General features: G+C 39.1%; 49 protein-coding genes and 1 tRNA gene (1 of these 50 cut by a window edge). 35 read left to right on the top strand and 15 right to left on the bottom strand.

From position 1 onward, the window contains the following. The 9 genes from R2R28_RS00875 to R2R28_RS00835 all read left to right on the top strand — a co-directional run. On the top strand, window positions 1–3,350 hold the final stretch of the coding sequence (locus R2R28_RS00875; RefSeq protein ID WP_316823812.1) for an SDR family NAD(P)-dependent oxidoreductase. It extends 3,691 nt beyond the left edge of the window; the window shows 3,350 of its 7,041 coding nt (coding positions 3,692–7,041); the start codon falls outside the window, past its left edge; the stop codon is at window positions 3,348–3,350. A gap of 375 nt (window positions 3,351–3,725) precedes the next feature. Beyond that, the gene (locus R2R28_RS00870; RefSeq protein ID WP_316823811.1) at window positions 3,726–7,961 is read left to right on the top strand and encodes a beta-ketoacyl synthase N-terminal-like domain-containing protein; all 4,236 of its coding nucleotides are present in this window, start codon (window positions 3,726–3,728) and stop codon (window positions 7,959–7,961) included. Beyond that, window positions 7,949–8,245 (top strand): acyl carrier protein, encoded by a 297-nt coding sequence (locus tag R2R28_RS00865; protein WP_057933556.1) that lies wholly within the window; start codon window positions 7,949–7,951, stop codon window positions 8,243–8,245. Before R2R28_RS00870 ends, R2R28_RS00865 begins: the two co-directional genes overlap by 13 nt. Next, on the top strand, window positions 8,233–8,997 hold the full coding sequence (locus R2R28_RS00860) for an alpha/beta hydrolase (RefSeq protein WP_316823810.1): 765 nt from the start codon (window positions 8,233–8,235) through the stop codon (window positions 8,995–8,997). The genes R2R28_RS00865 and R2R28_RS00860 overlap by 13 nt, the downstream gene beginning before the upstream one ends. 12 nt (window positions 8,998–9,009) lie before the next feature. Continuing rightward, window positions 9,010–10,212: a glycosyltransferase gene (locus tag R2R28_RS00855; RefSeq protein ID WP_316823809.1), complete on the top strand. Its 1,203-nt coding sequence runs from the start codon at window positions 9,010–9,012 to the stop codon at window positions 10,210–10,212. A 10-nt stretch (window positions 10,213–10,222) separates the two neighbouring features. After that, the gene (locus R2R28_RS00850; protein WP_316823808.1) at window positions 10,223–11,425 is read left to right on the top strand and encodes a glycosyltransferase; all 1,203 of its coding nucleotides are present in this window, start codon (window positions 10,223–10,225) and stop codon (window positions 11,423–11,425) included. A gap of 199 nt (window positions 11,426–11,624) precedes the next feature. Beyond that, window positions 11,625–12,914: a condensation domain-containing protein gene (locus R2R28_RS00845; protein WP_316823807.1), complete on the top strand. Its 1,290-nt coding sequence runs from the start codon at window positions 11,625–11,627 to the stop codon at window positions 12,912–12,914. Next, window positions 12,911–14,179 (top strand): hypothetical protein, encoded by a 1,269-nt coding sequence (locus tag R2R28_RS00840; RefSeq protein WP_316823806.1) that lies wholly within the window; start codon window positions 12,911–12,913, stop codon window positions 14,177–14,179. The genes R2R28_RS00845 and R2R28_RS00840 overlap by 4 nt, the downstream gene beginning before the upstream one ends. Then, the gene (locus R2R28_RS00835) at window positions 14,172–14,681 is read left to right on the top strand and encodes a hypothetical protein (protein WP_316823805.1); all 510 of its coding nucleotides are present in this window, start codon (window positions 14,172–14,174) and stop codon (window positions 14,679–14,681) included. Before R2R28_RS00840 ends, R2R28_RS00835 begins: the two co-directional genes overlap by 8 nt. A gap of 173 nt (window positions 14,682–14,854) precedes the next feature. Here R2R28_RS00835 and R2R28_RS00830 read toward each other — a convergent pair whose 3' ends face one another. After that, window positions 14,855–16,933, bottom strand: a complete 2,079-nt coding sequence (locus R2R28_RS00830; RefSeq protein WP_316823804.1) for a hypothetical protein — start codon at window positions 16,931–16,933, stop codon at window positions 14,855–14,857. A gap of 303 nt (window positions 16,934–17,236) precedes the next feature. Between R2R28_RS00830 and R2R28_RS00825 the strand changes: the two genes are divergently transcribed. Beyond that, a complete protein-coding gene (locus tag R2R28_RS00825) occupies window positions 17,237–18,073 on the top strand; it encodes an alpha/beta hydrolase (RefSeq protein ID WP_316823803.1) in 837 nt (278 codons plus the stop codon). Window positions 18,074–18,117: 44 nt separating this feature from the next. On the opposite strand, the gene R2R28_RS00820 is transcribed toward R2R28_RS00825, so the two are convergent. Both R2R28_RS00820 and R2R28_RS00815 read right to left on the bottom strand, forming a co-directional pair. Then, window positions 18,118–18,888 (bottom strand): PleD family two-component system response regulator, encoded by a 771-nt coding sequence (locus tag R2R28_RS00820; RefSeq protein WP_316823802.1) that lies wholly within the window; start codon window positions 18,886–18,888, stop codon window positions 18,118–18,120. Window positions 18,889–18,894: 6 nt separating this feature from the next. Further along, window positions 18,895–19,590 (bottom strand): LytTR family DNA-binding domain-containing protein, encoded by a 696-nt coding sequence (locus tag R2R28_RS00815; protein WP_316823801.1) that lies wholly within the window; start codon window positions 19,588–19,590, stop codon window positions 18,895–18,897. 250 nt (window positions 19,591–19,840) lie between these two features. On the opposite strand from R2R28_RS00815, the gene R2R28_RS00810 reads away from it, so the two are divergent. From R2R28_RS00810 to R2R28_RS00785, 6 genes are all read left to right on the top strand, one after another. After that, window positions 19,841–20,461 carry a hypothetical protein gene (locus R2R28_RS00810; RefSeq protein WP_316823800.1) on the top strand — a complete coding sequence of 207 codons (621 nt, stop codon included), beginning with the start codon at window positions 19,841–19,843 and terminating at the stop codon, window positions 20,459–20,461. Between the two features lie 144 nt (window positions 20,462–20,605). Continuing rightward, a complete protein-coding gene (locus R2R28_RS00805; RefSeq protein ID WP_316823799.1) occupies window positions 20,606–21,955 on the top strand; it encodes a M28 family metallopeptidase in 1,350 nt (449 codons plus the stop codon). A gap of 42 nt (window positions 21,956–21,997) precedes the next feature. Continuing rightward, a complete protein-coding gene (locus tag R2R28_RS00800) occupies window positions 21,998–22,471 on the top strand; it encodes a TspO/MBR family protein (protein WP_316823798.1) in 474 nt (157 codons plus the stop codon). Window positions 22,472–22,521: 50 nt separating this feature from the next. Then, window positions 22,522–24,819, top strand: coding sequence for a patatin-like phospholipase family protein (locus R2R28_RS00795; protein ID WP_316823797.1), 2,298 nt, complete (start codon window positions 22,522–22,524; stop codon window positions 24,817–24,819). Further along, window positions 24,816–25,346 (top strand): hypothetical protein, encoded by a 531-nt coding sequence (locus R2R28_RS00790; RefSeq protein ID WP_316823796.1) that lies wholly within the window; start codon window positions 24,816–24,818, stop codon window positions 25,344–25,346. Before R2R28_RS00795 ends, R2R28_RS00790 begins: the two co-directional genes overlap by 4 nt. A 392-nt stretch (window positions 25,347–25,738) precedes the next feature. Beyond that, window positions 25,739–26,305, top strand: a complete 567-nt coding sequence (locus R2R28_RS00785) for a 2'-5' RNA ligase family protein (protein WP_316823795.1) — start codon at window positions 25,739–25,741, stop codon at window positions 26,303–26,305. Here the strand turns inward: R2R28_RS00785 and R2R28_RS00780 are convergent, their stop codons facing one another. Then, the gene (locus R2R28_RS00780) at window positions 26,306–28,735 is read right to left on the bottom strand and encodes a BamA/TamA family outer membrane protein (RefSeq protein ID WP_316823794.1); all 2,430 of its coding nucleotides are present in this window, start codon (window positions 28,733–28,735) and stop codon (window positions 26,306–26,308) included. On the opposite strand from R2R28_RS00780, the gene R2R28_RS00775 reads away from it, so the two are divergent. The 7 genes from R2R28_RS00775 to R2R28_RS00745 all read left to right on the top strand — a co-directional run bounded on the left by R2R28_RS00775 (window position 28,720) and on the right by R2R28_RS00745 (window position 33,513). Beyond that, complete coding sequence (locus R2R28_RS00775; protein WP_316823793.1) at window positions 28,720–29,466, top strand: RNA methyltransferase; 747 nt, start codon at window positions 28,720–28,722, stop codon at window positions 29,464–29,466. The two genes, R2R28_RS00780 and R2R28_RS00775, sit on opposite strands and share 16 nt — an antisense overlap. 59 nt (window positions 29,467–29,525) lie before the next feature. After that, window positions 29,526–29,599, top strand: a tRNA-Cys gene (locus R2R28_RS00770). Between the two features lie 34 nt (window positions 29,600–29,633). Then, complete coding sequence (locus tag R2R28_RS00765) at window positions 29,634–29,804, top strand: hypothetical protein (RefSeq protein ID WP_029275070.1); 171 nt, start codon at window positions 29,634–29,636, stop codon at window positions 29,802–29,804. A gap of 100 nt (window positions 29,805–29,904) precedes the next feature. Then, window positions 29,905–30,516: a DUF4375 domain-containing protein gene (locus R2R28_RS00760; protein WP_316823792.1), complete on the top strand. Its 612-nt coding sequence runs from the start codon at window positions 29,905–29,907 to the stop codon at window positions 30,514–30,516. 444 nt (window positions 30,517–30,960) lie between these two features. Next, window positions 30,961–31,626 carry a DNA alkylation repair protein gene (locus R2R28_RS00755; RefSeq protein WP_316823791.1) on the top strand — a complete coding sequence of 222 codons (666 nt, stop codon included), beginning with the start codon at window positions 30,961–30,963 and terminating at the stop codon, window positions 31,624–31,626. Between the two features lie 100 nt (window positions 31,627–31,726). Continuing rightward, window positions 31,727–32,374: an NAD-dependent epimerase/dehydratase family protein gene (locus tag R2R28_RS00750; protein WP_316823790.1), complete on the top strand. Its 648-nt coding sequence runs from the start codon at window positions 31,727–31,729 to the stop codon at window positions 32,372–32,374. 95 nt (window positions 32,375–32,469) lie between these two features. Continuing rightward, entirely contained in the window at window positions 32,470–33,513 is a 1,044-nt protein-coding gene (locus tag R2R28_RS00745; protein ID WP_316823789.1) for an MBL fold metallo-hydrolase, read from the top strand. 15 nt (window positions 33,514–33,528) lie between these two features. Here R2R28_RS00745 and R2R28_RS00740 read toward each other — a convergent pair whose 3' ends face one another. The 3 genes from R2R28_RS00740 to R2R28_RS00730 form a co-directional block, all read right to left on the bottom strand. After that, window positions 33,529–34,557, bottom strand: a complete 1,029-nt coding sequence (locus R2R28_RS00740) for a quinone-dependent dihydroorotate dehydrogenase (protein WP_316823788.1) — start codon at window positions 34,555–34,557, stop codon at window positions 33,529–33,531. 266 nt (window positions 34,558–34,823) lie between these two features. Next, entirely contained in the window at window positions 34,824–35,474 is a 651-nt protein-coding gene (locus tag R2R28_RS00735; protein ID WP_316823787.1) for an NAD(P)-dependent oxidoreductase, read from the bottom strand. A 69-nt stretch (window positions 35,475–35,543) separates the two neighbouring features. Then, window positions 35,544–35,954, bottom strand: coding sequence for an Rrf2 family transcriptional regulator (locus R2R28_RS00730; protein WP_316823786.1), 411 nt, complete (start codon window positions 35,952–35,954; stop codon window positions 35,544–35,546). A 278-nt stretch (window positions 35,955–36,232) separates the two neighbouring features. Between R2R28_RS00730 and R2R28_RS00725 the strand changes: the two genes are divergently transcribed. The 6 genes from R2R28_RS00725 (at window position 36,233) to R2R28_RS00700 (ending at window position 44,377) form a co-directional block, all read left to right on the top strand. Next, entirely contained in the window at window positions 36,233–38,140 is a 1,908-nt protein-coding gene (locus R2R28_RS00725; RefSeq protein ID WP_316823785.1) for an ABC-F family ATP-binding cassette domain-containing protein, read from the top strand. Window positions 38,141–38,672: 532 nt separating this feature from the next. Continuing rightward, window positions 38,673–39,950, top strand: coding sequence for a DUF5103 domain-containing protein (locus R2R28_RS00720; RefSeq protein ID WP_316823784.1), 1,278 nt, complete (start codon window positions 38,673–38,675; stop codon window positions 39,948–39,950). Window positions 39,951–40,119: 169 nt separating this feature from the next. Then, entirely contained in the window at window positions 40,120–41,085 is a 966-nt protein-coding gene (locus R2R28_RS00715) for a formylglycine-generating enzyme family protein (RefSeq protein WP_316823783.1), read from the top strand. 20 nt (window positions 41,086–41,105) lie between these two features. Continuing rightward, on the top strand, window positions 41,106–42,425 hold the full coding sequence (locus R2R28_RS00710) for a Gfo/Idh/MocA family oxidoreductase (RefSeq protein ID WP_316823782.1): 1,320 nt from the start codon (window positions 41,106–41,108) through the stop codon (window positions 42,423–42,425). Between the two features lie 9 nt (window positions 42,426–42,434). Then, entirely contained in the window at window positions 42,435–43,454 is a 1,020-nt protein-coding gene (locus R2R28_RS00705; protein ID WP_316823781.1) for an FAD:protein FMN transferase, read from the top strand. Continuing rightward, complete coding sequence (locus tag R2R28_RS00700) at window positions 43,451–44,377, top strand: hydroxypyruvate isomerase family protein (RefSeq protein WP_316823780.1); 927 nt, start codon at window positions 43,451–43,453, stop codon at window positions 44,375–44,377. The genes R2R28_RS00705 and R2R28_RS00700 overlap by 4 nt, the downstream gene beginning before the upstream one ends. A 399-nt stretch (window positions 44,378–44,776) precedes the next feature. On the opposite strand, the gene R2R28_RS00695 is transcribed toward R2R28_RS00700, so the two are convergent. Further along, window positions 44,777–46,264 carry an alpha-amylase gene (locus R2R28_RS00695; RefSeq protein ID WP_316823779.1) on the bottom strand — a complete coding sequence of 496 codons (1,488 nt, stop codon included), beginning with the start codon at window positions 46,262–46,264 and terminating at the stop codon, window positions 44,777–44,779. Between the two features lie 431 nt (window positions 46,265–46,695). On the opposite strand from R2R28_RS00695, the gene R2R28_RS00690 reads away from it, so the two are divergent. Next, on the top strand, window positions 46,696–47,217 hold the full coding sequence (locus R2R28_RS00690) for an acyl-CoA thioesterase (RefSeq protein ID WP_316823778.1): 522 nt from the start codon (window positions 46,696–46,698) through the stop codon (window positions 47,215–47,217). Between the two features lie 68 nt (window positions 47,218–47,285). Continuing rightward, entirely contained in the window at window positions 47,286–48,467 is a 1,182-nt protein-coding gene (locus tag R2R28_RS00685) for a sodium:proton antiporter (protein WP_316823777.1), read from the top strand. Between the two features lie 1,760 nt (window positions 48,468–50,227). Here R2R28_RS00685 and R2R28_RS00680 read toward each other — a convergent pair. From R2R28_RS00680 to R2R28_RS00670, 3 genes are all read right to left on the bottom strand, one after another. Next, window positions 50,228–50,788, bottom strand: a complete 561-nt coding sequence (locus R2R28_RS00680) for a hypothetical protein (RefSeq protein ID WP_316823776.1) — start codon at window positions 50,786–50,788, stop codon at window positions 50,228–50,230. 9 nt (window positions 50,789–50,797) lie between these two features. After that, window positions 50,798–51,307, bottom strand: coding sequence for a hypothetical protein (locus R2R28_RS00675; RefSeq protein WP_316823775.1), 510 nt, complete (start codon window positions 51,305–51,307; stop codon window positions 50,798–50,800). A gap of 430 nt (window positions 51,308–51,737) precedes the next feature. Next, the gene (locus R2R28_RS00670) at window positions 51,738–52,142 is read right to left on the bottom strand and encodes an EVE domain-containing protein (protein ID WP_316823774.1); all 405 of its coding nucleotides are present in this window, start codon (window positions 52,140–52,142) and stop codon (window positions 51,738–51,740) included. Window positions 52,143–52,331: 189 nt separating this feature from the next. Here R2R28_RS00670 and R2R28_RS00665 point away from each other — a divergent pair, with 189 nt between their 5' ends. From R2R28_RS00665 to R2R28_RS00655, 3 genes are all read left to right on the top strand, one after another. Next, window positions 52,332–53,063, top strand: a complete 732-nt coding sequence (locus R2R28_RS00665; protein ID WP_316823773.1) for a hypothetical protein — start codon at window positions 52,332–52,334, stop codon at window positions 53,061–53,063. 52 nt (window positions 53,064–53,115) lie between these two features. Beyond that, entirely contained in the window at window positions 53,116–53,430 is a 315-nt protein-coding gene (locus R2R28_RS00660) for a hypothetical protein (protein ID WP_316823772.1), read from the top strand. 107 nt (window positions 53,431–53,537) lie between these two features. Beyond that, a complete protein-coding gene (locus R2R28_RS00655) occupies window positions 53,538–53,897 on the top strand; it encodes a ferredoxin (protein WP_316823771.1) in 360 nt (119 codons plus the stop codon). A 156-nt stretch (window positions 53,898–54,053) separates the two neighbouring features. Here the strand turns inward: R2R28_RS00655 and R2R28_RS00650 are convergent, their stop codons facing one another. The 4 genes from R2R28_RS00650 to R2R28_RS00635 all read right to left on the bottom strand — a co-directional run bounded on the left by R2R28_RS00650 (window position 54,054) and on the right by R2R28_RS00635 (window position 56,854). After that, a complete protein-coding gene (locus R2R28_RS00650; RefSeq protein WP_316824177.1) occupies window positions 54,054–54,743 on the bottom strand; it encodes an ATP-dependent Clp protease proteolytic subunit in 690 nt (229 codons plus the stop codon). 78 nt (window positions 54,744–54,821) lie between these two features. Then, complete coding sequence (locus R2R28_RS00645; RefSeq protein ID WP_316823770.1) at window positions 54,822–55,091, bottom strand: hypothetical protein; 270 nt, start codon at window positions 55,089–55,091, stop codon at window positions 54,822–54,824. Next, window positions 55,072–55,632 (bottom strand): sigma-70 family RNA polymerase sigma factor, encoded by a 561-nt coding sequence (locus tag R2R28_RS00640; RefSeq protein WP_316823769.1) that lies wholly within the window; start codon window positions 55,630–55,632, stop codon window positions 55,072–55,074. Before R2R28_RS00640 ends, R2R28_RS00645 begins: the two co-directional genes overlap by 20 nt. Window positions 55,633–55,861: 229 nt before the next feature. Further along, entirely contained in the window at window positions 55,862–56,854 is a 993-nt protein-coding gene (locus tag R2R28_RS00635) for an AraC family transcriptional regulator (protein WP_316823768.1), read from the bottom strand. A 160-nt stretch (window positions 56,855–57,014) separates the two neighbouring features. Here R2R28_RS00635 and R2R28_RS00630 point away from each other — a divergent pair, with 160 nt between their 5' ends. After that, entirely contained in the window at window positions 57,015–57,632 is a 618-nt protein-coding gene (locus R2R28_RS00630) for a class I SAM-dependent methyltransferase (RefSeq protein ID WP_316823767.1), read from the top strand. Window positions 57,633–57,671: the final 39 nt, after the last annotated feature.

Below are 57,671 nucleotides of genomic sequence, written 5' to 3'. Positions count from 1 at the left end.
ATGCTGATGCAAAAGCTCAAAAAGAACGCATAAAAGATACCCGCATGGCACAACCGCTCTTGGGTATTGTTGATCTGGCCATTGCCAATTTCTTAAAATCATTGGGTATTGTACCTGATATGGTTGCTGGTCACAGCTATGGAGAATTGCCGGCACTTTGTTTTGCAGGTGCTTTTGAAGAGGAAGCTTTGGTTCACCTGAGTGCAGAACGGGCACAATCTATTTTGAATGCGGTAGAAAACGGAGATCCGGGCACTATGCTTGCCGTGAGTGCAAAACAAGAAGATCTTGCACAATACCTAAGTGATATTGCAGCTGTTTACCCGGTAAACTTTAATGCACCAACGCAATGTGTAATTGCAGGTAGTACAGCAGCTATCGGCCAGTTGGCTGCAGTGTTAAAAGAAGCCAAAATATCTTTCCGCCCGCTTGAAGTGGCTTGTGCTTTCCATAGTCCATTGGTAGCCAGATCAAAACAGCTTTACCAACAAGTACTATCTGGTGTAAACTTTAATGATCTAAAAATTCCGGTATGGTCTAACACAACAGCCAAAGAATATCCAACTGAAGCTTCCGCAGTTAAAGAACTTTTAACTGATCATTTGATAAAACCTGTCCTTTTTGTTGAAGAGCTAAGGGATATGTATGCCGCCGGAGCCAGGGTTTTCGTAGAAGTTGGCCCTGGCAAGGTGCTAAGTGGTTTAACCAGATCATGCATCGGCAAAGACGAAGTTATTTTACATACCGAAGATCAAGGTCAGAACAAGCTCAGCAATTTATTGGGCACACTGGCAGGTTATATGGCAACTGGCCGCGAAATCAAACTCGAAAAATTATTCGAAGGCCGTTCTGTTAAAATCATCAAATTGGATGAACCTTCAATTTATAAAAAAAGTCCCGCTATCTGGTATGTGAACGGTCAACACGCTGTTCCATCAACAGGTAAACTTCCGGCAAATGGTGCATACCCTATTACTAAACCGATTATCCTTATGAATAACACCTCTACACTAACTGAAAATCAACAGGTTAATGGCTCAGCCAAAGACTTGATGATGCAGGAGTACCTGCACAGCATGAAAATGCTGATTCAGGCACAACGCGATGTGATGCTTTCCTTTTTAGGACAAGCTCCAGCAATGCCTTCGCAAATCATTAACCAGCCCCTACCATCATATCAGGCGCCTCAACCGGTCCGTATCGAAAATCAAATTACGGTAAAACAGGAAGTACCTCAGGCACAAACCATCGAAGTAATAACACCTGTAATTGCTCAAAAAGATTTAAAGCTGGTGCTTTTGCAGCTAGTAAGCGATAAAACTGGCTATCCGCAGGAAATGCTGGGCATGGAAATGGATCTTGAAGCCGATTTAAGTATCGATTCAATCAAACGTGTAGAAATTATCGGTGCTTTACGTACCGAACTGGGTGGTTTCTCTCAATTAAACCTTCCAGAAGATAAAATTATGGAGCAGCTTGCCGGACTGAAAACCTTAGCTAGCCTCGTAAACTGGCTTACAGAAAACACCGAACAGCCTAAAGCGGTTAATACCCCTACTCCAATAACTACAGCACCAAGCCAGGCCGAATCTGCAAAATTTTCATTGGATCAGTTAAAATCGGCCATTCTTGATGTGGTAAGTGAAAAAACGGGCTACCCTAAAGAAATGTTAGGCATGGATTTAGATCTTGAAGCGGATTTAAGCATCGATTCGATCAAAAGAATGGAAATTATTGCCTCGCTTAAAGAAAGAATCGGTTTTGGTTCACAAGGCGATCAGGCTGATGACTTAATGGAAAAACTGGCTGCAATTAAAACTTTAAATGCGCTGGTAAACTGGATTGCAGATGTTGAAGCTGAAAGCTCGGAGGTGCTTACAGAAGCAAAAAAGCTTATTGAGGAGAGCATTGATGATCAAACGGTTAAAGAAAAATTATCCCGTTTAAGATTCGAGTTAACTCCTGCTGCGCTTACCATTACCGAAGCAGCCATTTTAAAAGGACAGCGTTTTGCCTTAACCGATGATGGCGGCGGACAAGCAATCAAAATCAAAAAAATGCTGGAGAAACATGGAGCCATTGCCAATCTGGTGAACTTTGAAGATTCACTGGATGGTTACCAGGGCCTTATCATCCTGAACATGTTCGAAGCACAGAAAAAAGAGGGTATCCTCGATCATTTCGCAACCATTAAAAAACTAAACTTTGATACCGTAAAATGGGTGTACCTGATTGCGGATACCAAACAATATTTTAACGACCAATCGGATATTTCTTTCTTAAGAAATTACCAGGGTTACTCTGGTTTCTTTAAAAGTTTAGACCGTGAATATGAGCATACCAAATGCCGTTTCATCAGTCTGGAAACTAAAATGTCTCCTGATGAAATCACAAATATTGCCATAAACGAAATCCTGAATCCGGATAAACCTTCGGAGATTATTTACAACGACCATAAAAGACACATTATGGAACTTGTACCGCATCAATTGAGCACCGAAACCGATGCACACATCCATTTAGATAAAGATGCCGTGGTGATGGTTTTAGGTGGTGCACAAGGCATTACAGCCGAGTTGATGATTCATTTCGCGAAAGATTATCCTTGCAGATACATCCTGGTGGGCCGTTCAGCAAATCCGATCGCCTCGGCAAATGAAGCCAGTTCTTCGTTAAAAACCAAAGATGAGATCAGACAATATGTGATTAAACAGGGTGAGATTAAAAAACCAGCCGAAATAGAACAGGAAACCAATCGGATTTATAAAAATAACCAGATTTTACGTTGCATTGCAACTTTAGAAGAAGGTGGTTCTACCGTAGTTTACGAATCGTTAGACCTTAAAGATGAAGAAGCACTGACCCGTTTGATCAATCAGGTTTATCAAGAATATGGCCGTATAGATGGTGTGGTTCATGGTGCTGGTTTATTGGAAGATAAATTGTTTCATAACAAAACCTCTGAATCATTCGGGCGCGTTTTCGATACCAAAGTAACACCGTTAAGGGTACTGGCCGAGCAATTAAGACCTGAAACCCAGTTTGTGATCCTTTTCTCGAGCATCGCTTCTGTTTATGGAAACCGTGGACAAACCGATTATGCGGCAGCAAACAGCGTAATGGATAAATATGCCTGGGCTTTAAAACAGAAAATTCAAGGCAAGGTAATAGCCATTAACTGGGGCCCGTGGAAAGGTGCAGGTATGGTTTCACCAACATTGGAGAAAGAATACCAGCGCAGGGGAATTGCCATGATCCCTTTACAGGATGGAATGGAAACTTTCTTGAACGAACTTAAATATGGTAAAGAAAGCCAGGTATTAATCATGGCTGGAAACACCTGGACATAGAAAGATCCCCTGTCGATATTTTTAGCCTATAGCGTCATGAGTTTGCAATGATAAGCAGCCAAAAGTCGTCATTGCGAGAAGGCTTTTTCAGCCGACGAAGCAATCTTTCTAACAAGGATCACTAGCAGGAAAGATTGCTTCGTCGTTCCTCCTCGCAATGACGACCGCACGATTAGAACTGTCATCCTGAGCTTGTCGAAGGACCTTTTTTTAAATGTCTTACGAGACGTTTCGACAGGCTCAACGTGACAAATTTGATTGAATTACAAATATGATTCAGCCTTATGACGATCGCATTAATTAAACAGGTTAAAAATAGTCAGTACAAATAAATTAATAGAATTAAGATTAGAAAGATCCCTCTAAGCGAACAAGATGAAGAAAAGCGACGTAGCAATTATTGGAATGTCATGCATTTTTCCGGGTGCGAAAGATATGCAGACCTTTTGGGAGAATATTATCAACCGGCTAGATTCTACACAGCAGGTTCCGGCCGACCGGATTGATCCTGTACATTTCGACAAAGCAGTTAGCGGGGTAGATCGTTTTTATTGCAACCGAGGAGGTTTTATTCCCGATCATCATTTTGATCCACAACGCTTTGGCATTTTACCCTTGGCTGTTGAAGGTACGGAACCCGATCACCTGTTAACCTTAGATCTGGTTCATCAGGCACTGGAAGACGCTTCGGTATTTGAAAAAAAATATTCCCTTGATAAAACAGGGATTATTATTGGCAAAGGCAATTACGTAGGTCCGGGTGCAACCCGCGCCATTGAAATTGTAAGGACGGGCGAACAGATTTCGAGTGTATTGAAAGATTTGATGCCGCAACTTACCGATGCTGAAATTGAAAAGGTAAAACACGAGTTTCAATTGCGTAAAGGCCGTTTCAGTGCCGATACCGCAATGGGATTGATTCCTAATTTAGTGGCTTCGTTGGTAGCTAATCGCCTTAATTTAGGCGGACTCGCTTTCACTTTGGATGCTGCCTGTGCCAGTTCGCTTATCGCGGTAGATCATGGCGTGCAGGAACTAAATAGTGGTCGTTGCGACATGATTATTGCAGGCGGTGTACATTTAGGTCAGAATGCTGCTTTTTGGAGCATATTTTCTCAACTGGGTGCTTTATCCAAACAGGAAAAAATAAAACCTTTCGATCAAAATGCCGATGGATTGATTATAGGCGAAGGTTGTGGTTTTGTGGTACTTAAACGCCTCGACGATGCCATCAGGGATCAGGATAAAATCTATTCAGTAATTAAGGGCGTGGGCATAAGCAGCGATGGAAGCGGTACAAGCGTAATGAGTCCATCGGTTAAAGGCCAATTAAAAGCCATTACCGAAGCCTGGAAAAATGCAGAATTAGAAAGTAAAAATATTGGCTATTTAGAAGCCCATGGAACAGGTACACCGCTTGGCGATAAAACCGAAGTGGAAACCTTAAAACAGTTTTTTGGTCAGGATGCCGATCTACCAAAAGCTGGCATCGGTTCTGTTAAATCGAATATCGGCCATGCCATGCCTGCAGCAGGTATTGCTGGTTTAATCAAATCAAGTCTGGCTTTATATCATGGTATCATCCCTCCTACTTTACATTGCGATGAACCTGTAGCACAATTGGCCGAAACCCGTTTTTCTGCTGTGCAAAAAGCCATTGACTGGAACCAATCGGGTTTGCCAAAACTGGCTGCCGTAAATGCATTTGGTTTTGGAGGGATCAACGCCCATGTGGTATTAGCCGCCTATGATACGCCTAAAAAAGATGAAGTATTGGCCATCGCAAGACCAAGTCATGAAGCTTTGATCCAATCGCTCGAAAATGGAGATTATAACATTGGAAATGGGAATTTCCGTTTGGTGTTGTTCAATCCAAGTCCTGAACGGATCAAAAAAGCTTTAAAAATTGTGACTAAAAATTCTCCCTGGAGAAATAAACAGGATATCTGGTACACCAATACACCATTATTGACAAACGATGGCAAAATAGCCTTCGTTTTTCCAGGTTTAGACGGACTTGCCGGAGGCGAAATTAAATCGGTAGCCGATTATTTTAACATCAATATCGACGAAAATGAAAAACAGGATGGCCTTTTAAGTGAGGCACTCAACATACTGAACAAAAGCAGTGTTTTAGATCAGGCATTAAAACAATTGGGTATTAAATCTGATATGAATGCAGGGCACAGCCTTGGCGAATGGCTTGCAGCAAGATCTTCGGAACTGGCAGAAGAAAGTTCGGTAATGAATTTACTGAATGTGCTAAATCCGGAAACTTTTGAACTGAAAGATTCACGTTTTATTGCCGTGGGTTGTGGTTTAGATACTCTTCAACCCATAATTGAAAGCATACCCGATTTATACCTTTCAAACGATAACTGTCCGCAACAGGTAATCCTTTGTGGCAGTAAAATTGCGCTTGATGAACTCGTTCCGATCTTAAAAGTGAAACAGATCTTTCATCAGATTTTGCCTTTCCAATCGGGTTTCCACTCTCCTTTTGTGGCCGATAAACTGGGCTTGATTCTCGAAGGCATGCAGGATATGCAATTCCGGAAAACCACTACACCACTTTGGTCGGCTACCACTTTAGAAACCTACCCTGAAGGTTTCGAAGCCATCCGTCAATTAAGTGCCGAACATTTAATCAAACCGGTGCGTTTCCGAGAGCTTACCGAAAAACTGTATGCAGAGGGCGCACGTGTTTTTATCCAGGTAGGTTCAGGTGGTTTGGTCGGTTTTATCGATGATACCTTAAAAGGGAAAGAAATCAGCACCATCAGCGCCAATGTGCCGATCCGTTCGGGCATTACGCAGTTGCAAAGGGTTTTGGCTGCACTTTTTATCGAAGGAAAAGAAATTGGTTTAGCTTATTTGGGCAATATCAAATCAAACCTTCCACGAAAAAACAAAGGCATTAAACTCGAACTGGGTTCGCCGATAATCCATAACCTACAAACACTTAAAGGTTTAACCATCAAACAAGCTCAACCAGCACAGCCCAAAACTTTTGTAGAGGCCAAACATCCGGTTTTACATGCTTTTAATGAGAATGTAATGGAAATGATCAATATGCAGAGCGAAATGATCGAACTATTCGAAAATGCAGCTATACAGGTCGATCAGCCGAGCGATTGGGCACCAGCTAAACCATTAAGACCAGTTAGGCAAGCCTTTAGCAAAACGCTTGATGTAAGTTTGGACAACTGTCCTTACCTCATCGATCACTCCCTATTGAGACAACCGAAGGGCTGGCCAACGGTAGAAGATATGGATCCGGTGATCCCAATGACCATGATTTTTGAAGTGTTTGCTGAAATAGCCAACGCACAATCGCCTGAAGAAAAAGTGCATAAAATCATGAACATGCGGGTTTTCCAATGGATGAATGTGGTTAAACCTTTTCAGGAAACCGTAACTGGTGAATGGAAAGACGAGCAAAGGGTTTACCTTAATCTCGAGCGTTTTGCCAATGCAGAAGTGCAATTGGCTACGCAGTTAAACCCCGCTCCGAACCGGAATTTCGACATCGGAAAATTATTGGATATCGACCGTACTTCTGCACAGATTTACGACGCACATATGTTCCACGGACCAGATTACCAGGGCATCAAAAAACTGACTGCAGTTGGCGAAAAAGGAATTACGGGCATTATTGAGGCATCAGGTGGAAAAGGTTCCCTGCTTGATAATGCGGGTCAACTGTTTGGTTTATGGCTTCAACTCACTTTAGAAAAAGATAGGATTGCATTCCCGGTTAAAATTCAGGAAATCGAATTCTTTGGCGATATGGCCGATCAGAAAGGTACTTTCGAGTGTACTTGTGTACTCACCGAAATAAACGACGAGTTTGCTACCGCCGATATCGTCATGAAAAGAGATGGTATCACCTGGCTCATTATCACTGGTTGGCAAAACCGCAGATTGGAAATAGACGAACCGCTTTGGAACGTGTCGATGTCGCCCCTCCACAACCGTTTATCAGAAGAGGTTGCAACTGGCGTTTTCCTTTTCGGCAATGCTTACTCACGTGTGGTATCATGGGATTTTATCTTGAAAAGATATTTTAACCAGACCGAGAAAAAACACCATAACAATCTTTTGCCCAATAAAAGAAGAACGTGGATGATCAGTAGGGTGGCGGCGAAAGATGCCGTACGGAATTTATTGAATACACAGAAAAACCAGGCCTGTTACCCCATCACTTTCGAAATTTATTCGGATGAACATCGTAAACCTTACGTTAAAGGTGGTTTAACAGATCATATCAATATTTCAATTGCGCATAAGGGTACCGATGCAGTCGGAATAGCCCGTTTTAACGAACCTGTCGGTATCGATATCGAACACATTGAAGAGCGAAGCGCTGGTTTCTTTGATCTTGTTTTTAATGATCATGAAATGGCCTTGCTCCAAAACAGAGATAAAATTGAATGGGCAACCCGCTTCTGGGTAGCCAAAGAAGCTTATGGAAAATACCTCGGCAAAGGTTTACAGGGCAATCCAAAAGCCTATACCGTTGAAGAAATCAATGGCGAAGAATTGCGCATTAACAACATCACAATCAAAACAATCAAACATAAAAACTATATCATCGGATGGACACTATAACTACAAAATTAAGCAGCGAAGAAATCTTCAACCTCATGAAACAATTCATCACAGAAGTAATCGGCGAAGAATTTGTTGAAGAAATGGATATCACCCCTGAAAGTTCTTTCACAAAAGATCTGGAAATGGATAGCATCGAAATTGTATCCTTCTCCGAAAAAATCAAAGCACATTTTGGCGAACAGATCGATTTTACGGGCTGGTTATCTTCAATGGATTTAGATCAGCTGATCAACTTAAACTTAGGCATGATCATCTCTTATATCGAAGAATGCCAGTCATAACGGTAAACGGCAAATCGGTTCACATTCAGGAGCTCAATAAAGGGGCTACTGAAACCATCGTCCTCGTTCACGGGATGTTTAGCAACCTGTCTGTCTATTATTTTAATATCGCACCGCTTTTGGCCACAAAATATCATGTGGTACTTTATGATTTAAAAAGTCATGGTATGAGCGAAAAGACTTTAGTTGGATACGATCTGGAAAGCATGACCAACGATCTACTGGCATTGATGGAGGAATTAAACCTGCAGAAAGTGCATTTGGGCGGTTATAGTTTTGGCGGATTGATTGCCTTAAAAATGGCGATCCGTTTCCCGGATCGCATTAACAAACTGGCTGTAATTGAAGCTCCAGACCCAAATGACGATAAAACAAGGGGCATTATTGATGAGTATAGCCGCGAGTTTCTAGAGCACTACGTCGAAAACTTTACCGATACCACAAAAGTGAAAATGGGCAAACGGCAAATGGAACGCAACCACCGCATGTACGAGTACCTTTTTTATCAAACTTCGATTAAAACAGACATGGAACTGGAAAAAGACTTTTTTGGCAGTCCGGCAATCGAAACCATAAAAAAGAGCACCCTATTGCTGTATGGTACAGATTCCAATTGCCTTAACGCAGGTAAACATTTAGACGGATTGATTGAAAATGCTTCATTAATCGCTGTACCAGGAGATCATAATATCCCGATCCAGCAACCATTGGTAATCGCCGAAGCATTGTTAAACTTCTTCCAGGAAACATAAAATTAAACACACATGGCAAAATTCGTATTCGTTGTTCCTCCCTTAACTGGTCATATTAACCCTACGCTGAGTATGGGTACTGCCTTGCTCGAAAGAGGTCACCGCGTAGGATGGATTACTTTAGATCAATCTTTAGGCGATAAACTTCCTGTTGGAGGCGAATTGCTGTTGATCAGTTATGACCAAAACGATCAACAGAAAAAAGATTCAGAAAAATACCTCGATATCATCACCAAAAAGATCGTTTACGGTATCGATAGCATCAAATTCTTGTACGAAGAGGTATTGATTCCGTTAAACAGGCACAGCTACGAAGGTATTGCCGATCTGCTCGATCAGTTTAAGCCAGATGTGGTGATTACCGATCATCAGATGTTTGCCGGAGCCATTGCCGCAACCAATAAAAACTACCCTTATGTAACCTCGGTTACTGCACCAGCAGCCATAAAAGTAATGGATGAACTGCCTAAAGTGCATGAGTGGGAAGTCAATCAGATTGTAGCCTTACAAAAAGAATTCGGCATAGACACATCGGATTCTATTGCCTGTTCTGATCTGTTAACGATGGTATTTACCTCGAGAGATTTTTTTGGCGAGATGGATTTACCAGAAAACTTCCAGTTCATCGGTCCAGTTTTTAACCGTAGAAAAACTGTAGTTCCATTTAACTGGGACGAATTTAATGCGATTACAAAACCTAAAATATTGGTCAGCATAGGCACCACCTTCGATCATGAACACAAAAAAGCCTTTTTTGCCAAAGTAATCGAAGCCTTTGCTGATGAAGACCTGCATGTGGTAGTGGTTTCAGACCCAGCCTTATTTGAGCAATGGCCAGCTAATTTTACGGTGCAGCGCCAAGTGCCACAATTAGAACTTTTACCGCACCTTGATGCAGTGGTTTGCCATGGCGGACACAATACCGTTTGCGAAACCTTGATGAATGGCCTGCCTATGGTGGTTATTCCAATAGCTTACGATCAAAGCCATGTGGCAGGACGTGTTTTTAGGGTTGGTGCAGGAGAACGTTTAAATTTTAACCGTTTTAAAGCCAATCACCTTAAAGAAGCCGTAAACAAAGTGCTACAGAACGAAAGTTACAAAATAGCCGCAGAACAAATTAAACAATCCTTTATCGAAGCTGGCGGAACAGAAAGCGCCGCCGATTTACTGGAAGCATTAAGCAACAAAACCTCAAACGTATTCATCAGTTAACTTATAAATTATGTCAAAATTCCTTTTCGTTGTCCCGCCCTTTTTCGGTCACATTAGCCCAACATTAAGCATTGGCGCAAGTTTACTGGCCCGCGGCCATGAGGTAAAATGGCTGGGCATTACCCCTCTTGCGCAGGTACACATACCAGAAGGTGGCGAATTTATTTACCCTGAAAAAGATCTGGCTGAATATACTGATGAAATACAACGCATTTTAAAACGTCAGGATGATGGCCCTGCCTGTTCTGGACCAGAGGTGATGAAACTGGCTCTCGAAGAAACTTATGTGCCTTTTGCCAAAATGATGATGAAAGGCCTAAACAACTTTGTAGATGCCTGGAAACCTGATGTAATCATTAACGACTGTATTACCTTCGCAGGCGCTTTAAGTGCACATTTAAAAGGCATTCCATCTGTTACTACCACTCCAGTACCGCCAGATGTAATGGGCGATACCGCAAACAGTGCACCTAAAATATTCGAGTGGCAACAGAATCTAATTAAAGGTTTACAAAGGGAAGTAGGCATTTATAGCGATGATATCCACATCCATTCGCATGAGTTAAATATGGTTTTCACTTCACAGGCTTTTGCAGGGTTTGAGGAAAAACCACCGCACATGCATTTTGTTGGTCCGGTAAAAGGTAGACCAAATTTAGCACCATTCGATTGGGAACGTTTAAGCCAGGCTACCACACCTAAAATATTTGTATCGCTAGGTACTTTATTGGTTGATATCCGTAAGGAATTTTTCCAGAAACTGATTACTGCTTTCGAAAACCAGCCTGTAACAATCGTGGCGGCAACCAATCCTGATATTTTTGAAAAATGGCCTGATAATTTTATCGTAAACGGTTTTGTGCCACAATCTGAGTTGATGCCGCACATGGATGCGGTGATCTGCCATGGTGGTTTCAATACCGTAAACGATACTTTCACCAATGGTTTACCGATGTTGATTACGCCTATTGCTTATGATCATTTTCATACGGCTAAACTAATTGAGCAAGCAGGTTGTGGAGTAAGCATCCGCTACAAAAGGCTACGCATCAGTGATTTAAGAGACACCGTTTTCGAGCTTTTGGAAAATCCAAAATATCGCCAGGCGGCGCAAAAAATAAAAGAAACATTTATAGCAGCTGGCGGTAACGATAGGGCCGTACAACTGCTCGAAGATTTTGCAAAAACAGCACAGGTTGTGGAAACGGTTTAATCGAGTTGTCAACTTTGATAATATTTAGGAATATGATTGATCGTGAGAGGTCGTCATTGCGAGGATGCTTTTTCAGCCGAGGAAGCAATCTTACTACTATGGGTTATAGCGATCGTTGTAAGATTGCTTCGTTCCTCGCAATGACGAATCCTTAAGCAATCGCATAAAAAAGGATGACCAACCTTTATAATACTAAAAAATGAAAAGAAAACTGCTATTTGGCGAAAGGATGTTATACGGAGATGGAAACAGTCCGTTTAATATTGTTATACCTTTCAAAATCAGGGGAGAAATCAAGGAAGATGATTTAAGGTTTGCTTTATTTAAAATTCAGAAAAAACACCCCTGGTTAACTGCAGCAATACGCTTTGATGAGGATAAAAGGCCTTGGTTTGTTACCAATCTTACCGAAAATTTTAGAATCCCCATCCGCGTTGTAGACCGGTTAAATGATGAGCATTGGGAGCAGGAATCTACCTACGAATGGAAAACCGTTTTTGACGCCTCCATTGCACCACTTTGCCGCATTACATGGGTTAAAGGTAAAGAAGTATCCGAATTTTTGATGGTATATCACCATTGCCTCTGCGATGGTACAGCTGCACTTACGATCTTAACCGAATTGCTTCAACTGCTGGATGATCCTGATACCGAAATTGGCCGGGAAATTCCGATTATGGGTGTAAAGGATGTGATTCCGCAAAAGGTATTAAACAGTTACCGCAACCGGACTAAAAACGAATTGATTGGTAAAATTGCCACTTTAGCACTTTGGATCATCCCGATCAAAAAAGTAGCTGTAGAGCGAAAAAAAGATTTTATGCTCCGCTGGAAATTCGATCAGGAATTTACCAAACAGATCATCCAGTTCTGTAAAGCCAATCAGTTTACGGTAAATACACTATTAAGTGCCGCAGTTTTAACGGCCTTTAAAGAGGTCAGAAAAGAAAAAGCATTTAATAAAATATCACTCCCGGTCGATATCAGAAACTTTAACCCGATTATTAAAAAAGACCACATTTTTGCTTTTGGATTAATGATTGTGCTTTCCTTATTGCCAGAAAAAGACTTTTTAAGCAATGTTAAAGCCTTGCAAAAAGACGTGAACGATAAATCGGCCAAACTAAATCCTTATAGCTTAATGATGATGATGGAAGCCTGCCATCCGGCTTTAAAAAACTTCACCAATTTCTTAAAGTATGGAAAATCGAGTAACGATTGTATGTTTTCTAACCTTGGCAAAATCGATATTCCATACCAATATCACAACTTTGAAGTAGAAACCATATTCAGTCCTTCGGTAATGGGCCCTTTGGGCAATACCACCACCATGATCGCCTCAACCTACCGCAACCAAATGGACTTTACTTTTGTGGCCAGCGAAGGCTACGTTCCATTTGTAGAAGCTGAGGCCATAAAAGAAAAAATAATATCTATTCTTAAAGATCTGGTTGAAAAACCAATTGAAATTTTAACCGCAACCGCATGAAAAGAAGATTAATTTTAGGAGAAAGAATAATGCATGTGGATGCTAAAACACCTTTAAACTGTGTTTTTACCGCTAAAATATCAGGTAGCATCAGCGAAGAAAACCTGTATAAAGCATTGCATAAAGTCCAGCAGAAACATCCCTTGTTGCAGATGAATATTGATGCCACAGGCAAAACACCATTTTTCGTCCTGAACGAAAACATCAGCACAATACCTGTAAGGGTTACTAACCGCTTAACAGACGAGGATTGGTTAACCCAATCAAAAATAGAGTGGTATAAACTTTTTGATGCCCCGAACGAACCACTAGCGAGAGTAGTTTGGCTAAAAGGCAAAACCGAATCAGACCTTTTACTCGTGCTCCCACACTGTATTTGCGATGGAGCTACTATTTTAAATCTGATGCGCGAACTGATGACATTGATTGATAATCCGGAACAAGATCTGCCTCCATATTCATCATTTCTTTCTGTTCGTGATCTTTTACCAGAAGATTTTGTAATCAGTAAGGCAGGTCATTTTAAAGGAAAGATTTTTGCTGCACTTGGCCGTTTGTTTTTCTTTTTTAAAGCTACTTTTAACCATAACGCCGATCGAAGTAATTATGCCGTTCATTGGAAAATCAGTACTGAAAACACGAAAAAATTACTATTGAAGTGCAAAGAAGAAAATACAACCGTTCATGCTGCCATTTGCGTGGCATTTATGGAAGCCTTTAAACATATTCAGGGCGAAAAAGCCCATGGCAAAGTGATCTGTCCGGTTGATATCAGGCGGTTTGTAGAAGCCATAAAACAAGATACCATGTTTGCCTTTGCACCTATTGTAGAGTTAAAACTAGCACAAGGCGAAAATGATTTTTGGACAAAAACCAGAAGCTTAAAAACCGATCTGGAAGCAAAAGTAGCAGAAATGAAAGTCTACGACCTGTTAAACATGAGCGAGTATTTCCATTCGTCAGTAAATAAAATGATTGGCTTTTTGAAAACAACGAAGGGCACACACGATGTTACACTCAGCAATATGGGGCTTTTAAACATCACGAAGGATTATCAGAATTTTTCTATTGAAACGATTTATAGTCCTACGGTTGCTTTCCCGTGGAAAAATGCTAACACTTTAGTATGCAGCACTTTTAACGGGAAGCTGGATTTCTCTTTTATGTCGAACGAATCGTTTCTTCGGGAATTTGAAGCCTGGCAGATAAAAGACAGGGCAATGGAACTGATTAAAGAAAATTTAAACGAATTGGTCAATGTCTGATTACGTGGAATATGATGAGCAGGCAAAAGTGTCGAACTGGAGAAAGTTTGTGCGCAAAAACCTGCTGATACACCTTATCCCAAATACGGTATTGAACACTGTAGTACCATATTTTGCTTTTAAAGCACAAAATTCGGTTCATTTATTTAGTGGTGAGCAAAATCTGGCCAGGTTTTTATTGCCCATGTCGTTATTGCTACCGTTTATGATTACGCTTGATATTTTAAAAAAAATAAAAGAACTGCAGCATTCGGGTGCTATAAATTACAAGGTAGACGAAAAAATTACGGGCTATCCTTTTATCTTAAAAAAAGCCGGTTTAAATGGTCTATATAGTATATTTATTGTATTTGCTTTGATGCTTGTACTGCACTTCTCTTTCCCTAAAAATCACGATTTTGGGATTACCCCATCTGCTGTATGTGCGGGATTGTTGGCGGGTTTATATTCTATTACCTTTTTTTATCTCGCAATCAGAAGATTTAGAATTGATGCAACGTAGTATTTATTTTTAAAGAATTTTGTCATTCTGAGCGCAGCGAAGAATCTTTTTAAGATCAGCACTACTATTTAATAAAAATACCAACTTTAATTAGAAAGCACCTCACAACTTGTGCTTTTGTCTGTCAGGGATTCTTCGCTGCGCTCAGAATGACAATAGCAATTAAAAACAAACTACTCCAACCAAACCATCTGTGTAAACGCACCATTGGTGGCAATATCCCAGGCTTCTACCCTTACCCACTTTCTGCCCTTTAAATTTACTGGCCAACTAAAATCCTTTTTGCCAAAAGCCTGTGTATTGTTCAAGTTAATGCGGTTTCGGTAAACCTTCGTTCCATCACCCGATACAATTTCGACAAAGCTTAAAGGGAATGTCCAGTTGAGTTGCATATTTATCTTTGCTTTTCCGCTATTATCAATCTTTAAAGTCTCTCCTGCACCTTTTCCATTAATATTAAAGCCAGGGATCAATACTTCACCTGTCGACACAAAAAACTTACCTTTTCGCATTACATCTAAAACAGGTTGCCAGCCATCGGTATAGTTGGGTACTTTATCCAGCTGTAAATAATTCACGTTTAAGTGAGCATACATTTCATTTTGCTCGGTAATGGTAAAAATATCGGCTTCCGAAATGATGTGTTTTTTCAAACCCCAATTGGCCATATCGTCCATCAGGTTTAATACCCTTTTACTTAAGGTTGGTAAAGAAAGATCACCCGGAATAGCTTTCCACGCAGCACCCATAAAGGTTTCTGATTTAAAAAAATCTTCTTCTTTATATTTATCCGGATAACCCGTTGAGGCTTTTGTCCGGGCATGGGCAGTCCACGCTAAGCCATGCTCTTGTTCCAGTAATTTTAGCATTTCAGCCTTATCGTTAACGCGATAAACTTTCCCATACTTTGGATCAATAGTTTCGAAAGGCAGATCGCTTTTTCTCGACATAATCCAATAAATTGGTTTAGGAAAAAATGCCAGCCAATGTCCGCCATAAAAATTATTGGCTTCTTCTCCCGGTAACAATAAAAAATTTGGATCAGATAACCTTTTTGTTTGTTTAAACAGTGCATCTAATTCTTTTAAACGGATAGAATCAGGTCCTTTTGGATGGCCGGGGCCATGAAATTCGGCAAGTTTGACAATGTTTAAACCTGCTTTTTTCAATACATCAACAAACTCTGGCTTTTCTGGAACCGGTTTTCCACTCAGCACTACATCCGAAATAAACTCGTTATGGAAATGGCTCGCCATAGTTTTATAACCTGGCAATGCAACATACGAATCATTATGGGTAAACCTTTTTACTTCCGTTAAAGCAGAACTTGCTTTACCCGTGCTCAACAAACAGAAAAAATTAAGGCGCTGTTGGGTATTGGGCGGTGCATTAAACCAGGGCACATATCGTTTATCGCCCAAAGGATCCTGGCGGATACCAATTCCAAAATCAGGAATCAGGTTTAAATAATTGCTGCCTTTCCAGGTAAATTTAAGGTTAAAGGCTTCATCCAATGGGTAGAAATATTGGTGCGGGGCAGGAAAAAGAGCCAAACTTCCACCTGGATGCTCACCTATAACAGTACGGTATTTTACCTCAAGGTTTTTAGCAGGATCATTTTGAGTTGCTTTTTCAGTTTGAAGGTTTTCTTTTACATCACTCCAGGAAATGTTGGTCCAACTGTTCTTTTTACTTGTTAATCCCGCATCGTACAAAATGGCAGTAGAATCCTTTGCGGTAGTTACTACTGCAGCCACATTAAATAAAGGGCTTCCATTATAAACAGTAATTTCTAATGCACCACTAAACATTTCGCATTTAACACCATTAATGCGCACCACGGTTTGTGCACCATGTGTGGCAACACTTGCACTTCCTTTATTAAATTTTACCGCATTTGTAGTATAAGGCCTTGTTGGCACACGATCGAAAAACACATCCCAGCCACCACTCGAAGGACTAAGCGTACGTTTACCTATCCGCAAAATGAAGGCAGGATCTAGATTTGCTGCAACTACTTTCAATGCGCCTTTTTTACCCATTTGTAAACTGCTGAATAAAGGCTGAGTATTATCAAGATTTAAAACCATTTTCCCCATTACACCAGCGCCTGCTGGCCAGTTGAGTACCAATTCCTTTTGCCGGGCCAAAACCGTAGCTCCGTTAGCTTTAAAGTTCGTTAAATTAACCTGACTATGCGCATTTAAACAAAACAAAGAGATGATTGAAAAGATGGAAACTGCAATTTTCATAATTGGGATGTGTTTTCTATTGGTTAGCTGATTAAAGGCAAGATAATGATTATGACTAAAATATAAGTCTTTTTTAGTAAATCGATTAACTATTAAAAAATTGATCAAATTAAGATGAATCTGATACAAAAACCATAATTTCCTTAGCTGCTTAATGGTAAAAAACCCTAAAAATTAAAACATTTACAAAAGATATAAATGGTTGTTCACAAAAACACTCATTGCTTTTTGTTCATTTTTTATTTTTTCTATAAAAAAACAGTTACAATGTTTAACTTAATCTAGAATTTAAAATCAAACATCTTGCATCCTTTACTCATCAGAAATAATGTTAAAATCCTTGGCGAAGGTTGCCAGGTAATCATGTTCGCACATGGCTTCGGCTGTGCACAAAGTTCTTGGAAATACATCACCGATGCTTTTCTGGAAGATTATAAAGTGATACTATTCGATTACGTTGGCTCAGGCGATTCGGACCTTAGCCAATACGATAAACATAAGTATGCTACTTTAGAAGGTTATGCCTGTGATGTGATCGACATTATAGAAACCTTAGAACTTGCTAACATCATTTTTATTGGCCACTCAGTAAGCAGCATGATTGGTATGATTGCCGCATTACAGATGCCAGAAGCATTTAAAAAATTAGTTTTTATTGGCCCTTCGCCGAGATATTTAAATGATCGTGATTATATCGGCGGATTTAATGCTGGAGATATTGAAACCATATTTGAACACATAGCGGATGATTATGTGGCCTGGAGCAAGCAATTGGCACCAGTAGTGATGGATACCCCTTCAAAACCTGAATTGGCTGATTTTTTACAGGAATGTTTCGAAGCCACCGACCCTAGTGTAGCGCTGGAATTTGCAATGGCTACTTTTAAAGCTGATTACAGAGATAAACTAAAAAACCTCGAAGTGCCAAGCCTGACTTTACAAAGCTCAAACGATATCATGGCGCCTTTATCAGCAGGCGAATTTATCCATAAAAACACGCCTGAAAATTTTTTAGTGGTAATGAAAGCTACCGGACACTTTCCTCACATTAGTGCACCGGAAGAAACCATCAGGGAAATAAAGGAATTTATAGGCGATATCAAATCGATACCATCATCCGGTCACCTGCATGCTTCATAATATTTAAGCAGGCTGAAAATGATAAAGCAAAAGAAGAGATCTGGTTATGTTGATTGTTTCATAAAAACCAGGGCTTCTTCTTTAGCCATGTGGCATACTTCTACAATCAAACTTATATATTTTTTTAGCTGATCGCGACTAAGTTTATCATATTCAACAGCATCAAGGGCAGTGCTTAACTTTGGCTGCAAGCCCATTAAATAAACGGTTGAACGCATTTTATGTACAAGCTGTTTTAATGCTTCATCATGCTCCATTTCCAGGTTATACATGAGCTGGCTCACCTCATCCGAAATAATTTCTATAAATTTTGCAGCCATTTCCCGCTCAAAATCCACATCCCCCATACCGATTTCCCTTAAATAACTTAAATCTATGGTTTGATAAACAATCGGAATAGGTATTAAACATGTTGCTTCCTTCTGCAAAAACTGCGTTAAAACACCAACCAACTCAATTTTCGAAATCGGCCTGGTGAAACAGCCATTGATTCCCTTATTAAAACAATCATTCTTTAACCCCTCCTCTACATCTTCGGCAATAATGGCCACAATCGGAATATTTAAATGATGGTCATTTTTAATCAATTGTATTATTTTGCACCCCTCAAGCTCCGGCGATTCCATATCGATTAAAATCAGTTCAAAAGTAAAATCATTGAGTTTTTTTATGGCTTCCTTTTTATTTAAGGCAATGCTAAAAGTTATATCATATTCTTTCAGATAGCCTGATATTAATTGATCATCTGTCGCATCAATAACCAATACATCGATTACCCTGTTTAACTCCTGATATTTTTCATCACTTACTGCCATAATCCGTTAAAGAATATGCATCCGTTTATTTAAAACAGATTTATAAGCATCTGATACGGGTACAAATTGTTTATGTATAATCAGCGTATTACCCTCTATAGTATCTATTTTACTGATATTGATAATGAACGACCGGTGCACACGGACAAACGTTTTAGCGGGAAGTTTATCTTCAATCGATTTTAGCGAAGAATGCACAGCATATGTTTTTTCTCCCATATAAATTTTCACATCGTCGCCCTGTGCTTCCAGGTAATTAATATCATCCCGTTTGATCCGCCTGATTACCCCCGAATCTCTGATAAAAACAAAATTATCCTGATTATTGCCTACAAACAGGTTGCTGAGATTATAAATTTCCTTTGCTTTATTAATGGCCATCATAAACCGGTCGGGTGTTACAGGCTTTGCTATAAAATCAACAACATTAAGATCAAAGGCTGTTGTCGCGTAATCCCTCTTCGAACTGATAAATATAATTAACGGTCTTTTTTCTCCCAATCCCTTAACCAGCTCTATTCCCGATATCCCTGGCATTTCTATATCCAGCAGCAACAGGTCTATTTTATGGATAGCCAGATTTCGATAAGCATCTGCCGCGCTTTCGCATTCTGCGATCAATTTCAGGGATGCATCAATCTGCAATAAATGACTGATTGCATTTCTTGCAATTACATGATCATCAACGATTAAGCAATTCATAGTATCAGATTAACGTCACAAATAAAACTAAGCATAACCTACAGGAATATTTTAAGCGAATAAATAATGAACAAAATGAATAAAATCTATATTTGCAGAATCCGATCCCGTTTTTAACTCGTATATACGCCCGTTCGTCTATGATTCTTGCCTTTCTAACGCCTCGATATAGGCCAAGAAGCTAATCAGCACTAGATTTGTACCAACAATTATCCAACAAATGTTAAACCCTATTATTTAAAAAAATAAAATGAACAAGATTAAAATCATCGCATTAATAACATTGAGTATTTTATCAGTTTATACGGCTCAGGCGCAAAACTTTAAAGAGCCAGTAGCTTATAAACTTAAAAACGGCATGAACATCATCATTTCTGAAAATGACAGATCGCCAAAAGCTTATTCGAACTTTACATTAGATGCCAAAGCATTCGATAATAAAAAAGATGGCGTGGTTGAATTATTAAATGCAGTTTTAAATGAAAATATTAATCAGAACGCGAACATCAGCTTTAAAGATAACAGCGGCAAACTGGCTACCGTTAGCGCCGATCTTGATAAAGATTTAACAACAATGGCTTCTTTGATCCAAAATGCAACAATTGATCAAAAAACATTTAATACCGCAAAAGCTAAATTGATTACCAGCTTAAAAGCTCACGATTATGATTACGATCAATCGGTAAACGAAACTTCAATCAATGCCTTATCATTGGCCGATGTAAAAGATTTTTACAACCAGATTTCTCCGGAAAAAACATTCTTAACCATTGCCGGTGATGTAGAATTAAGCATGGCTAAGTCATCAGCTAAAAAAGCATTTGGCAACTGGAACAAAACACACGAAATTGCTTCAACTGTGGCAAAATAATATTAAAACCAAACAATTCGGCCCTTTGATTAATTTCAAAGGGCTTTTTTTATGCCCAAAATGTTACAGAAAAACAGACTTAAGCCCCGTTTTTTAATCTATCATTCAATATATTAGCTATCTAATTAATTTTTGGTAATACAGATGAAAAAAATCTACTCCATTATACTTTTTGCTTCCATAAGTTTATCCATAAAAGCGCAAACCCTGGTTAACCGTAATCAAGATATTGATAAAATGGTAAAAGCGGTAAATCAGGATTCTTTAAAATCCTATATCTCAAAAATGGTGGCTTTTGGCACCAGAAACACCTTAAGCGACATTAAAAGCAAAACAAAAGGTATTGGCGCAGCCAGAAATTGGGTAGTGAGTAAATTTAATCAGTTTGCAAAACAAAGCGACGGTCGGTTAACAGCCTATTTAGATACCACCACTTTTAAACCCGATGGCAAAAGGGTAGATCAGCCTACTTTACTAGGTAATGCCGTTGCGGTACTAAAAGGCACCGATGCCAACGATAAACGGGTGTATGTAGTAAGTGGCCACCTCGATAGCCGTGTTACCGATGTAATGAACAGAACCAGTGATGCACCGGGAGCAAACGACGATGGTAGCGGAGTGGCGGGTGTTATTGAAGCAGCAAGGATTATGAGTTACTATAAATTTGCAGCCACCATTATTTTCGTAGCCGTAAGCGGAGAAGAACAATCATTATTAGGCTCTGGCTTTATGGCTGCAAAAGCAAAAAAAGAAAACTGGAATGTAGATGCCATGCTAAATAACGATATGATTGGCAGCAATAACAGCAGCGAAACACAGATTATAGATAATACGAGATTAAGGGTATTTAGTGAGGGTTTACCGAGCTACGCGCTGGATAAAAATGCGAAAAACATTCGACAGTTTGGACTGGAAAACGATGGAAAAAGCCGTCAATTAGCGCGTTACGTTAAAGAAATTGGCGAGCGCTATGTAGATCAGCTTGAGGTAAAGTTAATTTACCGTAACGACAGGTTTTTACGTGGTGGCGATCATACCCCTTTTGTAGAAAATGGTTTCACCGCAGTACGCATTACAGAGATGAATGAAAACTTCGACCACCAGCACCAGGACCTCAGAACCGAAAAAAATGTAAGATATGGAGATTTACAAGAATTTATGGATTTTGAATACCTGCGCAAAAATACGGGTGTAAATATCGCTGTTTTGGCTAATATGGCCAAAGCGCCATCCGCTCCTACCGAAGTAAAAGTTGATGTGAAAAACCTGAGCAATTCTACTTTTTTATATTGGAAAGCACCCGTAAACGGAATGGTAAAGGGTTATTACGTATTAATGCGCGAAACCAGCAGCCCGGTTTGGGAAAAAAAGTTTTTCACCTCTGCCACCGAATTAAGGTTACCTTACAGCAAAGACAATTATTTGTTTGCCGTGCAAAGCGTTGGAAATGATGACACTGAGAGCCTGCCTGTTGTTCCGGGTGTTGGAAGATAAAACATTTTAGGTTTTATCAATGTTTAAGCTCAAATTTGCAACATGAAATTTAAACCGGTAGCTTTTATCGTTAATATAGCCATTACACTGGGCGTTGGAGCCTTAGGTGGATGGGCAACTGCTCAATCTGTTAAAACCTGGTACCCTACACTTAATAAACCTTCCTTTAATCCCCCTAACTGGCTTTTTGCCCCCGTTTGGACCACACTTTATGTACTGATAGGTATTGCTGCTTACCTGGTTTGGGTGAAACGTGATAAAATTGTACATTTTCCACGCACAGTAGCCATTTATTTAATTCAGCTGATTCTGAATTTAGCCTGGTCGTTTATTTTCTTTTACCTGCACGAAGTTGGTTTTGCCCTGGCTGAAATTATTTTGCTGCTGCTGTTTATTATAATCAATGCTACAACCTTTTATAAAATAAATAAATGGGCAGGACTCATCTTTATCCCATATTTTCTTTGGGTAAGTTTTGCAACATTTTTAACCTATAACATTTTCCTTTTGAACTGATTTTAAAAGAAAAACACCTATTTTAGGGGGTGGTAACTTTTAAAAGATTTTTGCTGATCCTTTTCGTTCTGTGCTGTAACCAATTGCAGGCGCAAAAAGTTGGACTTGTATTTAGCGGTGGCGGGGCAAAAGGACTGGCACATATCGGCACTTTAAAAGCCCTGGAAGAAAACCACATTCCTATTGATTACATTACCGGAACATCAATGGGTGGTATTGTAGGTGCCATGTATGCTGCAGGTTATAGCCCAAAGCAGATTGAAACGATAGCTCTGAGTAACGATTTTCAGAATTGGGTAAACGGCCGTTATACGAGCGATTATACCTTTTATTTTCAAAAAAATGCACCAAATGCCTCTATGCTTACTGCTAAAGTGGCCATTGATACCGGTTTCCACTTTAGTTTCCGCTCTAACCTGATCAATGATATTCCTTTAAATTTTGCCTTTCTGGAACTTTTTTCTCAGGCATCTGCTGTTTCTAAAGATAATTTCGACAATCTTTTTGTACCCTACCGCTGTATGGTAGCCGATGTGCTTTCGCAAAAAAGCATCACCGTAAGCAAAGGCAGTTTGGCTGAAGCCGTAAGGGCAACCATGACGGTTCCTATTGTATACCGGCCTATTAAACTCGATGGAAAATATGTTTTCGACGGTGGTTTGTACAACAATTTCCCTGCCGATGTAATGGAAAGGGATTTTAAACCCGATTATGTGATCGGCGCCAATGTTTCGTCCAAAACCTATAACGAATATCCAAAAAACATCGACGACCGTTTAATGAACCGCTTTTTGGTGTACATGTTCCTGTCTAAATCAGATTCGACCATGATTGGTAAAAACGGCGTGTATATCCAGCCAGACCTCACCAATTACAGTGTAACCAACTTTGCTCCGGTAGCCGAACTGATTAAAAAAGGTTACGATGCCACTATGGCCGATATGCCCAGGATAAAAGCTTTAATCAGCAGAAGGGTAAATGATGAGGAGCTGGCTAAAAGAAGAGAAAACTTTAATACCAGAAAACCTGAACTAAAGTTTAGCAGTGTTACTGTATCCGGTGTTAACGCCCAGCAAAAAAAATATGTAGAAAGGCTTTTTAAAAGCGACAAAACCACTTTCGACCTTAAAGATATCAGGCGTGGTTATTACAAACTGGTTGCCGACCAGACGTTTGAAACCGTTTATCCAAAAATCTCTTACCAGGCCGCAACCGATAGTTATACCTTTGAGGTAGTGGCACAGCCCAAAAAGAGTTTCAAGCTCGATCTGGGTGGAAATATTTCAACCAGGCCCATTAGTAATGTGTTCCTTGGTGCACAATACAATTACCTTAACCGGAAATCGTACACTTTTGGCACCAGCTTTTATTCAGGCCGTTTTTATGAATCGGTACAGGTAAACGGACGGGTTGATTATCCAACTAAACTCCCCCTCTTTCTCGCTGCCGAGTTAACCTATAACCACTGGAACTTCTATAACACCAGTCAGATTTTTATCGAAAACCCCCACCCCATTTATATTGAACAATCAGACCGGAAAATCGACCTGATGGTTGGTATGCCTTTAAATTATAATACTAAAATCGTTCTCCACTCTACCTTTATAAACAATAGCGACAATTATAGTCCTAATAACACCTTTGGCGTTGGCGATGTACTGGATAATACCGTTTTTAATGGATTCAGAGGATCATTAAACCTCGAAAAAAATTCGCTCAACCGAAAACAATACGCTACAAACGGCCAGAGTTTTTCCTTAAGTTTTAATTACACAACAGGTCGCGAAAATTACGATCCGGGCAATATTTTCCGGAATACCCCGGGTTTTATTAAAACACCAGAACTTAGCCGTTTACACCATTGGGGAAGTATAAAACTGACTCAGGAAAACTATTTTTTACACTTAAAAAAATACACTTTGGGTTATATTGTGGAAGGCGTTATTTCAAACCAACCCTTATTTAGCAATTATTACGCTACCCTGTTAACTGCCCCAGCTTTTTATCCGCTGCAAGATAGCCGTTCCTTATTTCTGGATAGGTTTAGGGCAACAACTTATGCCGCAGGCGGGTTAAAAAACATTTATAATGTTAAAAAAAATCTTGATTTTAGATTGGAAGGTTATTTATTTTTGCCTCATAAAGAGTTTGAGCTGAATAACTTCCAGGATATAGATTATGCAAAAGCGATTACTAAAATACGCTACGCAGCTACTGCAGGTTTAGTTTATCATTCTCCACTTGGCCCCGTAAGCTTAAGTTATAATTTATATAATGATGCAGTTAAAAGAAATGGTGTATTATTGCATATCGGTTATTTAATTTACAATAAACGTTCTATCGAATGAAACGAATCTTACTCTTGTTAGCAATGTGTTTAACTGGTTTTTGTGGCTTTGCCCAAAATGCAGCGATCAACAATTTTCTCGTAAAAGAAAACCTGCTTAAAAACAATAAACTCGCCATTATCGCAGCCGATTCTTTAAACGTACCTAACGAGAATATAAATGGCACCTACACTTTTAGTGTAAGCGGTTTTACACAGATATTAAAGTTTAATGATGGTATTGCAGTATTGCCGCTACCTATCGATAAATCGACATTTATATACATTAAACACCAAAACGATACCGGCACGCATAGCAAACTGGTTTACGTGTATAAAAAAGATACCGATTTAAGTCCTTACGCCATAAATAGCCTATGGTTATTTATCATTCCTATTGCACTGATCATTATTGCCTTCGCCTTCCGTAAACTTATCATTTTTGTGGTAATTGTGTTTTTGGTGTTTGTATATTTTAACCACAGCAACGGCCTTAACCTTTCTACTTTCTTCGAAAGCATATTTGATGGATTGAAGAATCTCGTCTGATAGCGGTCTGTGGTGTCTGATGTTACCATCTGACACAAAGCGATAAAATCAAGTAAATTAATTAACTTTTTTTTTTAGAAAAGCAATGGCTGTGGTGCTTGGGTTCCGCCAGTCCCGCCCTTTGCTTAATCCCGATAAAATGATCGATAAACAAATTATACCTGGATCGGGATAACGCTGTCGGTCGGGTTTATTGAACAGGAGGCAATCAAATAAAAGTGACTCGTGGAGACACGAACCATAGCAACGTAGCTACGTCATTTCGACCGCAGTGGAGAAATCTATAAAATAATTAATTTACATGCGCGCTCGCTCGTTTCTAACGAGTGAGAAATAACCAGTCGTTTTTAACGATTCGCCTTTTTTACTAATTTTTTTAGTAAATTTGCTTTATGGAAAATCTTTATTTAGTCTGTTTAGTTCCTCCAACCTCTATAGCGGAAGATATTGACGAGATCAGAAACTATATTTCGGAGCAATTTAAGGTATATGAATCGTTAAAGAGACCTGCACACATTACTTTGTACCCTCCGGTTAAATTATCATCACTGGAAGCAGAAAACAGGTTTTTTAAAGCATTGGAAGTGGCTTCTTTAAACCTTCCATTTACACAGGTATTAAAAAATTTCAGTTCATTCCCCGAACATACTTTTTTCATTGATGTAGAAAAAAATGATGGCATAATAAATCTAGAAAAACAGGTATCAAAAGAATTGCAACCATTAAAATTGATTGAGAAAAAAGAAAAATTCAATCCACATTTAACTTTAGCTTTCAGAGATATAAAACCCGTTTTTAAAGAAATTATTACAGAATTTAAAGGCAAAAAGTTTAAGCGCGAATTTCCTGTTACTTCTTTCTCCGTTTATAAACACCAGGATAAAAGATGGCAGCCCTATAAAGAATTTTCATTCAAAAATCCAGATACAAAACCTAAGCCACTGAGCCTTTTCGGTTAATTAAAACGGCATACCGATACCAAAATTATACTGGAGGAAACGATAAGTATCAGGACCGTGTGTGGCATTGTAATTATCTTTAAATTCTCTGGCCCCAGAAAGGAACTTACTAATAACCCATTGATCGGATCCGGTAAATTGAGGGTCTTTAAGTTTCAAACCAACATCAAACCTAAAAACAAAATATTGCACATCATACCTTAATCCTAAGCCGGTACCTACTGCAAGTTGCTTTGCAAATTTACTCAGTTTAAACACTGTTTGGTCATCAAGATCTGGTGTGCTAAGAAGAATTGATTCTCCCCTACGGAGATTCCACACATTACCAATATCAACAAAAGCTGCTCCTTTTAAGGTTGCACCAAAAAATTTCTTAGCTACAGTAAAACGATATTCGAAGTTGGTTTCAATACGCATGGTTCCAAGCTGGTCAAGCCCATAAAATGCTTTTCGCAAGGTATCGCTCCTTAAAAGTCCCCTGTCGTAGTTACCAGGACCAATGGTTCTAGCCTGCCAGGCTCTTATCCCACTTGATCCTCCTGCGAAAAACTGTTTTTCGAAAGGAATACCTGTCAACACCGAATTTCCGTAAGCGTAGGCCACACCTGCGTTTAAACGGGCAACAAACTGCCGTTCGCCTCCTAAGTGCTTGTACCACCTTAAATCAACCTCAGGGCGCATATATTGGTTAAATGGTAAACCCAATATTTTTGCAGGATCATCGTTGGCAGGATCGTTTTTGGAGCCGGTTAGTTTAGATATCCCCTGTAACAAATTTCCGGCAATATCCATTCCCGCTCTTAAATAAACAAAAGACCGGTATTCATTCAGCTTATTTGCATTTAAGGTATAGGTATATTTCATTCCTAAGGTTAAATCTTTACGACCTAATAACGTAGAATAATAGAGGTTATTTAATACCGTTTGGGCGTCTACATTCGGATCCAGATAGCCAAAACGGTATTCAAAGTTCAAAGGGGTGAAAGAGTGGAGTTTAGATTTCGTTTCCACCCAATCGTAAGTAATCGAATTGATAAAAATTCTCCTTACCGATACATCTTTTTGCAAGGCATATATATAACTGCTCGAAAAAGTGGTGTGCGGCATTCCGTTACCCCCAAGTGTTGGATCATAAAAAGGAATCATTAATCTTGGCACTGTAATGCTGGCACTAATTGAAAAATCACGTTGGTAAATATCACTGAATGGTTTGGCGCCATTACCAATTCTTGATTGCAAACCACCCTTAACCTGAAGTTCAAATCGCTCTGCGCCCCTAAAAATATTGTTATTGGTATAAGTATTACTTAAGTTAAAACCCACTGTACCACCGTTAAATGGCACCTCGCCCTCTATGCGGTTACTCATCACCTTTTGTGGAATCAGCTGGATTACTGCATTTACTTTATTCGAAGTGCTATCTCTCCTAAAATAATCGATTTTCACATTTTTAAAAATATTCAGCTCATATAAGCGATCGTAGGTAAGGTTTTCATTGCGGATATCATAGAGTTCACCCTGCTTTAAGAAATCGTACCTCACAATCGGATTTCGCCTGTAACGCTTGGAGAAATCAGTGAATATAATCCCGTTAACCGTATCCTTATTCAATTTATAACGTACAGAATCTGGGAAACCATCAGGATTAGGCGCAATAATCATGTGGGTATAGCCAATATTAAACTGTTTATGTGGCCCTTCGTTCGGATCAGTCACATTCAAGTTTAAATCAATTTTATTGGTTTTAGAAGTGGCTTCTGCACCATAAACGTCGAAATTTACATAAGGCCTTAAGAAATAGAAATAACCATTTTCTTTCATGATGCGGTAAATCTGCTCCCTCTCGTAAGTCAGGGAATCCTCATCATATTGCATACCTTTGTGCAGGTGACTTACCGTTGTTCTATTTGATTGATAAAGGTTTCGGATATTAACATTCGGGATCGAATCTGTAAGTTTATCTATAAAATATGCAGGCCCTGGCTTTGCACTAAAAATAACTTCTGCCTTTTTATCGGCTACTTTTATGGAAGAAGTAACCTCAGCCTGACGATATCCCTTGCTTTTTAAAAATTTCTGTATCTGGGTTCTCGAAATCTCGACCAAAGTACTGTCTAAAATGGCGGGCGGTGTACCAAAAGGTTTTATATCGTTGGTTTTATATCTTCCATCTTTGGTATTGAACAGGTTATACAACGGCACCTGAATACTCAGCTTAGAAGCAGGTCTAAGATCTTTCTGAATGTAATTATAAGCTTGCTCTTCAAATTTTGCATCAATACTATCGATAGTAACCTTTTTTACGATCGATTGATAGTCGGCAATGTATTTTGTTGATGAACAGGCCTGAATTAAAACAATAATAAATAGTAATATTGCAGTGCTTTTCAGTTTAATATTTATTAAGTATTGGTATGCTTTCAAAATCACAGATTAGTTTTATAAAGTCGTTACATCAAAAAAAGTACCGTAAAGAGCATGGTCTATTTATTGTTGAAGGCATAAAATCGATAAAAGAATTTATCCTGTCAAGTTACCACATCCATACCATATTTTACAACAGCGAACAATACAATTTGTTACCCAAATTGCCCGCAAATATAAACTTATTTGAAGTAAAGAACGCTGAATTAGACAAGATTAGTACGCTGCAAACGCCACAAGGCTTTTTAGCGCTTGTTCATATCCCTAAAAATAAGGAATTAGATCAAAAAGAGCTGAAAAATCAGTTCACTTTGGTTTTAGATGGCGTTCAGGATCCGGGCAATATGGGTACCATTATCCGTACTGCAGATTGGTTTGGTTTTAAAAACATCATCTGCTCGGTTGATAGTGTAGAAATATTTAACCCCAAAACGGTACAGGCAACCATGGGCTCGCTGGCAAGGGTAAATATTTTTGAGGCTGATTTACCAGTTTTATTAACCGATAATACCCTCCCGGTATTCGGTGCTTTGTTAGATGGCGAATCGATTTACAAAACCCAGTGGGGAAGCGAAGGATTGGTGATTTTGGGCAATGAAGGCAAGGGAATTTCGCCAGAAGTGATCAAAAAAATTAATAAACCAGTTACCATTCCGAGGATTGGTGAAGCCGAATCGTTAAATGTTGCGGTAAGCGCCGCAATCTTTTGTGCTGAGTTAGTGCGAGTTCGAAATTAAATTGAGATATTATTTGCGGGCTAACTAATAATTGCTATTTTTGCAGCCTTGAATTTAAGGGTCGAGTGGCCGAGTGGCTAGGCAGAGGTCTGCAAAACCTTCTACAGCGGTTCGAATCCGCTCTCGACCTCCATTTGTACAAATAAAATAATAAAAAGGTTATTACCATGGCAGTTACCAGATTAAAAAGAAAAGACAGAAGAAATAAAAATACAGCTCACCAAGAGGTAGCATTTTTAAAAAGAGCAACTAACATTGAGTTAGGTAGCCGTTCTGCACAACCTAAAAACGATCAATTAGCTAAAAACAATGCTGTTTTAGCTGCTTTGGCAAAATAAGTTTTTAGAACTTTAAAAAATTTAAAGCATCCTTCTGATCAAAGGATGCTTTTTTTATGCATTAGTATTTTTATCTTAACAACATAAAATCAACTATTAAATGAAACTTGCGCTCTTATTTCTTTTTGCCATAATTCTCCAGTCGTGCGATCAATCACGCGACCAAAAAGCAAACAATGATATATCGATAGAAGATCAATACAGCCTTTCCGACAAACAACATCAATTGAGGCCTGAATTTGATAAATTAAAATTCGACTCACTTCACGATTGGGATTTTGGCTGGGCAATAGTTGAACCCATAAATCTTGCTAAAAGTAGAGATGATGACAAGGAACTTTCCAAAAGATTTTCTCCCGGGCAAAAAGCCTTATATTTTTTTTGGTATCTTGATGCAGAAGTAACCAATGGGGGCTTCATTCAATTTTATACAAATGATTATCGTGAATATCTTCCAGCGATCAAAAAAGGATTAAAATTAATTGGCGATCATGAAATGGTTGATTTAATCTCTAAAGCCGATGATTATTACTTACAAAATGAAGCCTTATTTGTTGAATTAAAGAAAAAAAACCGACAAGAATTATTATTTCCAAAACTTATAGGCTTTAACCAATACGACGAGACTTATTACAAAATACACGATAATACAATGAAATTATTAGAGAAATACGCCAAAGAACGCCCTGATGAATTTGTAAAGTTCAAATAATGCCTCAATCTACTTTTAGCCTTTTATTGGTAGCAAATTAAGTATTAATTCGTGCTCAAAATCTTTTACGGGTAGTACTGCATTATTTTATTTCAAAATGCAGATTCTCAGTATAGAAAAAAATAAGTTAAACGATAAGATCAAGCTCAATTTAACAAAAGCAGGCTTAAAGAATAGCTTGCATTATGAAGTTGATTATTCCTTAAGTGCAAATAGGAATAACAGTGATGAGCTTAAACATCTTTGCCCTTATTATGGTAGTGACAAAAAAGAAATCTCTATCCCCTTATTATTGACAAACGGAAAATTTACCGATAGGAAAATAACCTATAGACTAACTGGAAATTACTTTAAGAAGACAAATTAGTTAATAGATTTTCTTAGCCTCTCCTCCCTTCCTTTAAAAACCCTAACTTTATACGATCAGATTTTTAAGGAGAACTTATGAACCTTACCGAAACCCTTTCTAGCCTCGAATCACTCGCCGATGAGAAAGCGCGCAAACAGCATCTCAAAAATGGCGCACGCGAAAACCTTTTCGGTGTTAAGATGGGCGATATCAGAAACATAGCCAAAAAGATCAAAACAGACCACCAGCTGGCATTGGAGTTATGGGAAACCGGAAATATCGACGCCAGGATGTTAGCCATCCTGATCATCAATCCCAAAGAACTTTTTCCCTCAGATATCGAACAGATGGTATCTTCAGAAGATTTCGCCTGGGCCGCCGACTGGTTTTATAACTATGTGGTTAAAGAATATCCCGGTAAAGAGCAGTTCCGTGAAAAATGGATGAATGCCAACAATAAAATGTTGGCCCGCGCAGGCTGGAGTTTAACCAGCGGACGGATTGCACGCGATCCTGAAGGTTTGGACATCCCAGCAATCCTCGACCGCATTGAAAACGAAATGCCAAAAGTTGCCCCAGAGACGCAATGGACAATGAACACCGCATTGGCACAGATTGGCATTAATCACCTAAATTATAGAGAAAGAGCCCTTGCCATAGGTGAAAAACTCGGCATTTATCGCGATTATCCGGTTTCAAAAGGATGTACTTCGCCCTTTGCCCCTATCTGGATCAATGAAATGGTAAAAAGACAGAAATAAATCAGTTTCTCCCTTAAACTTTCAGTAAAGTAAAATTGAGCTTTTCAACAAAACACGCAATCATTTAAATACCGATCTTTGATTTAAATTAAGGAATAAAATGAAGGTAATTATTACAGGGGCCACCGGAATGGTTGGCGAAGGTGTTCTATTCGAATGTTTAGAAAATCCGGTTATAAAAGAAGTATTGATTGTTAACCGCAGGCATTACGATCTGCAACACCCAAAATTAAAAGAGCTGATCGTTAACGACTTTACAAAGCTTGGAGGACTGGAGAATCAGCTATCAGGTTACGACGCTTGTTTCTATTGTGCCGGGATCAGTTCTGTAGGCATGAACGAAGAAAAATACAATCACATCACCTACGAAACCACCATGGCATTTGCCCAACAACTGGTAAAATGGAACCCGGATATGGTTTTCAACTTTGTTTCCGGCGGACATACTGATAGTACCGAAAAAGGAAAAATAATGTGGGCACGCATAAAAGGCAAAACCGAAAATGCTTTGATGAAACTCCCCTTTAAAGCACAGTACAATTTCCGTCCAGGGTTTATGAAACCTTTTAAACAACAAAAAAACGTAAAAGCTTTGTTTAAACCTATAATATGGATTTTTCCAATTCTTTTACCCAAATTATCACTAACACTAAAACAAGTTGCACAAGCCATGATTAATGCTGTAAAAAAAGGCTATTCGAAACAAGTTTTAGAAATTGCAGATATTAAAATATTGGCTGCAGAATAAGTAATAAAATGCGCCGATTTCTAAAAATATTAAGAAACACCATTCTTTCCTTACTGGCTATTATTACGATTTTAGCGATCACAACCTTTTTCTACATGAGGCAACCGCAATTTGGAGCTTCGCCTGAAGGGGAAAGGCTGGCCAGGATAGAAAAATCGCCTAACTACAAAAACGGACAATTTCATAACCAGATTGAAAAACCTACCATTTCTGAAGGATACACTATTGCTGGCGAAATTTATTCAACCTTATTTAAACACCATCCCCGCACCAGTCCTGTAGATTCGATTCCTTCTGTTAAAACCAATCTATTCAATATCCCTTTAGATTCAAATGTGCTGGTTTGGTTTGGTCACTCCTCCTGCTTTATCCAACTGGATGGCAAAAGAATTTTGATTGATCCGGTTTTCAGCGAACGGGCATCACCATTACCCTGGGGACCAAAAGCTTATCCAGGAAGCGATATTTATACTGCGGCAGACATTCCGCCTATTGATTATCTGATTATTTCACACGACCATTACGATCACTTAGATTACCAAACAGTTGTGGCAATTAAAGATAAGGTAAAACATGTAATCTGCGGATTGGGTGTTGGTGCACATTTCGAATATTGGGGTTATCCGGCTGAAAAGTTAATCGAGAAAGACTGGAATGAGCAGGTTAATGTTGGCGCCAACTACACCATTTACACTGCTCCTACCCATCACGAATCCGGCCGTGGCTTGCGCAGTGCAAAAACACTTTGGATGTCGTACATCATTCAATCGCCGTCTATGAAGATTTATTATAGCGGAGATGGTGGTTATGATCACCATTATGCAGCAACAGGCAAAAAATTCGGCCCGATCGATTTAGCCATTATTGAAAATGGCCAATATGACAAAGCCTGGCGCTCGGTACATAACCTGCCAGAAGATGTATTACAGGCCGCTAAAGATTTAAAAGCTAAACGCATTTTGCCTGTACACAACTCTAAATTTACATTGGGTAAGCACCCCTGGGACGAACCCCTGATCAAAATTTCGGCACTTGCCAAAGCGAATAACATTCCATTGGCGAGTCCGATGATTGGCGAAGTGGTGCATCTTAACAACAGGCAACAGCCATTTAAACAATGGTGGCTAGGGGTTAAATAAAATAAGAAAGATATTTTACACCAATGCTTTACAAATGCTTTTGATCAACCCCGGTCCTTCATAGATAAAACCGGTATACAATTGCACTAATGAAGCACCTGCATCTATTTTTTCCTGAGCATCTTTTGCCGAATGGATCCCACCTACACCGATAATTGGGAAAGCTTTATTCGATTTTTCTGAAAGATAACGAATTACCTCGGTAGAGCGTTCTTTAACAGGTTTACCACTCAGTCCGCCAGTTTCACCGGTCAAATCTTTTTCAGTAGCCAGATTTTCCCTGCTAATGGTAGTATTGGTAGCGATAATGCCTGCAATTTTAGTTTCTGCTACAATTTCAATAATATCATCTAATTGTGCATCAGTTAAATCGGGTGCAATCTTTAATAAAATCGGGCGTGAAATGTCGTTTTTACGATTGCGTTGCTGTAAGGTATTAAGGATCTTTTTAAGTGGCTCTTTTTCCTGCAGTTCGCGTAAACCCGGGGTATTGGGCGAACTTACATTTACCACAAAATAATCTACCACATCAAACAAACGATCGAAACATTTGATATAATCGCTTACCGCATCTTCGTTTGGGGTAGCCTTGTTTTTACCGATGTTTCCACCTACTACAATATCAGGATGTTTATCTTTAAGCAAACGCAAACGTTCGGCCATTACATCTACCCCTTTATTGTTAAAACCCATCCGGTTAATCAGGGCTTCATCATTAGGCAAGCGGAACATGCGGGGTTTATCATTGCCAGGCTGAGGCATAGGTGTTACCGTACCCACTTCGATAAAACCAAAGCCTAAATTACTCAAAGGCTCTACATATTCACCGTTTTTATCAAAGCCGGCAGCCAAACCAACAGGATTTCTGAATTTTATTCCAAAAACTTCCCGTTCTAAACCTTTAATATGAACATCAAAGCTGCTCCTGATAATGGTTTTACCCAAAGGAAACTTATCATTAAACCATTTTAACCGTTTTACTACAAAATAATGTACGTTTTCAGGGTCAAACTTGAAGAATAGTGGTTTAATAAGGCGATACATGCCACGAAGATAAGAACTTAATGCTAATTATGGAAAAAAGGTTCTTAGTTCAATGGTCATTAGTATAAATGGTAAATCACAGGCCTTGATGGATGTTGTGGTGTTGTTATCTATCTTCAAATGTAGATGATGGTTCATAGTTAATAGTTTGATCGCCATATGGAATAACCCGACGCACTATTAACCATGAGCCATTAAAACATCAACCTTTAGGCTATTAGTCCCTGATCATCAACCATGAGCCAATGATTAATGAACAAACCTCTCTAATAAGCTGCCGTAAACTGCTCCTGGTGATGTGCATTATTCTCCAACTCATCGGCAATTACGATTGCTAAATCTTCTACCGATAAAATAGAACGACCTTCTTCGTTAAAAACAGGACTGGTTTTACCTAAACGATATTTCCCTGTTCTACCGGTGGTAATCCCCTGGTGCATTTCAATTGCCGGACTAAAAAACAACCAATCTAACTCGGTTTCGTGTTTTAAGGTATTAAAGTAATCTCTTACTGCAGTTGCCCCTGGCTTATATTCTGCCGGAAAATTTGGTCCATCCACGATTTGGTGTCCATCAATCTGTAAAGTACCTGCCCCACCGATAAAAATATAACGTTTAATACCTGCAGTTTTTACAGCTTTCTGTATGGCTTCTGCACCCTGCACGGTATCATTGTATAAGTTAGGATTGGTCCAACCGGCATTAAATGCACTTACTACCGCATCAGCTCCTTTTAAAGCCCCAGCCAGTTTTTCTGTATCCAAAACATCAGCTGCAACTTTATTTACTTTGGCATCACTATTTTCAATTTTGGCGGTATCACGCGCAATGGCGGTTACTTCGTTGCCACGACTTACCAATTCGTTTAAAATGGCTTTACCTACAAAACCTGATGCTCCGATTAATGCTACTTTCATGTTATTTAATTTTTAGTTTAATATTTTTTTAATTGTAATATTTTTTGTTACAGTTTTTGATAAAAAATTTTATTTAAACTTTAATGCAAAATCTGCCAGTGTCTGTTTCGATAAACTTGCGATCAAAGCATTTTCGGCGTCGTTATACAGCGAATCTAAATGTTGATTGATCTGCCTTCCGATCGGACATTTCGGATTAGGTTCATTTTTACTTTGCCCCAATACATTGCTGCTTCTAACCGCCTGATAAACTTCCCCTAAATTAATATCCGAAGCATTTTTAGCCAGAAATGAACCTCCCCCTTTACCTTCTTTGCTTTCCACAAAACCATGTTTGCGTAAATTCATAATTTCCTTACGCACCAAAACAGGATTAATATTAATGCTTCCAGATAGGTATTCCGAACTCACCACAGCACCTTTCGCCTCATTTAGCAAGGTTAGAATATGTAAAGAGATAGGAAACCGGCTGTTGCTCATTCTGTAATTATTTTTATTACAGTACAAAGGTAGCAAGGTTTTGTTGAAATCAAAATTTATTTTGTAACCAACGATTAATTTATGTGCTGCGCTAATCAGTGAAATCTGCTGGAAACACATCACCAATATATCGCTGCAAGATTAAGAAGATCTAAACCTATTTACAGACTGGCAAATAACAACAAAAAGATTCTTCACTGGGTTCAGAATGACAAGGTTTTCCGTATTTAAGTTTCCATCTAAAAAAAGCCTTTAAATTTCGTACTTTTGCAGCCGAAATGATTTCAATAAATAATTTAACATTCCTGATTGGCTCAAGGGCCTTGTACGATGACGCGAACTGGCACATTAAACCTGGCGACAGAGCTGGTTTAATCGGTGCCAACGGGACAGGAAAATCAACACTTTTAAAAATAATTGTAGGCGAATATGCCCCGAGTTCGGGTACGGTTTCGATGTCGAAAGACCTTAAAATCGGTTACCTAAACCAGGATTTACTTTCTTACGATTCGCACCATAGCATTTTGCATGTGGCCATGGAAGCTTTTGAGCGCCAGAACCAATTGCACGATGAAATTGAAGAGCTGCTTAAAAAAATCGAAACCGATTATAGCGAGGAGGTTTTACATAAGCTAAGCGATAAACAACAGGAATTTGAAGCTTTGGATGGTTATAACATCGAATACAGGGCAAACGAAATTCTGGCTGGTTTAGGTTTTAGCACCGCAGATCAGTTACGTCCGTTAAATACCTTTTCTGGAGGTTGGCGTATGCGGGTAATGCTCGCCAAAATCTTATTGCAAACGCCAGATATCCTTTTACTGGATGAGCCTACCAACCACATGGATTTACCCTCTATTAAATGGCTGGAAAATTATTTAATGGGTTTTGAAGGCGCTATTGTAATTGTATCACACGATAGGTATTTTCTGGATAAAATTGTAAACCGTACGGTAGAATCGCGTAAAGGCAAGTTAACGGTTTATGCCGGCAACTATAGTTTTTATGTAGAGGAAAAAGCATTACGCGGCGAGATCCAAAAAGGTGAATTTAAAAACCAGCAGGCTAAAATCAAACAGGAAGAGCGTTTAATTGAACGTTTTAAAGCTAAAGCGAGTAAAGCCAAAATGGCACAATCGCGGATGAAAGCCCTGGATAAAATGGAACGTGTTGATGATGTGGACGACGATAATCCAACCGTAAATTTTGCATTTAAATTCTCTAAACCATCAGGCAGGCACGTGGTGCGTATAGAACATGCCAACAAAAGCTATCCAAATGTCCATATTTTAGATGATGCCGAAGGTGTAATCGAAAAAGGCGATAAAATTGCATTAATTGGTGCAAATGGTAAAGGTAAATCTACCCTATTAAGGATGATTGCCGGCACCGAAAAATTTGAAGGCTTTTGCGAAACTGGTCATAATGTAACCACCACTTTCTTTGCTCAGCACCAGTTAGAGTCGTTACACCTTGAAAATTCTATTTTAGAGGAGCTTCAGGCCTTTGCCCCAAAACATAGTGATACCGAATTGCGTGGTATTTTAGGCTGTTTCCTGTTTACGGGTGATGATGTTTTCAAAAAAATCAAGGTGCTTTCAGGAGGGGAGAAATCTCGTGTGGCACTGGCTAAATCTTTAACAACAGATTCTAACTTCCTGATTCTGGATGAGCCTACCAACCACCTGGATATTCAATCGGTTAACATCCTGATCCAGGCTTTAGATCAATTTGAAGGTACTTTTATTGCCGTATCACACGATAGGTATTTCCTTGATAATGTGGCAAACAAAATCTGGTTTATTGAAGGTGGAAAAATTAAACAATACCCCGGCACTTATGCAGAATACGAAGAGTGGAACAGCAAAAGGATTATTCCTGCAGCTAAACCTATTCCGGTTAAAATGCCAGAAGTTAAAAAAGAGGCTCCTAAACCTGTTTCGCCCAATGCGACAAACCAGTTAAAAAAACTGAACGACGAATTGCAAAAAACAGAAAAACTGATTACTGAGCTGGAGCAAAAAGTTAAAGATATTGAAGCAGAACTGGCAGATGAAAACGTTTACAGCAAAGCAGATAAACTGGCCGAAACCAATAAACGTTATTTAACAACTAAAGCTGATTTAGATAACAGTCAGGAAAAATGGGAAAGTTTAGCTGCCGAAATTATGGAGTTGGAAGGTTAGTTTAACCAGAAATCAAAATAGATATATAGCCGTCCCGATGTAAAATCGGGACGGCTTGTTTTTGCAATGAATATTTTTGCCACGGAAACACAGATTAACACAGATAAAGGCGAAAATGTAAAAGGAAATCCCTCGCTCCTTCCTACTGGCTTTGTCAATCCTGAGGGAGAATATATTTCATAAAAATCGATATAAATGACAGTGACTTTTTTTAATTAATAGTCTTAGAGGGGTCGTTATTGCTGAAGGCTTTTTCAGCCGACAGCCTGCCCCGATTTCGGGGAAGCAATCTTACAACTATCGCTACTAGCGTGCGCATTAAGATTGCTTCGTGCCTCGCAATGACGACCCTTTTTATTTAAATCTGTCTATGTTAATCCGCGCATCCGTGGCAATTATTTCCTTCTTAGACAGATCCCTCCGCTACGGTCGGGATGACGATACGCTGCAAATTTTCCGTGCTAATCCGTGCATCTGTGGCTAAACTTAACAACAGACTTTGCCACTTCCCAATAAAACTTTACTTTTAACCATGCAGAAAATATTAATTCCGGTTTTATTTTTCATCTCCACATTCGCTTTTGCGCAAAACGATACTAAGTTTACCAACGAGAATAAAATTTATCTTCCAAACATTAAAACTGTGCTTTGCTACAACAGCAATAAAGAACAAAGCATACCGGTAATTATGCTCAACTCATCAGAAACCATAACTTTTTCTTTTGACGACCTGCTAGCCGGAACACAAAACTATTGGTACACCATTGAACACTGTAATGCAGAATGGCAGCCGTCGCAGATTTCGAGCATTGATTATTTAGGGAGTTTTAACGACGATCGTATTCTCAATTACCGGTATTCATCAAACACCACCCGGAAATATACACATTACGAAGTCAGCTTGCCCAACACGCAAATTCAACCGAAAATTGGCGGTAATTATGTTTTAAAAGTCTATTTAGATGGCGACAAAAACAAGCCCGTTATTTCACAGCGTTTTTATGTGCTCGATAGCCAGGTAGCCATTGCAGCAGAGGTAACCAACTCCTTACAGGTAGAGAACAGGAATTACAAACAAAAGATCAACTTTACCATTAACCACGCTTTCCCGATCCAAAACCCCTATCAGGATTTAAAGGCTGTGGTGATGCAGAATTTCAATGCAAATACCAGTCAGGTGAATACGAAACCCTCTTTTGTCAGGCCAAATCAACTGGTTTATAACGACCTCAATACCAACGATTTTTGGGGCGATAATGAATTCAGGAAATTTGATACCCGCAGTTTAAGGTATAAAGCCGATAATGTTAAAGATATTTACCGTGATAACGAATCGGTAAACGTAATGCTTTTTCAGGATGCACCAAGAACATCGGGTGCTTTTGCCAATCAGTATGATGAAAACGGAAACTTTTTTATCCGCAATACCGATGGGCGTGATGATAAAACAGAATCGGAATATATGGGTGTATTATTTACATTAAATGCCCCTGCTCCCAGTGCAAATGGAGATACTTATGTTGTTGGTCGCTTTAACAATTATACCATGAGCAATGAAAACAAACTTCTATATGATGCCAATAGAAAACAGTTTTATGGCAATATTATGCTTAAACAAGGCCTTTACGATTATGAATTTGCCTGGTTTAATAAAGATACCAAGGTAATGGAGACCAGGTTTTTTGAAGGTGCTTTCTTCCAGACTGAAAACAGTTATCAGGTTTTTGTTTATTACCGCCGTCCTGGCGCCCGCTGGGATACATTGATTGGCTTTACCAATTTAAGCAACAAGGTAACTGACAGAAGATAACCTTTTTCTGCTTTCCCGGCGATTAATTGTCAACTTGACTTTTAATATTACAATGCTTACCTTTATTGTTACAATAGTTTTCTCTTGTTTTAACTGTGGTTATTTACTTTAGTATTTCAGAAAGTAACCCGATAAATACTTAGAGAATAAGTATTTCTAACCAAAAATTATGTTTAAGAAGTTAATTGCCGCTGCATTAATCATCAGTCCCTGTGTGCAAATTTTTGCGCAAAGCCAAACCGGTTCGTACACCCAATCCATCAACGGAACCAAATTAAAATTTGATATGCAGGCCGTTCCGGCGGGTAAATTTAAAATGGGGAGCAAAACAGGTAAACCTGACGAACAACCTGTACATGAAGTAAAACTCGACGCTTTCTGGATCGGGAAACATGAAGTAACCTGGGATATTTTCGAACCTTTTCTTTACCGCGATTACGAAAAAAAAGCCAGTGAAGGTGCTATCCCACCTGAAGTGGATGCTGTAACCCGGCCTACCAAACCCTATCTCGACATGACCTTTGGCATGGGAAAAGAACACCAGCCAGCAGTAGCTATGACTCAATATAATGCCATCCAGTTTTGCAAATGGCTTTACATCCGTACTGGTGTATTTTATCGTTTACCTACAGAAGCAGAATGGGAATATGCCTGCAAAGCCGGAACTGAAACCGCTTATTCTTTTGGCAACGATGCTGCTAAATTAAATGATTATGCCTGGTATAAGGATAACAGCAATAACAAAACGCATCAGGTAGGGTTAAAAAAACCGAATGCATGGGGTTTGTTTGATATGCACGGAAATGTTAGCGAATGGACTTACGACCAGTATATCGCCGATTTTTATAACCAGGGCAAAGATAAAACCACTGAAAACCCTGTTGCAAAACCCGAAAAACTTTACCCAAATGCAGTACGCGGCGGTTCTTATGATGAAGTACCAGAAAATTTAACTTCAACTGTTAGATTGGCTTCAGATCCATCCTGGAAACAATTAGATCCGCAGATTCCGAAAAGCAATTGGTGGTTCCCTGAGGCTCCATTTGTGGGGATGCGTTTAGTACGACCGGCTAAAACGCCTTCAAAAGCAGAAATTGATGCTTATTACGACAAACAACCTATAAAAGACCTTTAAAACCACAAAAAACTAAACACATGAAAAAACCAATTAACCAACAAGATCGCCGCGATTTTTTAAAAGCAACTGCTATGCTTGCAGGTGGGGCCATGTTAAGCAGCATTCCATTGGCCGGGGCTTACGCATCAGGATCAGACACGATTAAAATAGCCTTAATTGGCTGTGGCGACCGTGGTACAGGAGCAGCTTTTCAGGCACTGAGCACTAAATTCAACATTAAACTAGTGGCGATGGCTGATGCTTTTCAGGATCGCCTGGATAGCAGTTACCAATCTTTAAATGCTAAATTTGCCGCAAAAATGGATGTTCCGAAAGAACGCCAGTTTGTAGGTTTCGATGCGTATTTAAAAGCCATTCCATTGGCCGATGTAGTATTGTTAACCACGCCTCCGGGTTTCCGTCCTATCCATTTCGAAGAAGCCGTAAAACAGAACAAACAGATTTTTATGGAAAAACCTGTTGCTGTTGATGCGCCAGGAATCAGAAAGGTGCTGGCCGCAGCTGAAGAAGCCAAGAAGAAAAAATTAAATGTTGTTGTTGGTTTACAACGTCGTTATCAAAACAATTACCGCGAATCGATGAAACGCATTAACGATGGTGCCATCGGCGATATCATGTCGGGCCAGGTATATTGGAACAGTGGCGGTGTTTGGGTTCGTCCACGCAAAGCAAACCAGACTGAAATGGAATACCAAATGCGGAACTGGTATTATTTTAACTGGTTATGCGGCGATCATATTGTAGAGCAGCATGTACACAATATCGATATAGCCAACTGGATCAAAAACGGGCACCCGGTATCGGTACAGGGAACGGGCAGCCGTGCCTGGAGAACGGGTAAAGATTATGGCGAAATTTATGATAACCACTCCATCGAATTAACTTATGCCGATGGTGCGGTAATTAACAGCCAGTGCAGGCATTTTGAAGGCATCAGCAACCGTGTAGATGAATCTTTCCAGGGTACAAAAGGTAAAATCTACCTTTCAGGAAGCAACCAGGCCATTATGAAAGATTATAAAGGCAAGGAACTTTATAACCACAATACCAAAGGAAACGCCAATCCTTACCAAACTGAACACGACGAATTGTTCGATGCGGTTTCTAAGGGCGAGTATAGATTTAGCAATGTAGATTATGCGGCAACGAGTACGTTTTCTGCCATTATTGGCCGTTACGCCACTTACTCTGGCCAAACCATTAAATGGGATGAAGCATTGGCAGCCAATAACAGTTTGTTACCTGAGCGTTTTGCATGGGACGCCAATCCACGCTTAATGCCTGATGCGAATGGTTTATACCCTATCGCCATGCCCGGACAAACAAAAGTGCTTTAATTTTAAAAGATGCGTTATAGTTTTTTGTTTTTCATTTTACCCGTGATCCTGGCTTTTTCTTTTAAAAAAGAAACCAGACCATATAAGATCAGTGGTTATGCACAGGGAACCGATTATGCTATAATGTATTATGCCACCGATAGTTTGGCTACCAAACAAGGCATAGACAGTTTATTATACGAAATTGATTTATCGATGTCCCTTTACAAAAAGGGATCATTGATAAATCAGTTTAATGCAGGCGAAAAGGAGATCAAAACCGATCGTTTCATGAACGATGTGCTCAAAAGAAGTTTTGAGATCAATGCAGATACCAAAGGCATTTTCGACATCACCGTAGCACCTTTGGTTCAGGCCTGGGGCTTTGGCCCTAAGCAGGCTAAATCTGAACCAGATCCGGCTACCATCAAATCGATCCTCACCTGCGTTGGCATGAAAAACCTGAAATTAAAAGGCGGAGTGCTTTCCAAATTAAAACCTTGCGTACACATCGATTTAAATGGAATTGCCCAGGGTTACAGTGTTGATTTAATTGCAGCCTATCTGGAGCAAAAAGGAATTAAACAGTATGTGGCCGAACTGGGCGGTGAAATCAGAATTTTGGGTCCGAAACCAAATGGTGAGCCGATGAAAATCGGTATAGAAGGCCCTGATAAAGATGGAACTCCAGTCATCAGGCATATTGCGGCGATAAATTCAGGAGCCATTACCACTTCGGGTAACTACCGGAAATTTCACCAAAGCGGAAAGAAAAAAATCTCCCACCTGATCGATCCTAAAACGGGTTATCCGCTCGATAATGAAATGATTAGTGTTACGGTTTATGCGAACGATGCCATTACCGCCGATGGTTACGACAATGCCCTAATGGCCATGCACCTTAAAGATGCCATGGCTTTTGTAGAAGGCCGAAAAAACCTGGAAGCTTATTTTGTGTACCACCAAAAAGATGGCAAAGTAGCCGATACTTTAACCACAGGATTTAAAAAGTTAATTACGCCCTTATATCAGTTAAAACCAAACCGATGAAAAGAAGTGAATTTATACGAAATAGCCTGCTTACTGCCGGTGCCATTACCACAGGAGCAGGTTTTACCAAAACTTTTGCAGCAGAAAAGCCAAATACGTTATTAAGCGACAAAACTTTCAACCTTGATTACGCTCCACACCAGGGCATGTTCCAAAATCATGCAGGCAAAAGTTTTTTAGATCAGATCCAGTTTATGTACGATAAAGGTTTCCGCTCTATTGAAGATAATGGCTACCTCGGCCGCCCGGTTGAGGAACAGGAAAAAATTGGCAATTTACTGGCTAAACTGGGCATGCGCATGGGTGTGTTTGTGGTAGATGGCGGCGATAACTGGAAAACCTCATTAACCACAGGCAAAAAAGAGTTTAAAGATAAATTTATCGAAACCTGTAAAAAGTCGGTAGAAGCTGCAAAACGTTGTAACGCCAAATGGCTTACGGTGGTTCCTGGTTTTTACGAACGAAATTTACCTTACGGCAACCAGTTTGCCAATGTAATAGACGCCATGCGTGCAGGTGCAGAAATTTTCGAACCACATGGATTAATTATGGTACTGGAAACTTTGAGCGATACACCAGAGCTTTTCCTGCAGAAAACAAATGAAACCTATGCGGTTTGCAAAGCGGTTAAAAGTCCATCCTGCAAAATCCTTTACGATATTTACCATATGCAACGTACCGAAGGCGATTTAATTAAAACCATCGATCGCTGCTGGGATGAAATTGCATACATCCAGATTGGTGATAACCCGGGCCGAAAAGAACCATCCACAGGCGAAATCAATTATAAAAACCTGTTTAAACATTTACATCAAAAGGGTTATAAAGGCGTTATGGGTATGGAACATGGCAATTCGAAAAGTGGTAAAGAGGGCGAACTGGCTGTTATTTCGGCTTATAGGGCTGAAGATAATTTTTTGTAGGCAGTAAAATATTCCGTGGTCTGTGTCCTCACAAACCACCGATATAATCTGTCATTCTGAACGCAGTGAAGAATCCCAGGCAGAAGAACCACCAATCTCGGCATCTTACAAGCCTGTTACGTTAAGTCTACTCAAAAAAGATCCTTCACTGCGTTCAGGATGACAAACCCGTATTTTGTGGCTGGTGACTCACCAACATTGTTATGTTTTAGGCTAGGCGCGTATAAATTAACCACAGATAAAAACGATGCACACAGCTACTTAGCCGTTCAGGCGGGGATACGGAAATCCGTGTTTATCCCCACCTGACCAGTCGGACAGGTGTGTGCATCTGTAGCTATTTTTTTTGGGATTACGAACAAATGGTCTGTGGGGACACAGACCATGGGATTAACAACCCTACCCCACTTTCAAAACCCATACCGATACATTGCCCGCATTACAATGAAACTCTGCCCAGCCATTTTCATCAATCACAACTTCCTGCGTTCTATGTCCTAATGCATCAATAAATGTTTTTCCGGCGAAATGTTTACCGATTTCCATTTCTTTATAACCTTCTTCACCTGTACTTAATAATACCGCAAGTCCGCTATTTTCATGTGCATCATCCCCTTCCCTTGTCCAGCCCACGCAATTGCCGTGATCAAAGTAATCACGTTGTTCTCCATAAGCTAAAGCTGTACGGATTTTACTCATGCTTTTTACCGCCTCAATAGCAACCAATTCTACATGCACTTCATTACCTTCTTTATCTTTATCATCGTAAATGCCCCCGTATAAATCAGGAAAGAACAAACAAGGAATACCTTGCAGGCGCAATAAAATCATGGAATAAGCCAAAGGCCTGAACCAAAAACCGACATAAGATTCTAATGCCTGCAAAGGTTGAGAATCGTGGTTATCAACAAAAGTAACGGCCAGTTCGGGCTTCACCTGTACCAAAGTATCATTAAAAATAGTCCGCATATCAAAACTTTCATCCTTACTGGCCACAAAAAAATTATGGTGTAAAAGCGAGTCAAAAATCTGGGTACGCCCGCCCGTAAGCTCAATGTATTCCAGTTGTCCTGCTATATCTACCACATTCCAGTCTTCCGCAACAATAAAAAACTCACGGTTAAATTTCTGGTTCAAATGGTCAATCCATTCAATAATAAAATGCGGATTAATGTGTTTTACCGCATCCAACCTAAAACCGTCTACTTTAGTGGTTTCTACAATCCATTCACCCCAATACTTCAGCTCCTCCACTACCGCACGGTTACGGTAATCAATATCGTTAAACATCAGGTAATCATAATTGCCCAGCTCTGTTGAGGGAACTTCTTCAAAACCTTCGCCCACATCATTCTGGATGGAATAAATGCCTGTTTGTTTAAGGTCTTCAGCCCAATCTACCCCACTGAAACAATTGTGATCCCATATAAATTCTGAATACTTGCCTTTTCGGCCCGGAAAAGTAAATTTCGTCCAGGCTTCTATTTCAAAAACATCACTGGTAAATTCATTTCTGTTATCAGGATTTACCGTTCGCACTTTAACCTTTTCCAGTTCATCGCCACTAGCCTTATGGTTAAAAACGACATCAGCGAAAGCGTTAATGCCATTTTCGTGGAGGGCATCAATGGCTTTAATATATTCATCTTTAGAACCATATTTGGTATTTACGTCCCCTTTTTGGTCGAACTCGCCCAAATCGAACAGATCGTAAGTAGCATAGCCCACATCATAAGCAGCATTGTTAGCTTTATATGCAGGTGGCAACCAAACAGCTGTAACCCCTATTTCTTTTAAATGGGTAGCCTCGGCAGCTACTTTTGTCCACAAATTTTGTTCTTCGTTATAATACCAATGAAAAAATTGGATCAGTGTTTGGTTTTGCATTAATTCGATTTTTTAAGATAACAGGATATGGATTGAATTGTTTTTCCTGTACCGGGTGCTTATTTTATTGATTACATTGAAACTATAATCGATGCACATCATTTTCATTGTGTTCAATACTTCGCTCAAATTTTATAGAAAAACCTTTATTAAAGTGGCTAACTACATCAGCAACCACAGATTTTGGTGAATTAAACCTGATAGGAATGATATTTCGCTCAACTCACCATAAATTAAGCACTAACATTAACGAAATTTAATGGATAGCAGGACTGCTGTTACAGAAGAACTACTGCTTATCGTTTCCAAAAAAAAACAATAAACTATTTTAGGTTTTAGAAAAGCAATTGTGGTATTCATATTAGCCGGAAATTGTCCGGAATCTATTTAAAGTACGATTTGACAGACATTTTTGTTACTTTTGCGATGAAATGAGCTTAAAAAAGAAATTTGCAAGAGAAAGTTTTACCATCATGAATGAGTTGGTACTGCCAAATGATACCAACACTTTAAATAACCTGATGGGCGGCCGTTTGCTCCACTGGATGGATATTGCTGCTGCTATTTCTGCTCAAAAACACTGTAACCGCATTGTAGTTACGGCTTCGGTTGATAATGTATCGTTTAAACACCCTATTAAATTAGGCGATGTAATTACCATTGAGGCAAAAGTAACCAGGGCTTTTAATACCTCTGTGGAAGTACGTTTGGATGTTTGGGCAGAAAATATCCCCAGTGGTGCCCGCCAGAAAAGCAATGAAGCATATTATACTTTTGTTGCGGTTGATCAGAGCGCCCGTACCATCCCGGTTCCGGAAGTAATGCCTGAAACAGCAGCAGAAATTGACTTATTTGATGGAGCCTTACGCCGCAGGCAACTGCGCCTGGTTTTAGGCGGAAAAATGAGTCCGGATGATGCCAGTGAGTTAAAGGCGCTTTTCTTTAAAGCATAATTTTTACACTAAATTACTTCTTGCTTAGCTTGATTGTTTTATTTTAGCAGCTTACCTTACGCTAAAATATGACAACTTATACCATTCTTATTATTTTAAGCGGATTAGTTATTTTTTCTTATCTGTTTGATTTAGTGGCGAGTAAAACCAAAGTACCATCGGTTTTATTGTTGCTTTTACTGGGTATTGGTTTACGTTTCCTGGTCGATTATCTTAAAATACAGACTTTTAACTTTCTTTCTATCCTGCCAACCCTGGGAACAGTTGGTTTGATTCTGATTGTGTTTGAAGGCTCCCTTGAGCTTAAGTACGACCAGCATAAAAACAAAATTATCCGCAGCGCTTTTTTATCTGCCTTAACTATTTTACTGGGTACCATCAGTGTAATTACCACTATTATTTACCAGATTACCCATCACGATTTATATACCTGCATTGCAAACGCCATTCCCTTCAGCGTAATCAGTTCGGCCATTGCCATACCATCAGCAGCGGCCTTAAACAACACGGATAAAGAATTTGTGATTTATGAATCTTCTTTTTCGGATATCCTGGGAATTATCATTTTCAATTTTGCCATTACCAATCCTTCGGTCAATACTTCTGCATTTATCGGACTGGGTTTAAGTACCTTCCTCATTCTTTTGCTATCGGCCATTGCCTGCGTGGTGTTGTTATACATTATGGGGCGCCTGGTACACCATATTAAATTCTTTCTCATTATTGCCATACTCATCCTGGTTTATGCCATCGGCCAGTCTTATCACCTATCTTCGCTGGTGCTGATTTTAAGTACGGGCTTATTCCTGAACAATGCCGATACGATACGGAACGTTTGGTTCAGAAGCATCTTTTTGTACAAAAATTTAACGGCCGATTTATCCCAGCTTTACCAGCTATCGGCAGAAAGCGCCTTTATTCTGCGGACATTTTTCTTTGTTATTTTCGGTTTTACAATGAATATAGGCGAACTGAATAATAAAATTGTACTGGCGAATGGTTTTTTTATTTTGGTATCGATATACCTGATCAGGATCCTCTTCCTCAAAATATTCAAAAAGGAAAACTTAAGTCCGATTTTATACATCGCACCACGTGGACTGATCAGCATTTTGCTTTACTTTAACCTGCCCGCATCGCTAAAGATACAGGAAGTGGGTACGCCCTTTTTATTTCTGGTGGTACTGGGTTCGAGTATTGTAATGACGCTGGGGATTACCCTGAGCAAGAGAAATAGATTGGTTCAATAGTTCATTGGTTAATTGGTTAATTGTATAAACTGGTTAATCGGTTAATTGAAGTCCAACGCCAAACTTATCATTCAAAACGCAGTGAAGAATCCATAGCCTAAGCCCCACCGGCTTTGTAACCACACTCCGTAATAAAACTTTAAATAAGATCTTTCACTGCGTTCAGGATGACAATTTCTCGTATGGATAAACCTTATTAATTGCCTATAAAACCAATTAATGGACTCTGGACTGCAGACTAAGGACTTTGGACTTAAGATTGGTTAATTGTATAAACTGGTTAATCGGTTAATTGAAGTCCAACGCCAAACTTATCATTCAAAACGCAGTGAAGAATCCATAGCCTAAGCCCCACCGGCTTTAACCACACTCCGTAATAAAACTTTAAATAAGATCTTTCACTACGTTCAAGGATGACAATTTCTCGTATGGATAAACCTTATTAATTGCCTATAAAACCAATTAATAGACTCCGGACTGCAGACTAAGGACTTTGGACTTAACATTGGTTAATTGTATAAACTGGTTAATCAGCTAATTGAAGCCCAACGCCAAACTAATTTGTCATTCAAAACGCAGTTAAGAATCCATAGCCTAAGCCCCACCGGCTTTGTAACCACACTCCGTAATAAAACTTTAAATAAGATCTTTCACTGCGTTCGGGATGACAATTTCTCGTATGGATAAACTTTATTAATTGCCTATAAAACAAATTAATAGACTCTGAACTGCAGACTAAGGACTTTGGACTTAACATTGGTTAATTGTATAAACTGGTTAATCGGTTAATTGAAGTCCAACGCCAAACTTATCATTCAAAACGCAGTGAAGAATCCATAGCCTAAGCCCCACCGGCTTTAACCACACCCCGTAATAAAACTTTAAATAAGATCCTTCACTGCGTTCGGGATGACAATTTCTCGTATGGATAAACCTTATTAATTGCCTATAAAACTAATTAATAGACTCTGAACTGCAGACTAAGGACTTTGGACTTAACATTGGTTTAACGGTATAAACTGGTTAATCGGTTAATTTAAGCCCAACGCCAAACTAATTTGTCATTCAAAACGCAGTGAAGAATCCATAGCCTAAGCCCCACCGGCTTTGTAACCACACTCCGTAATAAAACTTTAAATAAGATCTTTCACTACGTTCAAGGATGACAATTTCTCGTATGGATAAACCTTATTAATTGCCTATAAAACTAATTAATAGACTCCGGACTGCAGACTAAGGACTTTGGACTTAACATTGGTTAATTGTATAAACTGGTTAATCGGTTAATTGAAGTCCAACGCCAAACTTATCATTCAAAACGCAGTGAAGAATCCATAACCTAAGCCCCACCGGCTTTGTAACCACACTCCGTAATAAAACTTTAAATAAGATCCTTCACTGCGTTCAGGATGACAATTTCTCGCATGGATAAACCTTATTCATTGCCTATAAAACTAATTAATAGACTCCGGACTGCAGACAAAGGACTTTAGACTTAACATTGGTTAATTGTATAAACTGGTTAATAGGTTAATTGAAGTCCAACGCCAAACTTATCATTCAAAACGCAGTGAAGAATCCATAACCTAAGCCCCACCGGCTTTGTAACCACACTCCGTAATAAAACTTTAAATAAGACCCTTCACTGCGTTCAAGGATGACAATTTCTCGTATGGATAAACCTTATTAATTGCCTATAAAACTAATTAATAGACTCCGGACTGCAAGGACTTTGCACTAACTACATACGCTAATACCCCTTAAGGTTTAAACGCAGATGAAATAGATTTAAGCTGTTGCAATTCCGCCAAAACATTTGGATTGGCCTGATAATAAATTGAATAATAACTCAATTGGCTTAATTTATTACCATCTTTTTGACTGAAGTTGAATCTGGCTACATTAGGATTAATGGCATGGATGGGCAGCGCTAGTGCATTGGCAAGACCAGTAAAAAAAACCGAAGAAACTGTTGCAGCAGCATCTTCTTTTAACGTTGGCTCTTGTCTACCCCATTTATCTACCCTTTTACCTTCCGAATTAACTTTGTACTCCTCTGCCCTGTCTTCCCCCATTTTGATCAGGTTTATTCCTTTGAAGCCTTTTTTAATGGTTCTGATTTGGACTGTTTTAATTTCGTTTAAGGGAACGGCAATAAATTCGCCATCGTGGTTTACAATTACATTTACAGAATCTACCTTATATAAAATCCCCTTTTGCTTACCGTTTTGGGTTTTAATAACGGCAATAAAGGGCTTTACATTTTGCGCCATGGCAACCGTTGCGGAGAGGAAAAAGAGTACAAAAAAAATGTTTTTCATGTGAGGTAGTTATGGCTTATCAATATAGTTGGCTTTTGAATAGATTTCTAATTTTTTATATTCGGAAGCAAACAATTTTTCGTCTTTATTAATCTCTAAAAATAATTTTTTAGCTTTAAGTTCTGCCAACAAACCATAGGTTGTACCTACTGCAGCCCCCAAAGTGGTAGCGGCTAAAAATACAACAAGCTGCTCATTACCGGAGCTATTATTGTCGGTAAATGCTAAAGAACCAATTGCTGCACCTGCCAGCGTCCCAACCAGAAATCCTTTACCGGTAGTAATGCCCTTTTTCTTTAAACGGATACTGATGATATTTTTGGAGCGGAGCATAATGTAATTCCCATAACCATCATTTACAGCAATACCTTCGGGAGAAACTTTTTCTAAAGTCCCTTTTAAGGTAGGTAAAGAATCTGAAACCACTTTTACCTGATAATTGATAAATTCCTGTGCTTTAACGCTATTCAAGAACAGATTACCCATAAAAAAACAGAGCGAAAGAAATAGAATTTTCATTTGGTTATTGGTTCATTTGGTTAATTGCATAAACTGCTTAATCGGTTAACTGGCGCTCAATGTCAACTGGTTTATCATTCTGAATATAGTGAAAACCCCCTAACCTAAGCTCCACATACGTTAATTACCATACTCAGTTGTAAAACTTTAATAAGATCCTTCACTTCGTTCAGGATGACAATTTCCCGTGCAAATCGACTTCCCTGGTTATCTTCAAAACTAACTTGTGGTTTGATCGTTCATGGTTGATAGCCATGCAGTTTAGCCAAATTACTTATAAAATCTTAATTTTCTTACCTTCTTAATAATCAATAAATAAGGCTACCTGAAGTTGTTGGTTAATGCGTAAACTGGTTAATTAAATCCAAGCACTTTATAGTATTGCGGTTAATAGACTCAGGACTGCAGACTCAAGACTTTGGACTTAAAACTAAACGCTCATTTCCAGGATCTTATCAAATTCTGATGCTTTAAGCGGCATTACCGATAAACGGCCCTGGCGTACCAAAGAAATATCTACCAAACTGGGTTCAGCTTTGATCTGCTCTAAAGAAACCGGATTTTTCAGGCTTTCTACCGGCGATAAATCAACCACTACCCAGTTGGCATCATCGGTAGTAGGGTCTTGATAAAATTCTCTCATAACCTTTGCAATCCCAACTACGTTTTTACCTTCGTTACTGTGGTAAAAAAGCACTAAATCGCCTTCTTTCATGGCTTTCAGGTTATTCCTTGCCTGGTAATTACGTACGCCATCCCAAAAGGTACGGCCATCTTCGTTAAATTTTTCCCAACTGTATTTAAAAGGCTCTGATTTTACTAACCAATGATTCATTGTATTTCTTTATTTAAAGCTCAAAACTAACAAAACAGAACGGAATAGGAAATAGGAAGTATGAAGTATGAATTTCGCACGCTCGACAAGGAGTCATAGCAATATGGCTCTTTTTTGTTATAATTGGATTCTATCAGACCAACCCCAACAGCGGCCCAGACTTTGAGGAAGTACAATAATGAAATTACAATGAATGAAATAAAAGCCGTACAGGTAAAATCAAAACAATGTCAGGATTGGATACAATCTGGTAAAGCGATATTAAGAAATGACTTGAGACCTGCAGATATGGAAGGATTTTTGGATTATTATATGCTTGATGATGGTGGATTACTTTTAAGAAATGTTTTTGAAAAAAAGAATGGTATTTTATATAAAACTTATAGAGAATACCAAGAGTTGGAAGAAAAAAATGAAAAGAAAAAGGTTCTTATTGATAAATACGGTTCCCCAAAGGGCGCATCATTTAATAGTTACTTGCGTATTAAGACTGAAGATTTTAGAAAGATGATACCCCAATCGGCTCAGTTGCTTGAACGTGCATTCTTGTTAAAACCTAATAGTTTAGATTGTTCAATAAAGAGCTTGAGATATATAAGCAAGGCCATGAAAAAGGCATTAGCTATCATGGACATTGATGAGTTTGAGGAAAAATACGTTTTCTTGATTACCGCCTATTGTGGTGAGGTCATGCGTAAACAAATTGGTGGTGAGTGGTTAATTAGAGGAAGTGAGGAGGGCATTCTTCATCAGGTAATGATAATAGATAAAGGCAAGCCTGAATATAGCTACAAACCTGAAATTGGGTTAGCTAAAATTCTTGCCGGCGATGTATCTAACCGCTTAGATATTGAGGTAGATGCTCAATTGCACAAATATGGTTTCATAAAAGGAAATGAAGAACATTATAATGTTCAGTAATAAAGTGGGTATCTCAGTGAAAGTTGGTTGAAAAACGCAGTTAAATGTCATTTTGGCGAATGCATTTAAAGACAGAGTTTTCTTTAGTATTCTTCAAGAGTGCTATAAGGGTACAGATGCCATAAAAGAAATTCAGAAAAGGGATGTAGGCAATCCATATGATGGAATTTACGACCCAATACTTTTTAAAAAGATTGATTCAATAGGTAAAGACTTTGCAAAAAACATCCCTCCACCCTCGTTATGTGAGTGCAGTAAGGAACAGAATTATTTTATGGCCCAGGCGTTACATTACTACAGAAGCAGAGAATTAGATTCAATAGCTAAAGTAGAACTGCAAAAATTTGGGATGTATAAATGCAAATAGTATTATTGCCAGATCATGCAGAATTAATAGGTTGCCTCAAAAACTGAGGCAACTGTTGGCGTACTACAATTACCAAGACACATCAAGTTGCAAAATCATAATATTAAATGAAATTCCTTAAAAAGATCTTTTCAACAATGACAAAAGATAATGATATTCCCTTACCAGAAAGGTATCCTGAAAATTCTATGGGAGATTTTTATGTAGAGAACCAGGTTTGTATTACTTGTGGTGCACCTGAAGCAGAGGCACCAGATTTAATAGAGCATTCTAAAATTGAATATGGACATTGCTATTTTAAGAAACAACCTACAACCACTGATGAATTAAATAGCGCAATTAATGCAATGCTGGTTTCATGTATTTCAGGCATTAGATATGGTGGTAAAGACAAAGCAATACTCAAGAGACTTTACGATTTAGGTTTGCAAACAGAATGTGATTATAAATTAGAGGATTTGGAATAACCCATTATTAGCGCAAGTCTTTTAGGGTATGGGCAACCGGCTGGCGGGCATCAGTACGTTAACACATATTTTACCCCCCTTTCAAAGTACAAGCTGGCCCTCAATTTTGGCAGGGTTCAACATGTACCTGATATATTTTAAAATTTAAACAAAACATTACGCCTCACGGGTTAACACCTCATCTATCATTCCAAATTCTTTTGCTTCAACGGCACTCATCCAATAATCGCGACTGGCAATCTCATTTATCCGATCGTAACTTTGGCCACTATGTTTAGCCAAAATATGGTACAAATCTGATTGCACTTTTAATACCTCTTTTATTCTGATATCCATATCAATGGCCGTTCCCTCTGCCCCACTTGAGGTTTGATGGATCATTACCCTGGAATGTTGCAGGGCCGAGCGTTTGCCTGCGGCCCCGGCGCATAACAATACCGAACCCATAGAGAGTGCAATGCCCGTGCAGATGGTGGCCACATCGGGCGCGATATACTGCATGGTATCATAAATGCCAAAGCCGGCATAAACCGATCCCCCTGGCGAATTGATATAGAGCTGAATATCATTTTGGGTATCAACAGACTGCAAAAAAAGCAATTGTGCCTGTATTACGTTTGCATTTCGCTCATCAACGGCTTCGCCTAAAAAAATAATCCTGTCCATCATTAACCGTGAGAAAACATCCATCTGAGCCACATTTAGCTGCCGTTCTTCGGTAATATAAGGGGTAATGGCAACAGGCGTGGCGTAAGCAGGTGTTCTGCTCATGTACTGATCTACATAAAGGCTGTTTAAACGCTGGTGTTTTACCGCATAAAGGCGGAACTCTTTGTTAATATCCATCATATTGGTTAAAATTTCGGCATAACAATGCCTTTGCTCCTTATTGGGGAGCATGATTATAAAATTAAGATTGATTGATTATTTGCTGAACAAACGCATTACCTTTTGCCTGAAGCTTTGATGTTCTCTGGTATTAAATAACGTTTCATGTATGTTATTGATTTCGTTTTTCAGCTGCTTCCGGCCATAGTTCTGCACCATTTGGTAGGTTTTGTTTTGCCAGTAAACCTGCTCCTTCAGTTCGGGTTGTAGAATCAGTTTAGCTTGGAACAAGCAGTTTTCGCCATCCTTATCGTCCGACAGCAGGTAATGCTCAATTAAATGGAGCTCATGCAATGATGTCTTCATATGTTAAGGATTTTGCTTTAACCGTTTCTTTCACTTTTTCGAGGCATTTAAATTTCTGGGCGGTTGCAGAGCGTGCGCCCGAAAAGCCAAAGCGGCCAGCGAGTGTTTCCATATCAAGCTTTTCGTAATAAAAAGCGCTGAGCAATTGCATACATTTCTGTCCGGCATGTGCGAGTAAATTCATCAGTTTAGGTGATGAAATTTCCTCGTATTCCGCATCTGCCAAATCGATTTTTTCATTAAAAACAAAATCTGAGGAATTAAGCGTAACCTGCTTGTCGTTTTCTTTATAACACTTGATCCATAAAAATTTTGCTATCCCAAATAAATAAGCTTTCTCTTTATACTTCAGCTTTAATCCCGAAACCAGTACTTTCTCATAATACACCACCAGTGCATCCTGAAAAATATCTTTAGCCTCCTCAAATGATCCACCCATTTTACTTACGTGCCTGGCCACCAATGGAAAGGCTTCCTGGTAAAGTTTCATAAAAAGAGCCTTGCGGGTGCTTTCTTCCTCCTGAACCGATGTTGCTGTCATGATTACTATGCTTTATAATAGTATGTGGCTATTATTGATCAGAGATCACCTAAAATTAACAATTATTTTTTTCTATCCTTAAGTCCATTGCGTAAACACATATTGTAAAAATTGTTTGGAGCGTTATGCGATCATGCTTTGAAAAAACACAACCTTACTAAAGTACGCCGTATCCGGATAGCGCTCAGACCCCATGGGCGAGAAAAATCAAAAAAGATCAGCAAACTCCTTAACTTTTCAATTTACCGGGTGTTACTGCAAATTTCTTTCTGAAAGCATTGCTGAAATGTTGCACAGAAGAATAACCAAGCATAAATGCCACAGATTTGATCGGCCGGCCTTCTAATAACAATTCTTTTCCGTGGTTAAGCCTGTAATCACTTAAATAACCGAATATGCTGTTATCAAACAGGCCTTTAAAACCTTGTTTCAGTTTAAACTCGTTAATGCCGCATAATTTAGCCAGTTCTGCTACCGATGGTGGCTGGTGGATATGCTCGATGAGGTAATCGCGGGCATAATACAGGCAATCCCGATCGTAGGCAGAGTGTAAAGCTGCAGGTTGTTTTTGGGTGATAGACTGCTCAAAAGCTTCTGCCTGAAGCACAAGCAGTTCGATGCATTTCGATTCGATAAACATGCGCTTCAATCCTTCCGGATAATCACAGTGAAGAATATCCCGGATGCAATTTTGCATTGCCCATGAAACGGGCAGGTTGTGCTCGGCTATTTGTGCATAACGTCCGGTATCGGCATAATCAGCGAGGATTTGCAAGGCATTGGTCGAGTTTTCGGCCAGTTGCAGAAATTTTTCCTTAGCAAAATGCACCTCAAAAAAACGATAATGCTGGTTGGTATCATATTCGCCGGTACCATCCAGCTCAGGCATATAAATAATATTCTGCTGATTGGAGTTAAAAAGATATTGCTGTTTATTTACCTTATTAAATATGGTTCCGCTACCTGATAGGGTAAAACGCAGTTTAATCATATCGGGAACATCATAAGTGGGGCGAAAATACATTTGATGTTGTTTAAACATGATGTCGCCGTATACGATATAAATATCAGGAATATTGATCTGTACCAATTCGGCATCGCTAAAAGAAAAATTGTACTTCTCTTTCCTTTCTGTAACCAAACCACCCCGGCCGGGAAGATCATTAAAACTGCCCCCTACCTTTTTCCAGGCCCCGTAATCCTTGCCAACATTAATTCCCATAATGGCAATTATCATAAAAAAAGCCGAACAAATAGAATACGGTTATCAACAATTCAATTTTCTGTAAAAGAAAATCCCTTTTGTGTAAAAGTGTAGGGCAGCTATTTTTCAATTTTGCCTGAATTGCGAAATGAATTGCGAGAGATTAATAACCTATACCATGGAGGCGCAGGCAGACCTGAATACATTAACCCAAGAAATAAATATCAATGCCCTCACAGCAAAAAACACCATTATTTTTAAATTATTAGAAAAATTAGCGCTGGAAACTGATGCAAAAGTATTAGAAATTGGCCCGGACAGTACGGAACATCTTCCTTACCTTTTTCAAAAGGGAGCAAACATCAGTTATTCAGGCATTTTTGAAGCTGAATCTGTAACAAAGGAAGCCTTTTCTACTTATCAAGCTGAAGGAAATACCATAAAATTGATCAAAAGAACCGATAACAGGATTGATTTTCAGGATAATTTCTTTGATTCTTGTTTTACCGTGAATACCATTTATTTCTGGCCGGATCCTTTACAATATCTAACAGAAATTTACCGTACATTAAAACCGAAAGGAACAATAAACCTTGCCTTTGTTGAAAAAAACTTTGGCGCACACCTTCCGTGGACACAGCTTGATTTTACATTTTATGAAATGGATGAAGTAAAGTTGCTTTTTAAACAAACCGGATTTGTGAACATCGAGATACAGGAAATGGCTGAAACCATAACGGATAAAGATGGAAATGAATTATGCAGGCCATTTATGGTTATATCAGGGCAAAAATAAGATGTAAAACCGGGGCAGGCAGAAATAGCTGCCCCCTGT

This window comes from Pedobacter miscanthi (assembly GCF_032678605.1).
In the GTDB taxonomy this organism is placed as follows: domain Bacteria; phylum Bacteroidota; class Bacteroidia; order Sphingobacteriales; family Sphingobacteriaceae; genus Pedobacter; species Pedobacter miscanthi_A.
The sequence above is the reverse complement of the archived record's forward strand: the minus strand, read 5'-3'. Positions and strand labels throughout refer to the sequence as shown.

Coding starts and splice junctions, on each gene's coding strand:
- R2R28_RS00720 (WP_316823784.1), top strand. CDS start 38,673: ATGCAGAAAATATTAATTCCGGTTTTATTTTTCATCTCCACATTCGCT.
- R2R28_RS00715 (WP_316823783.1), top strand. CDS start 40,120: ATGTTTAAGAAGTTAATTGCCGCTGCATTAATCATCAGTCCCTGTGTG.
- R2R28_RS00740 (WP_316823788.1), bottom strand. CDS start 34,557: ATGTATCGCCTTATTAAACCACTATTCTTCAAGTTTGACCCTGAAAAC.
- R2R28_RS00820 (WP_316823802.1), bottom strand. CDS start 18,888: ATGGCAGTAAGTGATGAAAAATATCAGGAGTTAAACAGGGTAATCGAT.
- R2R28_RS00690 (WP_316823778.1), top strand. CDS start 46,696: ATGAGCTTAAAAAAGAAATTTGCAAGAGAAAGTTTTACCATCATGAAT.
- R2R28_RS00735 (WP_316823787.1), bottom strand. CDS start 35,474: ATGAAAGTAGCATTAATCGGAGCATCAGGTTTTGTAGGTAAAGCCATT.
- R2R28_RS00855 (WP_316823809.1), top strand. CDS start 9,010: ATGGCAAAATTCGTATTCGTTGTTCCTCCCTTAACTGGTCATATTAAC.
- R2R28_RS00765 (WP_029275070.1), top strand. CDS start 29,634: ATGGCAGTTACCAGATTAAAAAGAAAAGACAGAAGAAATAAAAATACA.
- R2R28_RS00655 (WP_316823771.1), top strand. CDS start 53,538: ATGAAATTCCTTAAAAAGATCTTTTCAACAATGACAAAAGATAATGAT.
- R2R28_RS00775 (WP_316823793.1), top strand. CDS start 28,720: ATGCTTTCAAAATCACAGATTAGTTTTATAAAGTCGTTACATCAAAAA.
- R2R28_RS00710 (WP_316823782.1), top strand. CDS start 41,106: ATGAAAAAACCAATTAACCAACAAGATCGCCGCGATTTTTTAAAAGCA.
- R2R28_RS00835 (WP_316823805.1), top strand. CDS start 14,172: ATGTCTGATTACGTGGAATATGATGAGCAGGCAAAAGTGTCGAACTGG.
- R2R28_RS00830 (WP_316823804.1), bottom strand. CDS start 16,933: ATGAAAATTGCAGTTTCCATCTTTTCAATCATCTCTTTGTTTTGTTTA.
- R2R28_RS00635 (WP_316823768.1), bottom strand. CDS start 56,854: ATGGGAATTAATGTTGGCAAGGATTACGGGGCCTGGAAAAAGGTAGGG.
- R2R28_RS00630 (WP_316823767.1), top strand. CDS start 57,015: ATGGAGGCGCAGGCAGACCTGAATACATTAACCCAAGAAATAAATATC.
- R2R28_RS00850 (WP_316823808.1), top strand. CDS start 10,223: ATGTCAAAATTCCTTTTCGTTGTCCCGCCCTTTTTCGGTCACATTAGC.
- R2R28_RS00785 (WP_316823795.1), top strand. CDS start 25,739: ATGGAAAATCTTTATTTAGTCTGTTTAGTTCCTCCAACCTCTATAGCG.
- R2R28_RS00650 (WP_316824177.1), bottom strand. CDS start 54,743: ATGGATATTAACAAAGAGTTCCGCCTTTATGCGGTAAAACACCAGCGT.
- R2R28_RS00670 (WP_316823774.1), bottom strand. CDS start 52,142: ATGAATCATTGGTTAGTAAAATCAGAGCCTTTTAAATACAGTTGGGAA.
- R2R28_RS00845 (WP_316823807.1), top strand. CDS start 11,625: ATGAAAAGAAAACTGCTATTTGGCGAAAGGATGTTATACGGAGATGGA.
- R2R28_RS00725 (WP_316823785.1), top strand. CDS start 36,233: ATGATTTCAATAAATAATTTAACATTCCTGATTGGCTCAAGGGCCTTG.
- R2R28_RS00805 (WP_316823799.1), top strand. CDS start 20,606: ATGAAAAAAATCTACTCCATTATACTTTTTGCTTCCATAAGTTTATCC.
- R2R28_RS00645 (WP_316823770.1), bottom strand. CDS start 55,091: ATGAAGACATCATTGCATGAGCTCCATTTAATTGAGCATTACCTGCTG.
- R2R28_RS00755 (WP_316823791.1), top strand. CDS start 30,961: ATGAACCTTACCGAAACCCTTTCTAGCCTCGAATCACTCGCCGATGAG.
- R2R28_RS00750 (WP_316823790.1), top strand. CDS start 31,727: ATGAAGGTAATTATTACAGGGGCCACCGGAATGGTTGGCGAAGGTGTT.
- R2R28_RS00700 (WP_316823780.1), top strand. CDS start 43,451: ATGAAAAGAAGTGAATTTATACGAAATAGCCTGCTTACTGCCGGTGCC.
- R2R28_RS00810 (WP_316823800.1), top strand. CDS start 19,841: ATGAACAAGATTAAAATCATCGCATTAATAACATTGAGTATTTTATCA.
- R2R28_RS00680 (WP_316823776.1), bottom strand. CDS start 50,788: ATGAAAAACATTTTTTTTGTACTCTTTTTCCTCTCCGCAACGGTTGCC.
- R2R28_RS00705 (WP_316823781.1), top strand. CDS start 42,435: ATGCGTTATAGTTTTTTGTTTTTCATTTTACCCGTGATCCTGGCTTTT.
- R2R28_RS00640 (WP_316823769.1), bottom strand. CDS start 55,632: ATGACAGCAACATCGGTTCAGGAGGAAGAAAGCACCCGCAAGGCTCTT.
- R2R28_RS00840 (WP_316823806.1), top strand. CDS start 12,911: ATGAAAAGAAGATTAATTTTAGGAGAAAGAATAATGCATGTGGATGCT.
- R2R28_RS00790 (WP_316823796.1), top strand. CDS start 24,816: ATGAAACGAATCTTACTCTTGTTAGCAATGTGTTTAACTGGTTTTTGT.
- R2R28_RS00685 (WP_316823777.1), top strand. CDS start 47,286: ATGACAACTTATACCATTCTTATTATTTTAAGCGGATTAGTTATTTTT.
- R2R28_RS00865 (WP_057933556.1), top strand. CDS start 7,949: ATGGACACTATAACTACAAAATTAAGCAGCGAAGAAATCTTCAACCTC.
- R2R28_RS00675 (WP_316823775.1), bottom strand. CDS start 51,307: ATGAAAATTCTATTTCTTTCGCTCTGTTTTTTTATGGGTAATCTGTTC.
- R2R28_RS00815 (WP_316823801.1), bottom strand. CDS start 19,590: ATGAATTGCTTAATCGTTGATGATCATGTAATTGCAAGAAATGCAATC.
- R2R28_RS00760 (WP_316823792.1), top strand. CDS start 29,905: ATGAAACTTGCGCTCTTATTTCTTTTTGCCATAATTCTCCAGTCGTGC.
- R2R28_RS00860 (WP_316823810.1), top strand. CDS start 8,233: ATGCCAGTCATAACGGTAAACGGCAAATCGGTTCACATTCAGGAGCTC.
- R2R28_RS00745 (WP_316823789.1), top strand. CDS start 32,470: ATGAGGCAACCGCAATTTGGAGCTTCGCCTGAAGGGGAAAGGCTGGCC.
- R2R28_RS00800 (WP_316823798.1), top strand. CDS start 21,998: ATGAAATTTAAACCGGTAGCTTTTATCGTTAATATAGCCATTACACTG.
- R2R28_RS00730 (WP_316823786.1), bottom strand. CDS start 35,954: ATGAGCAACAGCCGGTTTCCTATCTCTTTACATATTCTAACCTTGCTA.
- R2R28_RS00665 (WP_316823773.1), top strand. CDS start 52,332: ATGAATGAAATAAAAGCCGTACAGGTAAAATCAAAACAATGTCAGGAT.
- R2R28_RS00870 (WP_316823811.1), top strand. CDS start 3,726: ATGAAGAAAAGCGACGTAGCAATTATTGGAATGTCATGCATTTTTCCG.
- R2R28_RS00695 (WP_316823779.1), bottom strand. CDS start 46,264: ATGCAAAACCAAACACTGATCCAATTTTTTCATTGGTATTATAACGAA.